The following is a 53,923-nucleotide window of genomic DNA, read 5'->3' as shown; positions in this document are numbered from 1 at the left end:
GTCACATCGGCCTTCTGCAGGACAGTATCTACAACTTGTTCTTCCAGTACAACCGAACGGACTTCGTTCAGTTGCTGGTCGTTTTTGTAATACCAGGCAACAACTTGCTCGGGCTCCTGGTAGGCCGAAGCCATCTCTTCGATCATTTCGCGAACGCGGGCTTCGTCGGCCTTCAGCTCATGCTGCTTGACCAGCTCGGCGACGATCAGACCCAGCACGACGCGGCGCTTGGCCTGCTCTTCGAACAGCTCGGCCGGCAGCTGATCCGGCTTGATGTTGCCACCGAACTGCTGGACAGCCTGCACGCGCAGACGATTGACTTCGTTGCCGATCAGGGCCTTCGGCACTTCGATCGGGTTGGTCTCGACCAGACCTTCCATCACCTGGTTCTTCACCTTGGATTTGATGGCCTGACGCAGTTCACGCTCCATGTTCTTGCGAACTTCGGTACGGAAACCTTCCAGAGTGCTTTCCTTCACACCGAACAGAGCGAAGAACTCTTCGTTCAGTTCCGGCAGCTTCGGCTCGGCGACGCTGTTGACGGTAGCGGTGAACTCGGCGGCTTTGCCGGCCAGGTCCAGGTTCTGGTAGTCCTCGGGGAAGGTCACGTTCAGAACGCGCTCTTCACCGGCCTTGGCGCCAACCAGGCCTTCTTCGAAGCCCGGGATCATGCGGCCGGAGCCCAGCACCAGCAGGGTGCCCTTGGCGGAACCGCCAGCGAAGGCCTCGCCGTCGATCTTGCCGACGAAGTCGATGTTCACCTGGTCGTCGTTCTGGGCGGCGCGGTCAACGGCTTCGAAGCGGGTGTTCTGCTTGCGCAGGATTTCCAGCATGTTGTCGAGGTCGGCATCGGCCACGTCGGCCTGCAGGCGCTCGACCTTGATGCCGTCAAAACCGGCAACCTGGAACTCCGGGAAGACTTCGAAGGTAGCGACGTACTCGAGGCCCTTCTCCTTCTCGAACACTTTCGGCTCGACGGAGGGAGCGCCAGCCGGGTTGAGCTTCTGCTCGACGACGGCTTCGTAGAAGGTTTCCTGGATCAGGTCACCGAGGGCTTCCTGACGAGCGGCGGCTTCGTAACGCTGACGGATCACGCTCATCGGCACCTTGCCGGGACGGAAGCCAGGAACCTTGGCGCGACGAGCGGTCTGCTGCAGACGCTTGTTGACTTCGGTCTCGATACGCTCGGCCGGCACGCCAACGGTCATGCGGCGCTCAAGAGCGGAGGTGCTTTCAACGGAAACTTGCATGGATATTCCTCGTGGCACAGACGTAAGCCGGTCCTTCCGGCTCCCAGAATCAAGGGCGAACATTCTAGTAGCTAGAAATGCAGAAGTCACCCAGACCAGAAGCTGCGGAAATTCACGGATGCGAGAGCTAATGGAGAGAAGATGGTGCGGACGGAGAGACCCAAACCAAAAACCCTGAAGCCCCTGAATCCGGACATTCCCGCGATAGAGGCACGGCGCAATGTACTATTTCATGTACTAAATAATCGCGCCTGGTCAGGGGACACTCATAGATAGACACGTCTTGGGGGTGGCGATGGTACAGCGTCAATGCCGCGCCGTCACGACCACGCGCTCCCTAGCTGGATCTTTATCTCTACGACCGCCGATCCCTTTCCTCTGATAACAGGGCCTTGAGCCGATGCAGGGCAACCAGGTGGCCACCGCCCTGTCCATTCCAAGCCTTCTGGATTGATTGATACATAGACTCGACCTCAGCTATCTGCCGCCGGCTATGCTCGATTTCCAGCAGCAACCGTCGGACGTCCGGGCCGGGGTACTTGTTCCAGAATTCCCGCATCTCGTCCTTGGACACAGGGGTGAATGGTGGGAGTTTGCTCATGACCGTCTCTACCACTGTATAAACAAACAGCATAAATCAGGAGCTTGTTTCTACAATGAAAGGAGGACAAACGGAGGGGTAAGGAATGTGCGGGAGAGTGACGCAGCCCTACAGCTGGGCTGAACTGGTGGCGATCATGCGGCTGCCAGGGCCCAACATGGCCAGGCAAACGGCGGAGCCGCGCTACAACATTCCGCCGTCAAAGCCTCTGCTGCTGATGCACATGGAAGGCGACACGCTGGTCGGCGACCTGGTGCGCTGGGGATGGCGCCCGCATTGGGCAACTGACAACAAGTTGCCGTCGAACGCGAGGCTGGAGAAGGTGGCTCATAGCCCGTATTGGCGGGCGATTTGGCCGCACCGGGCAATCGCTCCGGTCAATGGGTGGTTCGAGTGGATACCCGACGAGGCAGACCCGAAGAAGAAGCTGCCCTTCTACATAAGGCGGGCGGATGGGAGGCCATGCCTGGCCGCGGCTATCGGTCAATTCCCGACCGGTGATCAGGAGCCCCGCGAGCACGACGGCTGCGTGATCATCACCGACGAGGCTCAAGGTGGATTGATCGATATCCACGACCGCCGGCCGGTGGTGCTATCTCCCGACCTGGCAACCGAATGGCTGGACCCAGCGACGCCAAAAGAACGCGCCGAGCAGATGATGCTCCATCAGAACGAACCGCCCACGGCCTTCGAGTGGTACAGGGTGAGCTCCCAGGTGAACAACGCTGAGCACAAGGGAGCTCATCTGATCGAGCCGATCTAGCTTTCGTAGTGTGCAACTCCCTTTCCGCAGGGCTTCCACTCCCCCTGCGGGGCATGGAGCGTCAGCAGCGCGAAAACCTCTACCTCCTGCCCTTCCTTCGGCTCAGCCGGCAGGACGGCGGCGTGGCGCCCGGCCTGGAGACCAGGGAACATTACCGAGTTTGCAGCAGGGTGGAAGTCCCAGATGCCGTACTGGCCATCGCTCCTGACCAGCTTTTCAAGCTGAAACTTGGTAAAGCCGTTGTCGCGGATCCTGAGCATGCCGACCTCCTGTTGATCGAGGTCGGCATTGTAGCCTCAGAACAGACCGCCGAATGCGCCCGGCTGCCAGCTCATGATCACCAGCTCGCCGGTCACCTCGGCCGTGCCTTGCCGCTGGTTCGTGTTGCTGTAGCGGATATCCAGGCGCTCCATGTGGAAGCCCTCGAAGGCTCGGCGGATGTCCGGGTGGTCGTTGATGCTGACCATCACCTTGCCCTTGCATCGCCGCATGAAGTCGGCCATCCGCTCGTATTCGCTGAACGGAAAGTCAACGCCGTACCCCTCGGTCTGCCAGTACGGTGGGTCCATGTAGTGGAAGGTGTGCTCTCGGTCGTAGCGCTCGGCGCACTCCAGCCAAGGCAGGTTCTCGACGTAGGTGCCGGCCAGGCGCTGCCACGCCGCGGACAGGTTCTCCTCGATGCGCAGCAGGTTGATGGCCGGGCCGGTCGTCGCGGTACCGAAGGTCTGGCCCGAGACCTTTCCGCCGAAGGCGTGGTGCTGCAGGTAGAAGAAGCGCGCAGCCCGCTGAATATCAGTGAGGACCTCAGGGCGCGTGAGCTTCTGCCACTCGAAGACCTGGCGACTGGAGATCGCCCACTTGAACTGGCGGACGAACTCTTCCAGGTGATTCTTCACGACGCGATAGAGGCAAACGATGTCGCCGTTGAGGTCGTTCAGCACCTCAGTCTTGGCGGGGATGGGGCGGAGGAAGAAGAGTGCGGCGCCACCGGCAAAGACCTCGACGTAGCACTCGTGTGGCGGGAACAGTGGGATGAGGCGGTCGGCCAGGCGCCGCTTACCGCCCATCCAGGGGAAGATCGGATTGGTCATTTTGCAAGCCTTTACTGTATGGATAAACAGGTGTTAGGCTCGCCGCGCTTCGTGCACGAGGCGGGAGCCTGGGCTGGGCTTGCAGGGATGTTCTGCAGGTTCGGCGGCCGGCGAGGTGTTGCAGCACTCCGCCGGTCGCTCCTTTCATTTCGGGCGCCGGTCGCTTTGGACGCGAATGCACTCCAGCAGTTGGTTGGCGCAGCTCTAAGCTGCGTGATTCGGCTCGCGATAAAACATCACCACAGAACACCTTACGCACTGTAAGGGCCTGTACGATGCCACCTTAAGCCTTCAGCTCCATTCATCTTTGGCGCTGGGCATCCTGAATCAGGATGCACCCCCGCACCTGACTGGCGCAGCTGATCAGCGCCGCCTCTGTCACATCGAGCGACTGGCGCCACTGGTCATTGACCAGCACCGCCGGCCTGGCCGGGAGCTGACAGGCGGTCAGGGGGCAATACTGCCGGGCTGCGATAGGCGCCTGGCTCGGTTGTTTCGGGGCGCTCGTACAGCCGGCCGAGACCAGCAGGTACAGGACCGCGCAGATACTCAGCAACGGCTTGATCATTTCGGCGAAGCTCCTCGAAGGCGGCGCTCTGCGCCCTGGCGTTGGTTGATACGACCTGCTCCAGCAGGCGCATGCGTTGGAAAATCTCGGTGACGACGCCGATCTGGCGCTGCTGCTCGGCAAGGACCCCGGCCTGCAGGTCCACCATCTGCTGCGCCTCACTGGCCACCCTCACCGCGGCGTCTGCTCGCTGCGCCTGCAGATCGATGCGCGGAGCAAGTCCCCACCACACCAGACCAGCACCGAGCAGAACCAGCAGCACGCCGGCAAGGCCGAGCAGCCCCGCCTTGGAAAACAGGCTCGACATGGCGCCCTCCTACGGAACGTCACGGAAGAAGATGTGACGACCGAGCTGCACCGTCTGCTTGGCCTTCGCGATCCAGGCCGGCGGAGTCTTGAGACTGGTCGAGTAGTAGTGCGTGGCGCCGCCCGTCGGATCGGGCTGCCGCCCAGCGATGACGACCAGGGCCGCCTCGCGCGCCTTCATGTACTCCGCCGAAGGGATCGGCCGGGCTCCGCTCAGGAACTGATAGTTCGCGTCCTTCACGTTCCAGCAGCTGTACTGCCACGGTGCCCGACAGACTCCGGCGTATCCCTCCCCCCACCAGTCCGGTTTCCCGTCCCGGCCGAGGTCAGCCTCGACCCGGTTTCGAATAGTCCAGCCGACAGCAACCATGCCGGCGAACCCTTCGCCACGCGCCTCGCCCCACAACGTCCGGGCGAGAACGTCTACATCCCGATCTTCACTCACTGCGACCTCCAGAAACGAAAAAGCCCGCGTATCGGCGGGCTGGATTGGGTTTTGCTTTGATAGGCTTGAGCCCGCCAACTGGAGGGCTCGCGATGAAGGAACAGCGCAAACTGACGGGGCTGCGCGCTCACATTGAGGAACTACTGAGCGAAGGCTGGCGGATCAGCTCGCGGGAACCGCTCGCGCTCAGGCGCGGACGGGAGCGCCTCCACTACCGATTCGGCATGCTGGTAAGTGGGTGACTCACCCCTGTAGACCTCCGATCGTTCAGTAACTCTGAGTTAGCGTATTGACTCCACCCTCAAACCAAGGAGTCACTCATGACCGAAATTGAAATCCTCGGCCACACCAACCCCTACGCACTGAATGGGATGTATCACCGCATCGCCGATGACGAGGTGCAGGCTATCATCACCTTCAACGTCTACGATCGTCGCAGCGAGTCGTGGACGCACCCTCAGTATCGGCGCGTGGAGAGTCATCCGAGCGCACCGGATATGCCCCGCTACGCCTTCATCGGCTGCGTGTAAATCAAACCTCGATGTCGTACTGCGGCAGGCTCGGCGCCTGCCCCACGACCTGGCCGTCAGCCAGGAAGGCGTTGTTGCCGGCGGCGACCGAGGTGCCCGCCACCACCAGCTCGGCGCCGGTGCGCAATTGCACGCGGCTGGTGCCGGACACGGCGTCGACGCTGAGCACCTCCGCCACCGTCTTGTGCCCGCCGGGCAACAGCCCGATGAAGCGCCGCCATGGATTGACTGTCGCCATCAGTTGCTCCCGTAGTGCCGTTCGATCTTGAGCGTCTGCCAGACCTCGCAGGCGCCGACGCCGCTGGCGGTGATTTCCGTGCTCAGGCACAGGCCGCGCCAGGGCGTGGCCTCGTCCCGAACCTCGGTCAGCATCGCCGGAAGCACCAGGCCCGGCGCGCTGCCGTCCTTGTGGAACAGCGGAATGCGTCGGGTCTCGATGCTCTGGCTGCCGCCCTTGGACAGCTCGCAGATCCCGCGCGAGCGGGCCGGGTCGGTGCCGGTCATCCAGTCCTCCATGACGTCGGCCGCGGGCTCATCGCCGGCAGTTCCGGCGCGGCGTACCTGCACGCCAACGCCGTAGTTCGTGCCGCTGATGTAGACGAAATTCCACTGCGGCTGCGGGCTCCACTCGCTGCCCCACTCCGCGACGACCTCCCCGGCGATGATCCGGTCCGGAACCGCGGTGGCCCAGAACCAGGTCGCCTCGCGGTAGCGTGGCAGCACGGTGAGCCCGTCGCCGGACTCGTCGGGCCGAACCACACCGCCGGCCACCTCGGCCAGCCGGTGGATCACCTCCATCGGCGTCTGGTCCTGGTAGCTGAAGGATCCGGCCGGCAGGGTCCAGTCCGGCGGGCCAAGACCCACGATGTCCCAAGACGCGGTGAAGCCGGTGTTCAGCAGTTGCTCGTCAACGACCTGCCGGGCGTTGATCGCGGCGGTGTTCACGGCGGAGCGTCTGGGCGCATAGGGCGCGGCCAGTAGCTGGGTGCGGCTGGCCCCGCTGATGGTGAAGTTCTCCGACGGATGCTTGCCGCTGCCACTCCAGCGCTCCACCAGGAATCGCCAGGCGTGACCGTTGATGGTCAGCTCCACCGTCTTCGGGCCGTTGGCATCCGGCACCACCTGGTTGAGCGAGGTGCGCCCGAACAGCTCGGCGCTGAAGGTCCAGGCGAACGAGTCGATATCCAGGCTCAGGCGGATGTTGGTGGCCTGCACCGGCGTTCCGCTGGGCAGCACCACCATGGTCACCACGTTGCCGATCATGTAGGTCTCCAGAATGTCGGGCTCCTGCGGCGGATCGATCACCACCACAGGTCCCGGATAGTCGGGGTAGACGATGCCGGTCGGCACCGGGTCCGCCGGCGTGCCCCAGCCCCACGGCATGGTCCGCATCTGCTCGATGATGCGCGCCGGGGTGAAGCGCACCGCGGCGCCACTGTCGACCGGCTGGATCGCGTGAGACGGCGGCACATAGCGGAAGTTGAAGAACACGCCGGTACTGGGCGGCACGTAGCGGCCGGCGAAGTTGAACGGCACAACGCCGGCCGGCGGGATGTACAGGCTGGCCTGCCGTTCGGCGTCGGCATCCCTGCGCGGGCCGTACTCGTCGCTGCGATACCAGCCCTGGCCGTTGCCCAGGTCCACCTGCGGCGGCATGGGGTTGTAGATCAGCCGCAGGCGCACGTCCTGGCGCCGGATCGAGCGATCCCACGCGAGCAGCAGCGCACCGTCCTTCTCCGGCACCAGGCCCCAATGGCTGGTGGCATCCGCGTCCTGCTCAGTGCCAGCCCCCCAGGCCGTGGCCTGGTGCTGGTCGACCTGCGGGACCGTGTCCCAACCGCCTCGGACCAGGGCGTCGACGTCATCGCCACCACCCCAGCGCCCCGCCGCCTCCGTCTGACGCTTATCCATCGAGCCCCAGGCAGCTGCGCTCCGACCATCCAGCCAGCGCCGCGCCGGCAGCCAGCGTGACGAGGTTTCCAGGTTCAGCATTCAGATCCCCTCGATGCGGAGCGGGCCGTGGGCAAGCGGCTGGTGGTAGCGCACGGCAACGGCGCGGGCCGTGCCGAGGGGGCGCGGGGCGTTGTCGCCGTCGATGGGCCACCATTCAGGCTCTATGGCCGGCAGGACGCCGCCCTCGGTGATCCGGTAGACCCAGCCGACAAACAGCGTCGGGCGGATGGTCTGCCCTTCGGTGACATCCAGGCTTGCCTGGAAACCGACGCCCCAGTCGTCCAGCGCCACGGCGTAGACCTCACCATCGATCACCCTTACGTCGATGGCGCCTTCGCCGCCGGGCGTCGGCCCGTAACCGGCAAGACGCCACTGGCCGTCACTCGGCCGTTCGAGAACGACCACCTCACGATCCGCCGCGAGACCATCCACCCGAACCTTTCCATCCAGCACCCCGGGAGAACCAGGGTTGCCCGCACCATCACCGCTGGTGATGTTGTAGGTGTAGGTCCCCGAGGCAGACAAACTCAGGTAGACGGCCCGGGTCTTTCGCGGCGCCAGATCATCCACACCACAAGCGAGCCATTCTCCCTGGGCCAGCAGCGTGGCCAACTCTACCGAGCAGGTCTGGGTAAACTCGCCCGAACCGGCTTCAGCCCAGAACGCCATCTGCAGACTGGAGATAGTTTCCCAGCTGCGATACAAGCGCAGGAACTTAACCCCTGTAGTTACTTCCCCCTCCCGCAGCAGCCTGAACCGAAGCTGAACCATAATCGGCGCAACATATCCGGGGATCGCCCTGGAATATGGGATCGCAATAGTAGGCATCACCAGAATCCAGGGTTGTCTGTGAGAAGGAAAGTTGTTGTATAGCTAATCAGGGAGTTCATGAAGTAGTTGTAACCATCACCCAGATTGATCGGCGTGTTGGCCGTTCGGGTATTCATGGTTCCGACATACCCAAGGCAGTTGGCCGCCTTGCTGGCCACGCTCCTGGACAGCACTGGCGACCAGGCAATCCCCCGCAGCTTTCCCGCGTATACCCCGCCACCCACCCAGACCGCGCTGGATAGCTCAACATCCGCCAGCAGCGCAGTGGTTTTAACAGTGTATTGATCAGCCGTCGTCATGAACCCTGGCAGCTCAACTGCAAGAGACCCAGAGTCGACCAGCAATCCGGTAGCAGGGTCCTTCAATGCAGTAAAACCTCTAGCTTCGAACCAACCCAGATCGATGGTTGCCGCTGCAGTGGAGTTGTTCTGGCCGCCGATGACAACGAAGTGCCCGAGTGAGTCTTCACCAACGTACAACGTCGTCGGGGCGTTTTTATTTACCCCCCATCCAAGCTCCCCCGCAGTTGTCGAGATCACCGCACTCAAAGCAAGTACAAAACTTTTACTATCAGCCACCATGCTCCACGTTGTTGAGTTTGTTCCGTACACCGTGCAGACCGCTGTCACCCGCTGCGGCGCAGCGTTATTTGCCGCCACCCCTGTCTTCAGTCCATCACCGGTCATGACGTTTCCGTTCATGCCGGTATAGGTTTCTGCCACGTAGACAGTGATTAAGCCGCTAAACCATGAGAAGCACACATAGCCACTCGCACTGCCATTGCGCAGCACGATGAAATCGCTGCCCTCATTGATCAGAGACCAGCCCGCCGCCGGCCTGTCGCCATAGCCGTTGACCAGGCAGGCCTTGAGGATTTCCTTGAACGCGTTGAAGTGGGCAGCCACATACTGGTTGGCGTTGTAGGTAAGGATCGGCGCCCCAGACTGATCACGATGGTATGCGGTAGCCATCAGTCGGCATCCCCCCTGATCTGCAGTTTGAATTGGTCATCCTCCACCGTCCCCTGCCCGCTCAGAACGGTGCGCGCGATCCACAGCGGCCCAAGGCAGCTGTCGGTGTTGAAGCGAACGGCGTTGCCGGCAGCCCATCCCGAGCCCCACCCATCCTTGAGGATGGTGAAGTACGGTTGCCCGGTTTCAGCATTGACCGGCGCGCAGTCGCTGGAGGTGGTGCCGGTACTGATCACCCCGAGCTTTTCCTCCACCACCTGGAACTGCGTGCTGCTGATGAACACCAACGCCCACTTGCCGTCGATGGCGCCCATGTTGGTGATCACCGGCGGATAGCTGAGCAGGTTGTAGTTCGCCGTGGTGGTCTCGCCGATAGGTGCATCAGTCCAGTTCGGCACGCCCTGGTTCCAGGTCTTCTGGGTGAACCAGTGGTGATACCGCGACTGCAGGTCACCCCAGCTCACCGCACTGGACACCATGGTTTCATCCGCCGGCAGGTCCCACGGCAGCGGCGAGCTGAGCCCCACCTGGCCGCTGATCTGCACCTCGGTGCAGAGCGTCATGTGCTCCACACGGTCACGCACCACCAGCGGCAGGGTAAGCGGATTGCCCACGGCGTCTTGCAGCAGCAACGGATTGGCCCAGGTCAGACTGCCTTGCGCCCGGTCAGCCACGTAGCCGGCCGGATTCATGACCACCCCGTTCACATCCACCACCGCGATCTCCGCCTGCTGCGCGCGCTCAAGCTGCAGCATGGCCCCGCCCTGCGGGCTCGCTACCGCGGTCTCCACCGTGTGGTGGATCACCAGCACGTCGCCCTCGCGGTAGATCGGCACCCGCCCGTCCGCCGGCAGCCGTACCGGGTCGAGGCCGATCAGGCTCGCATCGAGCGGCAGGCTCGAAAACACCACCGCGTTGTAGCGCAGCAGCAGCGGAATGACCGGGATGTCGCTCGCGCCGGTCTGGTCGCCCAGGTCGCTGGTGAAGCGCAGGCGCGCGATGCCGGTGTCGACGTCGACCGTGCCCTTGATCACCGCGTGGTTGAAGACCCCGTTGGCATCCGCCGTGGCGACTACGATCTGGGCGGTGTCGACCCGTACGGCGGTCACCTGCATGCTCCCCGGGCGCAACGGCGCACCCGGCGTGCGGAACACCATGGCGCTGATGCTGAACCCGGCGTTGGTGGTCAGACAGGCCAGCAGCGTCACAGCAGCCGCCGCGCCGGCGTTGTAGGTACTGAGCGTGGCGGTGCGGCCGGCATAGTCGACAGCGCCGACGGCGATGCCGGCGTTGGTCTGGCTGCTGATGTTCTTGTACAGCACGCCCGAGCGGTCGACGTAGGTCTCGCCCGCCCAGGTGAATACCAGGGAACCCGGCAGGATCGGCTCGGCGATGCCCGGCAGCAGGTCCAGCGTCACCGGCGCCACGACCTGGACGTCGGTCTGGTTGCCGTAGGTCTGCCCGTTGGACTGGGCACGGATGGACAGCGTGCCGCCGAACGACTCCAGCAGGCTGGTATCGGTGCTCACCAGGATCAGCTCGTCCGGGCGCCAGTTGATGCCGCTCTCCTTCGTGGCGTAGGTGTGCTCCTTGAAGGTGTAGGTGCGCTCCACCTGCAGGGTGAACTCGCCCGTCTGGTAGTTGATGTTCCCGCCGCGACCGATCCAGTTGCCCGAACCGTTGTCAGTGGTCGAGTTCTCGACCAGCACCTCCGACTCGTACACCGGCAGTGCGTTGCCGCCGTCGATGACGCCCTGGCTCATCGCCGGCACCGGCGCCCGCTGGCGGGTCACCCAGTTGATCTGGACGCTGCCCGGCTTCAGCGGCGCGCCCGGGATGGTTCCGCTGCACATGCCGCTGCTGTCGGAAGTCACCGACAACGGGCTGTCCGTGAAGCTGCCCTGCTGGTACGCATGGGTGATCCCGGAGCCGGCGTCCGGCGTGGCGGACAGTTCCAGGGCGACCTTGCCGGCGGCGTAGTTGATCACCCCGTTGCCGCCGGTGCCGGACAGCGTGCCGTTGCCAGCATCGGTGATGGTCTTGGTCACGCCGCCGACCTTGAAGGTGGCCGAGTAGCTGCCCGGCAGCAGGCCCTGGTGCGGCAGGGTCCGCTCGACCTTGGCCTTCGCCTGCACGCTGGCCCCGATACGCTGGGTCAGCGCCGCGCCGTTCTGGCCGACGTAGGCCCAGATCACCGCACTGCCGACATCCGGCAGCGCGTTCAGGGTGAGCGACACCGACCCGGTTGCGAAGGCGATGGTGCCGGTGCCCTCGCCCACCAGTTCGCCGTTGCCCAGGTCGCGCAGGCTCTGCCACTTGCCCAGCGCCAGGTAGCTGACTTCCAGCGTGCCCGGCATCGGCGGCGCATCGGCAAGGCTCAGGGTGTACACGTAGCCGCGATTGGCCAGGTCAATCGCGATCTCGCCGGTGACCGTCTCACCAGTGGCCGGGGCGCCCGGCTGGTAGGTGCTGGTGGCGGCGCCGGTGTAGGCCGCTCCGGTGCGGCTGACGTTGATCTCCCCGGTTTCGTAATCGATGGTGCCGCTGGTGATCCAGTTGCTGCCGCTGACGAAACGCAGGCCGCCCACGCTGTCGTCAGCGAATACGCCGCCGTTGACGTTCAGGCTCAGCGAACCCGGCGCGCAGCCGGTACCGAGGAAGCTCCGCGACTGGCCGCCAGTGACCGCCGCAAAGGTCAGGTTCACGCCACGGGCAGGGCCGGCGGCCAGGACCAGACGGCGCTGATAGCCGCCCAGCTGGTCGATCAGCGCATTCTCGCGGGTAGTACTCGGCACCAGGTGCGCATAGACCGACGCTACCCGCAGGCTCAGCGCGCCCACGGCAACCGCCTGGGCCAATGGGCTGATACCGTAGTAGTGCGCCGCGTCCGCCACCTGGGTGGTCAGGACGCTGCTTTTCGTGCCAGCCGCGCCGGCCGGCAGCGCGGTGCCGGCCGGGGTCGGCTGGCCGCCAATGAAGGTATTCAGCAGCGGCGAGGAGATCGACAGGTCCAGGCGCCGACGGGTGAAGGTCACGAAGTTGCCGTTGCCATAGTCGTAGGTGAATTGCTCCATGCGCGCCTCCACGGCCGTAATTCGGAGGTATTGCGACAGCGCACCATTGAGCAGTTGGTAGACCTGGCCGATCTCGGGCTGCCGCTGCTCCTCGCGCTGGATGCAGGCGATAGCGCGCTGGCCCTGCAGCTGGTTGCCCAGCAGCTCGAACTGCGCGGACACCGCCGGCACCACGAACGACTCGATGGCATTGCGCGCATCGGCGCGCTCATCGGTCTGGCTGCCGGTGTTGAACAGCAGCACCGAGACGTTGGGGTCCTGCGGCGCCCGGGTCAGGATCGCGTGGGCGCCCAGATAGGCGTCGGCGTTGGTCGACATCACACCGGCGAACACCTTGCGCAGGCTGATCCGGCCGATGGTCCGGTCCAGGCGCGAGATGTCGGGGAAGACGTTGTTCACTTCGCTGTCCACGACGGCCTGGCCGGTGGCCCGGCCACCGCCGTCGGACTCGTCGGTGAGGCGCTGCGACTTGAGCAGCTTGATATCGTTGACGCTGATGGTCATGGAGAGCTCCAGCCAGAAACGAAAAACCCCGCCGAGGCGGGGTGTGGTGAAGGTGTTGCGCCGTCAGGCGCCGGGGTAGTCCCAGAGGATCAGTTGCGGCCGGCCCTCGCCGGCGCGGATCTGCGCCAGGCGCGAGCCGGGTTGGCCGCTGGGCGACTCGGCCTGGCAGCGCGCCAGGGCTTCGGCGAAGGTCTCGTCGCCGCCCTCCTCGACTGGCACGCCCAACTCCTCCGGCGCCAGGGGCTGGACGTTATCGACACTCCAGCGGCCCGGTGCTTCGTGCTGCTCCATTACCGCGACAGCACCCTCCGGCGAGCCGGCGGCGACAACGCTGCCGCCAACCCAGTAGGCAATCAGTTGCATGGGGTTCTCCCGTCAGGGGGCTGGTGGTGGCGGCGCCACCGTGATCAGCCGCAGGTTCACGTCGTAGTCCACATCGGGCCCGGGGTTGACGGTGCGATGAATCTGCTTGGCCGTCAGCGGCGCGCCCTGGGTGCGGTCGAAGATCACCGAGAACTCCCGGCCATCCGGCAGCACCAGCGGCATCACCCGGCCGGGCTGATCGCGCAGGACCTCCAGTTGCCTGACCACCGACAGCGGCGTCCAGACGCCGCCATTGGACTGCAGGGTGATCGGCCTGCCGTGAACCTTGACGCCCTCCTGCACCAACAGCACCCCCATCACGGAGCGCTCCTGTGCCTGGGCAACAGGGTCCCAGTCGAACTCGTCCACCCATTCGAACTGGTCATCCAGCTCTACGGAATCGAGCATCATCGTGTCGTCGTCCTAATTCCGGCCTGTTCAAGAACGCCCAAGAGCCCGGTGCCATCGTCCTGCACACCGACGTTTACCGGCCCGCGGGCCGTCTCCAGGCGAATGATCTTCATCGGCTCGGCCGGCGGCGCCGGGCTGGCGGCGGACTCCGCCGGCTTGGCAGCGGCCTCCCGATCAGCGGTCTGCGCGGCGACGCGCTTCTGCTGTTCATCCAACTGCCGCTTCGCATCCGTCTCCGATTCGATCTGGCGCAGCGTGGCCAGGGCATCGGAGAGGTTCTTCACCGCGTTCATGTCGCCGCTGCCCTGGGCCTCGGCGAACTGCTGCTGCAGCTCCGCCCGCCGGCTGGCGAACCGGGAGCGGTCCACCGCTTCCTGCTCGCCGCGCAACCCGGCCAACTCCTCGCGCAAGCTGGCCAGGGTGGTCTTCGAGCCTTCGCCCAGTTGCTTGACCTTCTCCTCGACCGAGGCGATGGCACCTTCCAGTGTGCGCATGTCCGAGTCGTTGAGCAGGCCCATGCCCTGGCGCGCCGACTTGGCTGCGGAGAGGAAGTCCTTGAGCTTCATCTTGCCGCTGTCGACGCCGTCGAGCAGGCGCTGCAGGGCAGACTTCTGGCCCAGGTATCCCGCCTGAATTTCCAGGCTGGCCCGTTGCTGCTCCAGCGCCCACCGCGAGAGACCGTCGAGGAACATGTTGCCCATGGACGCTTTCACGTCATCCAACTGCTTATTCACCCGCGCCAGGGAAGCCGTGGTGGCATCCAAGCTGCTGGTGTCGATGGCGATATCCGCGTTGGAGATACCACGCAGGTTGTCGAATACTGCCAGTGCCTCCGCGCTCAATTGCGCCAGGGGCTGCCGAGCCATGGTCATCACGCCGCCGAAGAACCCGGCGAAGGCCTCCATATCCGACTTGGCACTGGTGGTGCCCTTGCGCCCGGCCTCCATGTTGGCGCCGATTTCCTTGCGCTGCTCCTCAAGGGACTTGGTGGCCTTGTCGGTGTTGTCGGCCAGGTCCGCCATCCCCTGCCCGCCTTCGGCGCCTGCCTGCCGGAGTTCCTTCGTTTTGGCAGCAAGGCGGTCCTGCTCGCGAGTAAACTCCTGAGCGCTGAGCGTACCGTCGTTGTATAGCTTGTTCAGCGCGCTGCGAATGTTGGATATGTCGACATCAGTTCTCGCGCTGCTGATGGCCTGCTGAACATCCTGCAGGGTGGCAAGCGATGCGCCGAGACCGGTTACCTTCGTCGCTGCACCGCCTGCCGCAGTTTCCAGCTTACGGATGCTGGTAGCTGCCGCGTTGTGCGCCTGCTCGTATTCCTCCAGGGACAAGCGGCCACCTTGATAAGCGTCGAACATGGCCTTCTGAAGTGTCTTCAGGTCGGCGATCGTCTTCGCCGAACTGATCGCATCCTGGGCAGCCTGCAGGTTGGCAATGGACACCTTGGCCTCGTCGGAAGCCTTGCCCGTATCACGCAGCTGCTGAGCAACGGCGTTATGCTTTTGCTGGTACTCCTCCAGGGTGATCTCGTGCTTGAGGTACTGCTGTAGCAGCTCGGCTTGCTTCTGCTTGAGTTGCTCGACAGCACGGGCTTGCTCATCGGACACACCAGTTGCTTGCTGCGAGGCGGCGTTTAGCGACTGCTGCCGAGTAGTCGCAGCGTTCAACGCCTGTTCGTATTCAGCCAAGCTGAGCCGCCCGGCCTGGAACGCCTCAGTGATAGCCACCTTAAGGGTGTCCAACTGCTTGCTGGTGTCGGCGAACTTCACCGCGGCCATCGCGTTTTCGATGCCGGTGATAGTGCTGATGAAGTGCTCGAGCACATCAGCCGTCATACCGGAGCTGGCTTGCTTCGCCGCCTTCGCTCCGCGCTCAACCGCCCGTACCTGGGCGTCGACGCTCTGCTCCACCTGGCCGGTGACGGAATTCCAGGTGTCGCTGATGTCCCGCGCGTCCTGGGCGATTCCGGAGCCCATTTCGGCCGTAATGCGGAATGCTGTATCGCGGGCGGCCTCCAGGCCTTCCACGATCTTTTTGCCCCCGAAGGCGTCCGGGATCGCTCGGGCGACGCCTCCGATCAGCGCCAATGAGGCGCCGACAAAGGCGGAAAACGCCCCAAGCCCCGTCTTCATCACCCCCGTGACGAGGTTGGATGCGAGCCGGAAGGGAGCAGTTATGCGTGTCGCCCAGGTGCTGACGAAATTTATTTTCTCCTCGAAGCTGTTGAACCAGGCGGTGCTGTCGTCCACCAGCTTGTTGAAATCAACATCCAGCAATTGCTTGGCGAAGATTTCAACCTTATCCGCGCCCTTGACGAATGCGTTGGACAGGCTCTCGGCCAGGGCATCGAGGCGCCCATCTTTGTCCATCTGGTCGATGGTGTCGGCGAGGGCCTCCAGGCGCTGCTTCACATGGTCCAGCGCGCCGGCCTTGGCGATACGGTTGAGGAAATTGGTCGCGGTGTCCTGCAGGTTGCTGATGATGCCGGAGAGCCGGCGCATGTTCGCCTCAGCAGCACCAGCCGAGCTGCGGCCCATTTCCTCGATCAGGGCCTTGATCGCATCGCGACCAAGCCTGCCTGCACTGGCCAAGTCCTGAAGCTCCCCGGCGCTACGACCCGTGACCTTGGCCAACAGGTCCCAGGCAGGCACCCCCCGCTCCACCAGCTGCAGGATCTCTTCGGTCTGCAGCTTCTGCTTGGCCCACGCCTGGCCGACCGCGGTGGCGATACCCTCTAGGCGCTCCATGCCGCCGCCCAGTTTCTCGGATTGGTCCTCCAGGCTCTGGAGCGTACCGCCCATGGGATCGAGGCCATAGGCTTTCAGCAGCGCGAAAGCGTCGGTGACGTCACCCAGCTGGAGCGGCGTGTTCTTGGCGAACTTGGTGATCCACTCGGTCGCCTGCTCGCCACCGGCCACCGACCCCATCAACGAAGTCAGTCGAGTCTGAAGGCCCTCGAACATGTCGCCGGTATTGAGCATCGAGCCGATGCCACTGGCCACGGCGCGCAGGCCCCGGGTGATCAGGCTCAGCGCGGCATCGAGGCCCATATACGCGGCAGTGAAGCCCAGCACCCTGGTCACGCCGCGGGCCATGGCTTCGCCGACAGCGCTAGTGCGAGAGGCGTGCTCGGCAGCTGTCCGCGAAGCGCGAGACTGCTCTCGCTCCAGATCACGGATCGCCTTGGTGTTCTGGTCCAGCTCACCCTTGGTTCGCGTGACTTCGGCAGCCAGACGCTTCTCTTCGTCGGCCAGCTTGCCGGTATCGACGCCGGCCTCGCGGGCCGCGCGCTGCTGCTCGGCCTGCTTGGTAGTCAGCGTGTCCAGGGTGCGCCGCAGGTTCGCCGCGTCGCGCTCCGCCGCCTTCAGAGATACCTCCAGGCCCTTACTGCCTGGGTTCTTGTCCAGCGCCTCGCGCAGATCGACGATAGTCTTGTCGACTCGCTCAATAGAGGTCTGCGTCTGCGCAATGGCGCGCTCGGTGTTGTTCAGCGCGACGACCATGCCGCGCGCATCCTTTGCCGACTCCAGCGCCTGATTCAGCTCACCGGTTTTGGCGCGCAAGGCCTCCATGGCTTCAGTAGCTTTCTGGGCAGGGGTGGACAGATCGTCCTTGCCGCGCAGCACGAACTGAATAAGGCGCTGGATCGGGTTTGCCATGGAATCTCCGGGCATAAAAAAACCCGCCATATCGGCGGGTCTTTTTTACGATGCGTTAAGGTTTATCGGGAGGGAGGGTGATTTCGGCAAGGCGCCAAGAGAGAAGGTGACGGCGAAGAATGAATCGGAATGGCTCTTCATTCTTGCCTTTTACCGTTACGACAAACTTGTTGACTCCTTCGTAGGACATGTCCCCTGCCAAGGTATCCCCCGAGGAAGTCGCTGGCGGCGAGGCCTCTCCCGCCTGCCCAACTTTGGGGCGATTTCCCTTCATCAAAGTAATGAGGCCTGCCGGGGTGATGAAGCCATCAACCATTCGCTCGACCATGGCGCCGCCAATTGCAGCACCAAGCGCTGAGAATGGGTTGTTCTTCTCCTGCTCGACAAGCCTCACAAGCCGGACATTCATCTGGTCCTTCAGGCTCTGCCGGACACTGGGAAAGTCAACGTACTCCGCTAGCTTCTCTGCGTCCTGAGCTCTCGCTGCGGACTGCATCTGGCGCACGACAATGTATGGCGAAACGATTAAGTAGCCGACGAGGAGGCCCAGAAGAACGGCTAGCAGGATTGGCCAACGCCGAAGTAAGGCTGAACGGGCCATGACTGGTGTACCGTTCGAAGGTTGCGAAATATCCGGCAGGCTCCGGCGCGCCTTCAGAGCAACTGCCTTTTCGTAGAATGCCCCGCACTCAGGGCAGCGAAGCGGGTCACCGAACGCAGCGACCGGGGACTCTTGTTCGCAATTTGGACACTGCATTGGCCCACTCCTTGGAGAATGCCAGCGAATCTACCCCAAGGCGTGAACAAATGGCCATCCCTGGCCAGACTACTCAGGCCGCCTGAGCGAGGTCCATCTGGCAGAACTTGGAAACATCGGTGGCCGTGATCAGCGGGTCAGCCAGCAGCTCGGCGGGGCCGGTCAGCTTGGTGTACTCCTGCCCGAGCACCGAGAACTCCTGCAGCATGCCAAACTTCACGCGCCGCGGCCGGAGGGCGAACGGCTCGCCGGACTGGGCATCGTTGAGGCCGGCGATGTACAGCTCCAGCTCCTTCTGCGAACCGTTGAGCATCTGCACGGCGCTGCTCGGGAGGGGGGTATAGCTGACGGTGATACCGGTGGCATCGATGCCTCCACCGCTGAGTACCTGAATGCCATGCGGGATCAGCAGGTAGTCGGTACCGGCGACCAGGGAAACATCGGCGGCAGTTTTCACCGTGATGGTCTTGGTCAGGTCCGGCAGGTACTTGAACGGGATCAGCTCCAGGGCCACGCCCTTGGAGATGTGAGGCTCATCAGCGATGGCCTCGGACGGTGCCACCTGGATGGTCGAGCGGGTTACCAGGGCGATGTTTTCCGGAGTCAGGTCGTAGAAGCCGACCGAGGAAGTGACGTCGGTAACGCGTTCACGCACGTTACGGTTACCGCCGCCGCCCATGAAGTTGGCCAGAGCCTTGCGGTCGACCGCGAAGCTGATGCTGAACACGTCGCAGTTGCCGAAGGGCAGGAACGGGTCCTGGGAACCGTAGAGTCGGCCGTGGACGATGCCCTCGCCGATAAAGGAACGATCAATGGTCTGTTGCATTTGGCTCTCCTAGAGGCGATGCAGGCTATTGGGTTACGCGGCGGGGTCGCTGGCCAACTGGGGTTCGCGGACGCGCTGGGCAGGCTGGCGGGCCTGGGTGGGCTTATCCTCGGCGAGGAAGCCCTTGGCCTTGGCGTAGTCGGCCACTCCCTGGGGGACTTCCACCTCATCCTCGCTCGCGACGTAGCGCTTCACGTCGGCGCCGTCGCGATAGTGGAACGCTTTGTTGATGATGACTTTGGGCATGGCACCCTCCAGAAATGAGAAGGCCGCCCGATGGCGGCCTTGGGTTACAGGGGCTGAACGTAGGTGAAAGTGATGGGGATAATTCGGTACCCCCAGCGCCGGCCCTGGTCCGGCAGACGCACGACTGACGCGGGGAAATCGACTTTGATCAGACCCTTAACGTCCAGGCCAGCCTTCGTCCCTTTCAAGGCGCGCTTGATGTCCAGTCGCCCAGCTCGCAGCATTGCGGCAGCATTGGGTTTCCGCGTCATCGCCACGATGTTGAGCGTCCACTCTTCCTGGCAGTTGCCGGGCTGGCGGGCCCGCTCGACGGTGTCGCCTTCCTGCAGGACAATCATGTAGTCCGGCAGGCTGTCATCACCGGAATCGAGCACACCCACCACCGAGTCTTCCTGCACGGAACCGCCGAACAGCGGCACCCCAACTAACAGAGTCAGCAGTCGGCCGATGATCTCGGCCTGAACGTCGATAACCTGGTTCATGCGGGCACCACGTAGAAGGTGATCCAGTCGCCATCGTCGGCGTGGATGCCGTCGATGCTCCAGGCATTGCCGTCCTCATCGAGGAAGGAGCCCTTGTGGTCGACCCGGGGCAGGAGGCGCTTGCGCACCTCCAGCGTTCTGAAGCGGTCAACCGCGGGAACATCGAGCCGTTCCACACCCTGCTCGACGATGCCGGCCAGCGATTCGACCAGGCGCACTCCGTTGCGGTCGAGGTAGTCGAAGGCACCATCGCTGAGGACCTCAGCGATGGTGGCGTCCATGTCATCGACTAATTCGCTGAAGCCGCCCATGGTCAGATGGTGAGCTCGACGGTGGATGCCGGGCGAGTGCACAGATGGAGCGGGTTGGACTGCGCTTCACCCTCAACGCCCTTGCCCATCCGCATGGTTTCCAGTTTGCCGTAGTACGGCAGGCCGAGGGTGTTGACCGTCTCCATGTAATCCGCAGGCGCAAAGACCGAGATGAACAGGTCGGCCACGCCCTCTGCGACAACGTAGGCGCTGTCATCACCCACAAACGGCGTACCACCCTCACCACCAACCTTGCCGCGGTAGCGCTCCCAGGTGATGCCGCCGAACTCGAAGGGCTTCCGGCGATCACCCCGCAACGTGGCTGCAGCTTCGCTGGCCAGGTAGGCCTCGCGAACATTCGGGTGGCTGATCAGCTTCTTCCAGAAGTTGCGGCCACACCACGCGTGCGACCCGGTGCTGGACAGACCGAAGAGCGCATCCTCCTGCTTGTCCAGGACATCCACGCACTTGCTGCTGACATCGGTGGAGTCGTTGTTCAGCTCCATCGAGAAGGCCTTGGGACGTCGCATGCCGAAGGTCTGGAAGATGTCGATGAGCACCGTTTTCCCGTCAGCATCGATGATTTGCCCCTTCACAGCACCGATGCGTTGGAACTCATGGGTAGTGTCCAGTTGACGACGGGCCTTTTCCAGGCGGGCGTTCACCACATCCTGTACACCCTGCAGCTCAGTACGCGAGCCCACAGCGCGGATTCCCTGGATTTCGTCCGCCATGATCTGGAAGCCCTGCGGCAGGTGGACGTTGTTGAACGGCACGGTGCGACGCTTATCGGCGATCACCGCTTGGCCGGCCGAGCCGCGGGGCTTGGCTTCGACCAGCTGCAGGGTCATGCCATCCTTTTCGATCTGCTGAACGATGGATGCGCTGCCCTGCTCGGTGAAGAGACCGGACGCGGCGAGTTGGCCAGGTACAACGTGATCCTCGTTGAGAGTCAGGATCAGGTTGGGGACGCTGAAGGCCTCGTCCTCGAAGATGGAGATTTCTGCCATGGGTGGCTCCTTGAAATGGAGAACCCCGCCGAAGCGGGGTTCATAGTGAGGGTGTGGTGAGGGTTGAGGATCAGGGTCGGATGACGATACCCAGCGCAGCCAGGTCGGCAGCAGCCGCGCTATCGAGGCCGGTGAGCAGACGCTCAATGACCTCGCAGTCGCGCACCACCGCAGTGGCCTTCACGTCCACCAGGGTGGCGTCCACCGAGGCGTAGAGGATGCCGTCGGCGGTGCGGCGACCATCGTCGGTGCCGGCATCGTCGTAAGCCGTCCACTCGTCCAGGTTGGCCTTCACCTCCAGGGTGAAGCCGTCGCCGACCACGAAGTCGGTCGAGCCGTCCGCGAGGGTGAAGGTCACACCACCGCCGGTGAAGGGTTGGCCGACCTGGCCATCGCCCACCACTTGGCCAGCCGGATTGGTGACTTCGAAGACGCCGCCGTTCGCAGCCGCTTCAGTGATGGCCAGAACGTAAACTCCGCTCGCGGCAGCACTGGTTACGGTCACGGAGCCGATGGTGCCGTTGCCGGTGTTCCCGGCCTTGGCGGTCGGGGTCATGGCATTGGCGGCAGTCAGTTGGGCGATCAGGGTGCCGGCGCTCAGGAGGCCGGAGCCGGCGCTGATCACCACCACCTCGCGGCTGCGGTGGCCATTCGCCTCCGACAAGAGGAATTCGCCGGGGTGGATGCCTTCGGTCTTGATGGTCATTGCTGCACTCCTTTCGAGGCGGATTGGCGACGGCTGGCGTAGACGTCACGTGGGTTCAGGGTTTTGTTGGAGGTGGGCTGAGGCTGATCGTCCACCGGGATCTTGTTATCGATTTCGACCTGGCCACTGCGCGCAGCCACCTTGTCGTAGAGCTTCAGGCGGGCGCCGTCGCCGTCCAGACCTTGTTCGATCAGCGCCTTGGCTTCATCCGGCAGCTTGGCCAGCACGCAGACCGCTTTCACTTCCTTGGCGCGAGCCACTGCTGCCTGTACCGAGGCGCGGTCCGCTAGACCGCTGGCCTTGATGAGGTAGGGCACGCAGTCGCTGAGCCCCGCCGCCGCGCACTCGGCGGCCAGCTCGCTCGCCAACTCCGAGGCGTCCACCGGCGGCGGGTCATCCGGGTTGTCGTCGGGCTTGTTCTTCGGCTGCTCCACCGCGAGCAGCTTGCGCGCAGCGTCGGGAGTGTTGCGGTAGCGGTTGAGCACCTTGCCCAGGCTGGCGTTGACGCCGACCGGCTCGGCGGCGCCGAGGACCTCATCGACGAAGCCCTTGTCCTTCGCTTCGGGTGCCGTCAGCCAGGTCTCGTCGTTGATCATGCGGCGCAACTCGGCGTCGTCGATGTTCAACGGCCGATGCTGGTAGCTGGCCACAATGCCCTCGAAGGCCTGGTCCATCATGTCGGCGACCTTGCGCAGGTCCTCGCTGTCTCCCGCAGCGAAGGTCCAGGGGTTGTGGATCATGAACAGCGCGTTGTCGGCCATCTCGACACGGTGCGCTCCGCAGGCGGCGACACTGCCCGCGCTAAAGCACGCACCGTCGATGCGCGCTGTGCAACGCTCGCCAAGACCGCGCAGGGCGTTATGGATGGCGATGCCATCAAAGAGATCGCCGCCGATGGTGTCGAAGTGGACCAACACCGGCGACGTGCCGTCATCGACCGCCTTCAGGTCGCGGATGAAGTCGGCCGAGGTGATACCCCAGAAGCCGATCTCGCCGTAGATGTAGATCTCGATGGACTTGCTCGCCGTCTCGCCCTCGCCCAGCGCCTTGACGCTGTACCAGTGCTCTGCCTGCAGATCCGGAGTTCCCTGGGCCTTGTTCATGATCACCGGCTGGGCGGAGGTGCAAACGCCCAGCGACCCCAGCGCAACAGCCAGGGCGAGGGTCAGGTGGTGTCGCTTCATCATGGTTTCTTGTCCTCTACGTCATCCACCAATACGTCGGTGGCGGTCGTGTACTTGAGGCCCAGCTCACGGGCCCGTTCGTTGTCCTGGGCGTTCTCTTCGTCCACCACTTCGGCGTCGTAGCCGGTGCGGAGGACGTGCTCGCTCCGACTGGCCAGCCCGGCACCGATCTCCAGCAGCTTGCCCTGGACGTCCTGTACCGGATGGATGTACGCCCAACCCTGAGGCACCCAGCGAGTGCGCAGGTATTCCCGGCGCCGGGCGGGATAGTCAGGAAGCGAAAGCGCGCCGCTGAGGTATGCCGTGTCGAGCCATGCCGCACGCACCGGGCGGCAGAGCTGGTACACGTAGACGCTGAACTGCACTTGCTCGATGCGGCGCCGGAACTCATTGAGCAGCACGCGTAGGGTGCGGTCGCTGATGTCCCCCATATCGCCCGTGAGCAGCTCGTAGGGCAGTTCCATGCCTACAGCCGCCGCCATCAGTTGCTGCTTCATGAAGTCGACGTAGGTGTTACCCGCGTCCGGCGGATCGGAGAAGATAACCTCCTCCCCTTCCAGCAGCTCCTGCATGGTGCCGGGCTCAAGCCCTACCATCGGCGTCCCGTCCCGATCCGCAGCAGGCGCCAGGCCCGTGGCCGGGTCGAACATCGGCGGCCCTTCCTGCCGGGGCCGGGTGATGAAGCCGGCGAACAGGTTCGCCACCTCCTGCCGGAACAGCACCGCGTCGTCGTAGTTGTCCAGCGACTTCAGGCGCAGCAGCACCGGTGCAAGCCGGGGAATGCCACGCAGTTGGCCACCCTCCAGCGGCTCGAAGATGTGCAGCACCTGGTCGGCGGGAATTCGGTTGAGCTGGTTGTAACCGCGACGAGGCGCCGACGGATCGCCCGGGTGGCTCTGCCACATCCAGTAGGCAACCCGCCGGCCGATGGCGTTGAACTCGATGCCGGCCCGCACAGTGTTGCCGGCGCGGGTGGTGAAGTTGCGATCCACCGGCACGAAGTCAGGCGGCAGCACCTGCAGCTGCAGCGGAACCGCGAAGCCGTCTTCCGGACGGCGGTTGCGCAGGCGCACGAAGCACTCGCCAGACTCCTCGACCATCCGCGCCACAACCATCTGCAGGCCGTAGAAGTCGGTCAGGCCATCGGCATCGGCCTCGTCGACCCAGTCCTCCCACAGCTGATTGATCTCGGAACGCAGGTCCTTGTCCTTGATCTGCGACCTGGGCGTGATCCCGGTACCGATCAGGTTGGTGACCCGGCGGGAGATCGCGCTGAGCGCATAGGGATCATTGCGAACGGCTGCCCGCGAGCGCTTGCGCAGCGTCGGCAGCGCCGGGAGGGCAATCGCGTTGAGCGCTGCATCCGGGGCATCCCAGCCCGCTGCGCGCCGACCGGTGCCGGCGCCCTCGTAACTGTTGCGCACGCGCTTTGAAACGATTCTGTATCGACCGGTCATTTGATCCCCTTGCCCCCGCTGTAGAGGCGAACCTGTCGCGGGCGGCGGCTATTGGCAGCCGCCTCGGCCTGGGCGGCCTCTGCATACTCGGTCTCAAGGATGCAGAGGCTGGCCAGTTGTGCTCGGTCTACCTGGCGGTCGCCCTTGCGGACCGACTGGCCTTTCGTGAGGATGTCCCTGATCGCCGCCCGGACCTCGTCCAGGCGCTGTTGTGCAGTGCTCATGCTGACCTCGATCTATCGACGGCTGAGATACCCGCTGCGCGAAGTACGCCGGCCAGAAGGCTGGGGTTGAGGGGCTGCCGGTTTGGCGACGGATGCAGCAGGGCCCGGGCTGGAGGGCACGGCTTCTGCTGCTTCGTCTTCGTCGGCGGCACTTGGGGCTGGCTGCACTGGCTCGGCAAACAGGCTGCCCTGGCCGACCGCAGCGCGCAGGCTGGACCATTGCGGTTCGTGGTATCGGTGCAGACCGAGAAACTGGGCGGCGGCGAGGTTGTAAACCATCAGGTCGAGGCCCTCGTTTCGCTCCGACTTGGCCTTCACCCAGTCGACCCGCTTGTAGCCCTTCACGTAGCGGACGACCTTGCGCTCAGCCACACACTGCTCGAAGAACTCTTCTGGCAGGTCCGCGGAGAAGTGCAGCGCACCAGGGCCCTCTTCGAACTGGTAGCGGTTGTAGATCCAGTCCTTGGCGGTGTCGGTGCCGACCATCCACAGCTCGGCGCCTTGCTTCTCGGTGTTGCCCCGCCAGGTGACGTCGACCTTCGACGGGCGCTGGGCCAGCACCGGGCGCCCGCGCTTGCTCGCTCCCTTCACCGCCAGGACGTTCCGCCAGCGGCGCAGACGGGTGAACTGGTAGACCTCGTCGGTATGGTGGCCGCCGGAGTCGATACAAGTGGCGCAGATCGAAAGGTCTACACCACTGACGTGCCGGTACCGCTCCTTCAGTTTCTCGTCCAGCAGGGCCCAGGTGCGCTCGTCCGCCGGGTCGCCGGGGATCACCTGGAAGTCGACCGTCCAGCGTTCCAGACCCTCGCCCCAGCCCATCACCAGCAGCTCAAGTCGGTTGTGCTGGGTATCCACCGCAGCGGTGAGGATCAGCGCACCGGCGGGAACCAGGCCGAGCCGATGGCCTTCTGACTCGGCGCGCTTGCGCAGCTCGTCGGCCTTGGTCATCTCCTCCGCGCTGTCCCAGACCTTGGCGAGACGGGTGTTGTAGAACACCTGCATGGAGCCGGGGTCACCCTTCTCCTGCAGTTTCTTCGCCTCTTCGTACTCCTTGGCCATGTCGGTCCAGCTGAGCCAGCCGGCCGGCGCATAGAGCGCGCTGAGGGTAAAGCTGACCGTCTCGCCGTCACCGGTTCCGTGGGCCCGCCACTCACCCGCCGCGAGCATCGCGGCCTTGTGGTGCTCCTCAATCAGGGCACAACCAGGTATGCAGCACTGGTACTGGACGAAGCGGAAGTCATCGGTGTACTTCAGCCCCTCCCACTCCAGCACTTGCATCGTCCCGCAGTGGGGACAAGGCACGTAGTAGTACCGCTGGTCCCCCTGCTGGAACAGATCATGGATGCGCGAGACACCCTTCAACGTCGGCGAGCTGGAGTAGTAGAACTTCGCCCGCCGGCCGAAGGTGGACCCGCGAGCCTCGGCCTGCTTGATGGGGTCGCCGTCGTCGTCGACATCCATCTCCCAGCGGTCGACCTCATCGCCGTAGATCCAGCGCGCAGAGAGCTCGGCCAGGTTGGAGGCCGAACCGGCGGTGGCGCAGTACAGGGCCCCGCCCTCGAACTCCTTGGTGTCGAGCGTGTTGCGGGCGTCCCGGGAGCGCGACTTCGCCACGCGCTCTGCCAGCACCTTCACAGCCTTGATCGTTTTGTCGATCCGACCCGATACCCGCTTGCTCAGCTTCTCGGTGGGCAGCAGCACCAGGATGTTGGCCGGCGACATGTGGATGCAGCCGCCGATCCAGTTGAGCGCCACCTGGGTCTTCATCAGCTGCGAGGCGATCATTGTCACCACGCGCTTGGCCGGGTGTACCGGCGACAGACAGCGCATCGGCTCGCGGGCGTAGGGGGTGCGGTCGGTGTGGTACTTGCCGGGCTCCGCCGCGCCAGTGTCCTTGGGAATCACCTGGTACTCATCGGCCCACTCGTCAATCCACAGCTCGGGGTCAGGCTTCAGTCCTCGACGGTATGCCGCACGGTACGCGGCGGCACCGTCGGCATACGGTTGTTCCATGGCTCAGTTCGGCTCCTTGCCGCCCTGCTCGATCTCGGCGTCGAGCTGCAGCAGTCGGTCGGCGTCTTCGAGAGCACGGCGCATCGCCTCGGTCAGGCGCCGCTCGATCTCCCACGGATCGGTGATGGTCACCAGTTCCCCCGCGATCTTCGGGGGGATGCCCAGCAGCAGGTCACGCAGCGCGCGGGCAGCGGTGAAAGCGGCGGAATCCACACGCTCGCGCTCCACCAGTTCGCCCCGGCCCTTGCGGTGCTCGTCTTCAGCGAGCAGCGCCAGGGCGTATTCGCGGCGGGCGCGGGCCTTCTGGTAGTCAGGGGTTCCGCCTGCCGGCGGCAGGGCCTGGCTGGGCGCGGCCGCCGGAGCGATGTGGGCATACACGCCCTTCTCCACTCGCTCCTGCTGGTGCCGCTCTGCAACGCCAGCCTTGCTTGGGTCTGCGGTGTTCGCCAGCAGTTGGTCGCTGGCCTCCGCATCCACCTTGCCGTCATCGGTTACGACCAGCCGGCCCTGTTTCACCAGCTTGGACACGTAGGGGCGCGACCAGCCGCGGCTGGCCGCGTATTCAGCCTTGGTCATCAACGCCATGAGAGATACCTGTTAACCACGATGAACCACGGGGGTTAACCGGGTTAACCCTGTTAACTAACTTCCCGGCCCAGTCACTAGCGCGAAAACACGGTTCGAATCACCCTTATCCCCCTGCCGCTCCCAGGGGCCCCCGGCGAATGCCGACGAACCGCACCGCTCCCCCCGCCGGGCCTTCCAGCTGGTTTTGAGGCACGCCAGTGGCGTTCTTCAATGCTGCCCCAGGGCCAGGCCTGGCATCAGCCAGAGCCCTTTGCTCGCATCGCCTTGGCGAGGGCCTGCTCGATGTTGGCCTCCAGCCTAGAGTCATCCTCGGCAATACGCCGCACCACCTCGTGAAACTGCAGGCGCACCCGGTACTGAGGCTGCCGCACGAAGGCGAGCACCATCGTCACTGCGCCCTCTCGACGCTCAGCGATCCCGATGGGCACTCGGCCCCGCTTCATCACGAAGTAGGCCTTCTGGTGCCCCTTGGCCAGTGAGCGTGCGCTCTGCGTGGCGTTTCCCTTGAAGCCCGAGACATGCTCAAGGGCGCCTAAACCGGAGAGGATCTGAATCATCTGCCCCCGGCTCATGTTGCCGTACTGATCGAGACGGGCGCCTACACCTGGAACGATGAACAGGCCGGCAGGCAGGATGCCCTTGGCCCTCAAGTTGCGCTCGGATGCCTTGTCGACCCGGGGGCCACCGAACACCTGCGGCGCTACCCAGTCCTCAGGCGCCTGCCCCTTCGAGGCATTGTCCTTCTCGTCCTTCACCCACAGCGTCGCTTCAAGTCGGTTAGCCGTGGCATTCAGGATGCGCACGGCGTTCCGCGTGAAAGAGGTGGGCCGGTCGAAGACGTTGTCGATCTCGCTGACCAACGCCTGGTTGGCCTGGTTAGCCGTATGGTTCAGCGCGTCGGCCAACACCTTGTTCGGCAGATCACCGCCAAGGACCTGCAGCGAGGCAACCGCGTCATCCAGGTCCTTGGCACTGATGCTGCCCCTCATTCGGGATCAGGTTGGCGGGGCGGGATATCGCATACACCGATGCGCTTCGCCGCCCACCGCTCGTACAGGCCCACCGCTACCTCGGCGCCGGCTGCCGCGGTCAGGCTACCAATCGCGGCGGCCAGCAGCAGGGGAGCACCACAGGCGATGGCGAGGAACACCACCGCCACACCGCAAACGACCGATGCACCGGAGCGCAGCAACAGGCGCCGCAGGATTCCACGGAACCCGAGGCCAGCCTTGTCGGCGCGCCAGAGCTCACCGCTAACGCCGCCAACGATGGCAAGCAGGATCACGACCCACAACGGCATATCCGCCAGGGCCTGCTGTTCGTTCGGCATGTTCGCTCCTTGATGAAGACGCCAGAAAAGGGAAAGCCCCTCCGAAGAGGGGCTTTCGAGGTGCCCGGCCGAGGGTCATCGCCGGGGTTCTGCACAGCACGTGCATCTGGTTGGTTCGCGCCGCCTTGGCGGAATACGAACATCGTGGGGACTTTCTACCGGTAGAGTGACAAACCGAAAAGCCCCTGTTTTCGGTTATTCCTGTACGGCGCCCATCGGAGTCTGACGGGAGCTGATCGGCGCCAATTCACCCGACGAACGGTCGCAAACCCTGCCCTTGAACAACTCCACGCCGCGAGCCTGGTGCGCCTTGCGAGCCTGGGAGACCGCTGCCTTGCGCATATTCTCGCCTTCCCTTCGGCTCGCCTTTCTCTGGCCGCTTGACCTGGCATGACGGGCGGCCAATGCAGCGCCCACCAGTTGGTGCAGCCGATCCAGCCGTCGGTAGTAGGCCCGCCGCCCAGCTGCGCCCCGGCCCAGGTCCAGCACCTGGACCTGCTCCTCCAGCGTCAGTCCGTCGTGGTTCACATACCGCAGCTTTGCCAGCAGAACCAGCGGGCCTCCATCCTCGGCGCGGTCGACGGCACCCAGCGCCGCTTCGATCTCACTGGCAACGTAGTCCGGCCCGGCGCCTGCCACCAACAACCGCGCCCCATACACGCCACCACGCGGCGCGCAGCCTCCGTATTCCATGATGGTGCCCATGGTGCTGGGCAATGCCCCTCCGAGGCCGGACTTGCGCTTCTGCTCGCCCCAGTGGCGCAACAACACCTCGATTCCATCGATCATCGCTGCGACTCCCCACCCAATACCGCAACCCAACACAGAAACCCGCAACCCAACACAAACCCAACACACTCAGAACCAATAAAAATCAATGCTTTCAGAGCGTCTGTGTAAGGTGTGTAAGGTTGGTAAGGTTTTTTGGTTACTCGCGTAGAGAAAAAAACTCCGCTTCGATTCGACCGGAAGGGTGCTGCTATTTTTTTGCGCACGCACGCGCGCACGCGCGCAAACCTTACACACCTTACACACACCTCCAGAAACCGCGCGGAATACGGACTCGCGCTGTGTAAGGTTGCGAAATCAACCCAACACACCGCCAACACACCCAACACACTTTTGCGCGTTTTCATGCTGCAGCCGCCTTCACGTGGTCCCAGTTGTCGACGTGCCAGCCGGCCTTCCGCGCGCGCGCACGCCACTCCGTCACGTGCTTGCCCAACTCAGGCGCGGTGGGCTTCTCAGGCCTGAACGACTCCTCATCCCGGGGGAAGAAGAACGCGCAGAACCGGCGGTTGTTGCCCTCTGTCCATGGGATCGCCCGCGTCTTGTCGACGCTGGCAGTGCTGATGAACAGGCTGAACTTCGTCTGGCTCATCGAGTGCTCCTTGTTCCGATGGCACCACTCCAGGAACAAGGCGTACAGGTCCGTGCTCAGGCAGCAGCCCCACAGGCCGTTGCCCAATTCTCCGCTTCGCCAGAGGTGGACGAACGTCTGCCAGGTCGAGCGGCTCAGGTCCACCAGTCGCTCCCGCGCCGGCGTACTCGGCGGCTTGGTGTGCTGGTCGAAGTCGCCCAGGTCCTGGGCGAGCAGCCACGCATACAGCGCCTCCACTCCGCCATGAGCCAGCTCGTGCTTGATCGCCTTCTGCCGGTCCGGCGACAGGACCTCCTCCGGCCACATGACCAGGAAGCGCCGGTCGCCCGGGCTGATGGGCCAGGGCATGATTTCGTTCGAGAGGAACACCGCGTTCATGAAGGACGCCTCCTCCCAGCCGTTCACGAACTTGCTCTCGATGCGTACGGTCTGCCCGGTGATCAGTTGCTTGATCTTGCCGACCTGGTTGTACCGCTGGTCCCGGCTGACCACTTCCTCGAACACCGCCCACATCTTCCCGCTCTGCCAGGCGTTGAAGTTGCCTTCGAGCTGGGTCTGTCCGACCGTCGCGGAGTACTGCCCGTATAGGCGGCCCATCACTACCGAGAACAGCAGGCTCTTACCCGAGCCCTCCATGGTCGAGTGCATCAGCACCGCGGTGTCCATCTTCGCTCCGGTGTGCTGCAGCGGGTACGCCAGCCACCGGACCAGCCACTCCAGCGCGGCCTCCTCGTGGTTGCACAGGAACGAGATCAGCCAGCGCAGGTTCTCGCACGCCGAGTCATCGCGCTTGGGCTCCAGCGGCAACCCCTCGAAGGTGTTGATGGTCTCCTTCGGGTCCGAAGTCAGCGTCGGGTCGAAGACGATGTTGCTCACGTCCACCACGCGCCGCTCGGGACTGTTCAGCCACAGGCCGTAGGCATCGCCCAGCGCCATTTTCACCGCGCCCTCGGGCACGCGCCGCTTCTTCGCCAGGTCCCACACGTCCTTGGTCCCGTCGATGTACACGTACCGCACCAGCGGCGGCATGCTCATCGACCCAACAGCCTTGCCGGCCATCGCCCGCGCCTGCTCTATCTCCCTGACCTGGTCCTCGCTAATCCGCTTTTTCTTCTTCTGGTCGGTGACGTCCGACCACTCCTTGAACAGCTTCTGGCCGACCAGCGCGACGAACGCCGGCTTCTTCATCTTGCGGGCCTTGTCGATGTCCCACACATGGGTGGTCCCCTCGACCAGCGCGTACCGGCGCAGCGCCTTGGCCAGAGTCAGGCCCTCCCCCGCCCCCCCGTCTTCTGCGGTGTCGCCCTCGGCGTCGACGTCAGCCAAGGATGGGGCGTGGGGAAGGTCATCAGCGGCCGAGCCGGGGGGCTCTGGCGAAGTATCCGGCTCTTGCGGTGGCCTGGGCGCCCGCGGCTTACGCTCGATGCCCAGCATCCGCGCCGCGACCTTGATCGCCTCGTGCTGGTTGCCGTTGTGGTCCAGCAGGCAGAACACGTCGAAAGCATCGTTCTGGTGGCCGTTGGCGAGCGGGTCCGATCCATGGTGCGAGTAGACCTTGCCGTCTTCGCTGACGGTCACCCCGGGCAGGCCGGTGCTGCTCTGCGGGCACAGCCACTTCTTCCCACGCTGGATGTAGCCGTGGGCGCTGAGCAACTGCTCGACATCGTGGGCGCGGTTGAAGGCATCGATCACCGACCCGGCGTCACCGCCCGTGGCCGGCGGCTTCGCCTTCGCCTTGGCCGGCTTCTTCGGCGCCGGCGCCTGGGGCGCCCACGGGCACGCCGCCTCGGCATCGCGCTTGAAGATGTCCCAGTTCTTCCAGATGTTCAGCAGGTCGCCCGGCAGCACCGGGAGGCCATCGCCCTTGGGCGGGTTGCGCCAGGTGTAAGGCTTGCCAGTACCAGGGTGGATGGAGGGGGGCAGAACGTCCTGCACCAGGCCGGCGCGCAGCTCGAAGACCGTGAAGCGCTTCAGGCTGTCGGCCAGCGCCTGCATCTTCGCCAACTGCTCCTTGTCGCCCTTCTCTTTCGCCGCGAGGATCGCCGCCTGGGCCAGCTTGAACTTGGAGCCGTCCGGGTCCTTCTCGTTGGGCCAGCTCAGCGAGTGCCGGCTGAGGTCGACACCCTCCGGCACCTGGAACAGAACCCGGAACCGGGCCGGGTTGCCCACCACGGTCGGGTAGGCCACCGGCAGCGCATCCAGGTCCAGCCCCAGGCAGTCCCACAGGACCTGGCGTGTCGACGGCACGTCATCCACGTCCAGCGAGCAAACGCGGCTGGGGCCGAGTACGGCCCCCATGTTGTGCTTCGGGTACTTGGTCCAGAAGGCTTCCGCCGCGTCGGCATCGGTGATGTACCCGCCCGGACGCTGCCAGCCTTTACCCTTGGGGATTTTCTCTCCGGGTTCGATGGAGACGAGAGCCAGCCCGAAGACCTCGATGTAGCGCCGCGCCCAGGCGGCAATCGGAGTGGCGTTCCCTGCCTGAGTCATGCGCGCCCCTCCAGCACCTTGAACTCAACGACCCAGACCCAGGGATTGGCGTCCCAGCTATCTGCGCCGTTAATCCGAACCCACAGGTCGCGGAAGGCATGCTTGGCCGTGGTGAAGCCGAACTGGTGCCAGTCATCGAGGTTGTGCGGGTCATGCGGGTGCCAGTGCCAACCTCCGCGGCAGTGGGGGATGATCCCCTCGGCGATGGCCTGCTCCTCGCTGATGTCCTGCAGACGCTCAACGCGCACCGAGGTGATTTCCAGCAAGATGCGAGAGGCCCAGCGGGGCATGTGGATGCTCGGCTTCCATTTGCAGTGGAAGTCACCATCTGGGTCGACGTACTCGTTGTCGTGGCCGCTTGCGCGGTAGGCGCAGTGCGCAGGGTCCTGGAACGGCTTCATGTCCTTCCACCAGCGCGGATGGGAGATCTGCTCCTCTTCAGAAACAAGCGGACCTTGCCACGTTTCGCGCACCCACAGCCGGTCGCCTGGCCGGCCGTAGGGGCACCGTCCGTGCTCGGCCAGTTCCTGGGCGCATTCCGCCTCGGTCTCGCCGAACACGCAGAACCCGTAGCGCGGGTGCCGCTGGCCGATTGCGCTCCAGCGCGGGCCGTCGGTCGGGATGGACGTGTCCTCGGTGGGAATCTGCCCGCTCTTCACCGGCCGGCGTGTGACTGTCTTCCGGCCTTCCAGGATGGCGCGGACCATCGGCCCGCTGAACAGGATGGGGCGTTCGCGCGCGCTCATCGACGCACCTCCCGCAACTGCTGACAGTCGACACAGCACTCGCAGCCGGGCACTGCCTGACGGCGCGCAGCCGGGATTTCGCTACCGCAGTCCTCGCAGTGAGTGGCGCTGATAGTATGGGCCGGAGCCGGGCGCTTGCGCGCTTCCAGCAGGCCCTGGCGGAAGTTCTCTTCCCTTTCCGCTGCCAGTTCGAGGAGGTCAGCCATTGGCGCAGCCCTCCTCCAGGCGGAGCTCCATCGACTTGCGCGCGCCGGCCATGATGCCGAGCACGGCGCGGATGACGTTGGCACCGTGGTATTCAAGGTCTGCGACTTCGTGGAGGTCCCACCGATTGTCGTCGGCGCCCTTCTGCAGGCTGGCGACGAACTCGCCCTCGCGCTGCAGCAGCTCGCCCACCGCCTTGAGCGCCGCGCCGGTGGCCTCAACGGCCTCCGGGCGATACCAGACGGCCCCGGCCGGGCGCACCAGCGCATCCAGCAGCCTGGGGTCGCGGGTAAGGCGGACGATGTCCTCAAGCTCGTCCGGCGTCGGCCAGCGGCGCTCTTCGTCGAGCTTCAGTTTCTTCTGCAGGTCCTCATAGGGAAGGACCATGTCGTGGGCAAGGGAAGTCAGACCGCCCTTGTAGTCGCGCCCGGCGCGATAGAGCGCCTGGCGGAGATCGAAAACCGGGCCGGCGCCCGGCAGCAGGTCTTTCCGGCTCATAACCGTAAATGCTCCCTTTACGGTGTAGCCATCGAGCAAGGCGCGCCCTACTCTATGACCACGACCGATGCATGTGCTGTGTCGTCGTACGCCGGCCAAGGAGGTGAGAGTCCTTGGCTGGCACCCGCCGGCGCGGGAGGTGAGAGTCCCGCGCCGGCGTTTCCTCGAATGGAGGATTCTTTCAGGCAGCCCTGGGCTGCCCGCACCTAGCCTCATAGAGGCTTTCGATTTTCTTGCCGGTGGCATAGAGGACATCAGCGCCATGGAACGCGCGGTGAATCGTCGGCTGACTTACGCCGACCGCCTCTGCGATCTCTTGCTGCTTCATTCCGCCCTTCACCAGCGCGTCGATCATGTCGCGGATAGTCATCTCAGAGCCCATTCAATTCATAAATGAATTGCAAGCGATCATACGCGGGCGAATGAATCAGGGCAATACAATCCTGAATTATTCACATAGGAATAAGGACAACCCGCATGGCCGTATCAGGACAGCTGATTGGTCGATTGTTATCCCAGAAGCTGAAGGAGCTTGCCTGGTCCGAAGGAGAGCTCGGCCGTCGATCAGGCGTACCCCAACCAACGGCCCATCGAATTCTTGCCGGCGATACCAAGAGCCCGAGAATCGACAACGTAATGAAGCTCGCCAAGGCTATGGGGCTGGATGGCGCGGAGTTATTAGCGGGGAAGCTGACTCCAGAATTCGACAACAACGTGATGGAAGGACCCGCCATAAAAGGCCGAGTCCCTCGGATTTCCTGGGTGCAAGCAGGCGCCCTGTGCGAGGCGATCGATTTGTTCGAACCAGGCTATGCCGAGGAATGGCTGGACTGCCCTTTTCCTCATAGTAATTCCGCTTTCTGCCTTGAAGTACGCGGAACCAGTATGTTTCCTGAGTACCGACCGGGCGAGCTGATCCTTGTAGAACCAGAGCTTGAGGCACTTCATGACGACGACATCGTCGCCAGGACGCCTGACGGCCAAGCCACATTCAAGCGGCTACAGATCAGTGAGGACGGGACGTTCCTCCTTGCGCTGAATCCTGAATTCCCGAATCGAGTGATTCACGTGCCAGAAGGCACCACCATCTGCGGCGTAGTGACAGGATCGTGGATGAATAGAAGGCGGAGACGCACCACCGTCACCGAATAATTCATAAATGGATTGACTACACTCAATTCATAGTCGTATTGTTTGTCCCGTACCCATCTCTCACCCTGGAGTACGAGACATGCAATCGACACAGCACATGCTCAAAGTCCGCTGCCCGGTGCTTCTGCACCCCGCAGCGGCCACCAGCCCCGAAGCTGTACAGGCCATCCAGGCCCGTACCGGGCTGCTGGTGATCATCGGTACCTCCCGGCGCCCCTGCCTCACCCAGCCGCGCCCTGTCGCCCCCAGCATGGAGGCCGACAGCGGCCCGTGGGGAGGTGCCGCATGAAGCCCACCATCGAGGAGCTGATGCTCCAGATCCTGTCCACCTGCCTGCTGATCAACGCTCAAGGCGATTGGCATGCTCACCTCGACCTGGCTGCCCATTGTGGCTGGCTTAATGTCCGGGTTTACCGGGCTGACACCGACTACCAGGATAGAAGCCGCCCAGCACCTCCGAGCAAGACCGCTACCTACTCCGGAACGTCGCAACATCCGCATCCGGAGCACGGCGACCAGACCGAAGAAAAAGCTCGCCAGGACCTCATGGAACTGCTGACCTGGGTTCAGGGCTATCTGAGCATGGAGGCTGCCGCATGAAGACCTTGCTTATCGGCCTCCACGGCCGCGCCCGCTCGGGCAAGGACACCGCCGCCTACTACCTCGCCGCCCAGTTCGGCCTGCTGGTGTACGCGCTGGCATCGCCCCTGAAGCGCTCCTTGGCGGAAATGCTGAACCTGCCGGCGTCGATCTTCGACGGCGCCGCCAAGGAGCAGCCGCTGCCCGGGCTGGGCAAGTCCCCGCGCGAGCTGATGCAGCTGCTGGGCACCGAGTGGGGCCGCAACCAGGTGCATCCGCAGCTCTGGCTGCTGCTGGCCGAGCTGAACCTCGCCAACCACCTGGAAGTCAGCCCGCACGCCCGTGGCTTCGTCATCAGCGACGTGCGCTTCGAGAACGAAGCCGACTGGATTCGCTCCCGCGGCGGCATCGTGGTCCACCTGCATCGCCCTGATGCACCCGGTGTCGCGGCGCACAGCAGCGAGTCCGGCATCGCGGTGTACGACAACGACCTGGTGATCCACAACGACGGCACGCTGGACGATCTCTACGAGGCGCTCGATGCGCTGATGCAGACGGTCCAGCTCCGAGCGCTCCAGGCAGCCTGAGGGCCGAGCCATGAACCGGAATATCCGCGAGGCCGCCGCAGTCCTCGGGGTCGGTGAGCGCGCGCTGCGCGCCCACCTCCGCGCCGAGAAGGCCGTGAACAAGGACGGGACGCTCGCCGCCCAGCATATCGGTAAGGGCCATCTGTTCATGGACCCGCGCTCGCGCTGGAACCCGAAGCTGCAGCAGTACGCCCACTACAGCGTGTTGATGGTCACCGAGGCCGGCATCGACTGGCTGGCCAAGCGCCTCGGGATCTCCATAACCGTCACCCAGCACAAGGATCACGTGGCATGACCGTACAGAACCCCATCACCGACGCCGTCGGCACGCTCAAGCTGGTCGGCATGCACTTCACCGCGCCGACCGCCTACCCGGCCGCCGTCCTGCAGGACGCCGCCGCCGAGTGCCTCGAGCGCCTGGCTGCCCTGCCCCCGGAATCCATCGCCCTGGCCGACCTCTATGCTCGCCTGCTGGCGATCACCCCGCGCAGCTGGCTGCCGCACGTCACGCTGACCACTGACCCGGTGCGCCCCTTCGGCGCCGTTGTCACCGACGAAGCCGGCAACGTGGCGGCACGTGGAACAGGCAAGACCATCGAGGGGCTGGTCGCCCTGGTGCGCGCCCGCCTTCCGGCGGGGTGCGGGGAGGCCCGGCAATGACGGGGGAAGGCTATCGCCAACTGGTGCAGCTCGCCTGGAGCACCCGACTCGCGGCGCATCCGGATTCGCTGAACGTCGCCGCCCGCGCGGCTGACGCCGCTCAGCGCATGGCGTTGGCACTGGGCGCTATCGAGCCCCGTGAATCGGTCCGCTACTTCGACCTCATCACCAATGCCATGCGGCACCGCCAAGCCGAGCTGCGGGACTGCGCGCTCGCACCGCGCCCATGGACCAGGGAGGGGCGATGACCACGCTGGAGCAACTGTTCAAGCAGTGGGGCACGGCCACGCTGACGCTGGAGCAGGTCCGCGCGACCTACTTCCCGCACATCAAGACCGAGAAGCGCCTGCGCGCCCTGATCAAGAGCCGCGAGGTGGCTCTGACCACTCGCACGCTCACCACCTCCCGCCGGGAAAAGCCGGTGGTGTACCTGCAGGACCTGGCCGAGTTCCTCGACGCCCAGTCTACGCAGGCAGCCTGAAGCAAAGCGCCCCAGCGCACCTGGGTGGACCAACAGGAGGAGTGGCAGCCATGTAAACGCAGCAACGGAGCTGGACGGCACACCCGGGCCAAGCTCGAAACGCTCACATATGGCGGCATTTGATGAGCAGGAAGGCCCGCATCGGGCCTTCCCCATAGCTCTCTCGCGGAGAGCGCTATGGGGAACACCACCACAACCAACGAGGCACAGCACATGAAAAAGACCGATGTGAATGACTTCATCAACTCACTGAACGCGGGCGTCTTCTCCTCCCAGCTCGGCGCCGCGCTCTCCGATGTCGGCGCCGGCGTGGTCGACCACGGCAAGAAAGGCAAGGTCGTGATCACCCTGGAGCTCAGCCGGATCGGCGAATCCAACCAGGTGAAGGTCAACCACAAGCTCGACTACCTGGTGCCCACCAAGCGCGGCAGCCGCCGCGAGGACACCGCCCTGGACACGCCGATGTACGTCACTCCGAACGGCATCGAACTGTTCCAGACCAACCCGACCGCACAACTGTTCAACCTCGAACAGGCTCCGGTCACCCCTCAGGACGCCTAACCCCCTAACCCTCACAGCCACAAGGAACACAGCACATGAAAGAAGCACTGCAACTGGTCCTCTCCAACGCCATCGCCGCCGCCGGCACCCGCGTCATCGGCTCCGCCGGCGCGATGGCCGTCGTCCCGGAGGGCTTCAAGCTCCAGAGCCTGGAGAAACTGGAGCTGAACCGCCATCGCTTCCGCGGCGCCCTGGCCACTTCGTCGCTGGCCGACTTCGTCACCTACGTGAAGGAGCGCGCCGACGCCGCCACCCACGGCTTCGTCGACAAGGACAACATGTCCTGCCGCGTGATCTTCAACCTGGGCGATTCCCAGACCGCTGGCCACGCCGACGACACCGCCACCCTGCGCCTGGTGCCGACCGCCGCCTACGCCGCACTGCAGCGCATCGCCGGCAAGAACCTGTCCCAGAAGGACCTGGCCGAGTGGATGGAGGACTGGCGCGACTTCCTCCAGGCCGTCACCCCCGACGACCAGAGCATGAACCTGGTCCAGGCGATTGCCGCCGTCCGCAACATCACCATCAAGGCCAGCACCGAGCACAACAACGTCGAAGGCAACTTCAACGCCAAGCGCAGCGCCATGGAACAGATCGAAGCCGCCAGCCAGGACACCCTGCCGGGCTCGCTGATCTTCTCCTGCGCGCCCTACGACGGCCTGCCGCTGCGCAACTTCGTCCTGCGCCTGTCGGTGCTGACCGGCGAAGCCAAGCCGGTCCTGAAGCCCCGTTGGGTGGCAGAGGAACAGGTCCGCGAAGAGATCGCCCAGGAGTTCAAGGACCTGCTGGCCACCGACATCGCTGACGCCACGTCGCTGACCATCGGCACCTTCGAGCTCGGCGCCTAACAGCAACCGCCTGCAACACCCCGCCGCCGGACTCTCACAACCATTCCCGGCGGCGGGCCCTACGAGGACACAGCACATGCAAGCAAGTATTCAACACGCGCTCATCATTGGCCTGGTGCTCGCCATCGTCATGTTCATCCTGGCTGCCTGGATCATGGTCCACAGCGCCGAGACCAAGGGCTATGACCTGGGCTACGACGACGCCAAGCGCGGGTACAACTCGCACATCGAGGCCCTTCACGAAGACATCGAGACCAAGCGCCTGGAACTCCGCCAGGCGAAAGCCGCCCACCAGCTCGACCGCGAGCAGCTCCTCCAGGACTGCGACAACCGCATCGCCCACTACTCGCGCCGCGCCAACCCCTTCACCGACGAGGATGCCGCCGAGCTGATGAAGATCAGCGGGCAGCTCAAGGTGACCGCCGTGACTGCGGAGCGCGTTGGCGCCACCACGCATCAGACACAAGCTCTTCAAGCCGCCGAACTGGCCTCCCACATGGCCTCGCGGATCCGCACCTCCCTAGCCCACGCCGAGCAACAGGAGGTCGCAGCATGAGAAGCGTCCTCGTATGCGGCCCGCATGGCTGCGGCAAGACCCGAAATGCCCAAGCCATCGCCGCCAGCCTCGGCCTGACGGCCATCGTTGACGACTGGCAGATCGGCGATCACCTGCCGAAGCAGGATACCCTGGTCTTGACCAGCGTGGAGTTCAGCACGGCCAAAGAAGCGGCCGGCCTGGCGCTGGAGGCCATCAGCTACAACAGCGCCATGCAGAGCGTTGACCGCCCCCTGCTGTGCATCTACCACAGCAACTGCGCCGACGGCTTCGGCGCGGCCTGGGTGGTCCGCAAGGCGATTCCCGGTGTCGAGTTCCACGCCGCCCGCTACGGCGAGCCGCTGCCTGACGTAGCCGGCCGCGCCGTGATCATGGTGGACTTCTCCTACTCCCGCGAAGACCTGACGCAGATGGCGGATATCGCCAAGGGCGTCCTGGTCATCGACCACCACAAGACCGCCGCCGAGGCCCTGGCTGGCTTCCCGCAGGTTGCCGACTGCCAATCCTGGGCACACTTCGCAGGCGGTTCCAGCGCCATCTTCACCTGCTTCGATATGGACCGCAGCGGCGCGGGCCTGACCTGGGACTTCTTCTTCCACGGCCAACCCCGCCCCGCGCTGATCAACCACATCGAGGACCGTGACCTCTGGCGCTTCCACCTGGAGGGGACGCGGGAGGTTCAGGCGAACATCTTCAGCTACCCCTACGACTTCGAGGTGTGGGACAAGCTGGCGGAGGCTCCTGCCGAATCTCTGCGCGCCGACGGCATCGCCATCGAACGAAAGCACCACAAGGACATCGCGGAACTGCTCCGCTCCGTCCAGCGCCGCATGACCATCGGTGGCTACAACGTTCCGGCAGCCAACCTGCCGTACATCTACTCCAGCGATGCCGGCCATGTGATGGCCGAGGGCGCTCCGTTCGCCGCGTGCTACTGGGACACCCCCAAGGGCCGCACCTTCTCCCTGCGCAGCTCTGACGACGGGCTCGATGTGTCGGCCATCGCCCAGCAGTACGGCGGTGGCGGCCATCGTAATGCTGCCGGCTTCTCGGTCGGCTTCGACCACCCGCTGGCCTACAACGCCCCGGACCTGAAGTGCTTCCAGGTTGGCGATAACGACCTGGTAGCAGCCTACACGCCGGAGCAGGCCATCAAGCTGCTGTGCAGCTTCTTTGGGTACGCGGGCGACGAGTACGACCTGAGCGATGTCGTCGAGTGGACAGACGAAATGCTGGACACCCCGCGCTTCGAGGAATACGGCGTCACGCCGGCCGATCCGGTGCGTACCACGCTCGCCGCCTGCGTCTACCCGCAGCACCTGTGCGGACTGGAGTAAACCATGACCTGGATTCTCACCTACACCGGCAAGCGCTTCGACCTGTTCGAGCCCAAGCCGGAAATGATCGATCCACGGGATATCTCCCATGCCCTGGCCCACTGCTGCCGGTTCAACGGCCATGTGTCCCAGCACTACAGCGTTGCCCAGCACAGCTACCTGGTGGCGGACCTGGTGCCGAGCACCGACTGCCTAGCCGCCCTGCTGCATGACGCCACTGAGGCTTACGTCGGCGACATGGTCCGCCCGCTCAAGGAGCAGATGCATGCCTACCGCGAAGTCGAGGACCGCATCTGGGAAGCCATCTGCACACGCTTCGATCTGGACAAGGAGCTGCCGGCAGCAGTCAAGCACGCCGACCTGGTGGCGCTGGCCACTGAGCGCCGCGACCTGATGCCGACCGATCCGGCGCCGTGGGCTTGCCTCGACGGCATCCAGCCACTGGCCGCCCGCATCAAGCCCTGGTCCATCGACGAGGCTCGCACCCACTTCCACTACCGCCTGATGGACCTGCTCTCCATCACCCATCGCGCCGCGAACGCCTGAGGAAACCGAACATGAACGCACTGACCAGCATTGCACTCCCCACCGTCCTCGGCACCCCGTTCGAAGGCGGCTTCTACATGGGCCAGTACCTGATCAACACCGAGCGCTACGCCCTCATCCGAGCGCCCAAGGCCCTGGGCTTCCACGACCCGATCCACTGGGGCGAGCGCGGCCTGCTGATCCCCGGCGCCGCCAGCTTCGTCGATGGCCTGGCCAATACCCGCGCCATGGCCGAGGCCGGCTCGGAGCTGGCCGCCTGGGCACTGGGCCTGTCGATTGGCGGCCACAACGACTGGTACCTCGGCGCCCGCGATGAAAACGAGGTGGTGTACCGCATCTGCAAGCCGACCACCGAGGAAAACTGGTGCAGCTTCCGCGACGGCGACAACCCCAGCAGCCTGCCGCCGGGCTACCCGTACACCGCACTGGCGCCCGGGCAGAGCCACATCGCCATCTTCCAGGATGGCGGCGAGGAAGCGTTGGAGGCCCGCGGCTACTGGACCAGTACGCAGGACGGCCCGTACTACGCGTGGTTCCAGTACTTCGTCGGTGGCTACCAGGACGGCGACGGCAAGGACGGCGCCCGGCCCGCTTTCGCCGTCCGCAGAATCAAAGTCACCCCTTGACCACTTCGCTTTCCTGCCGCGCGCACCGCGCGCGGTCGGCTCAATTTTTTGAGGTTCAGACCATGCAGAACGAAATCACCCTGGCCATCGGCAGCACCAAGCTCAACACCACTAACGCCCTGCTCGCTCGCCAGGTACTGGAGCAGGAAACCGGGCTGGCATCGATCAACGCCATCGCAGGCGAGCTGATCACTCTCGACGAATATCTCAATCCGCCCACCATCGGCCAGCACTGGCTCGGCCAGGGAGGCACCTATGTCGGCGTGATGCGCGGCGAGAACGGCGAGCCGGACTATCACCTGATCGCCCCAAAACACGCGCAGGTCGCTTCGATCATCTACGGCGGCCGCGGACAGCGCATCACCGGCGCCGATCACATCCGCGACGGCCTGGCCAACACCCGCGCCCTGCTCGCCGCCGACACCGACCATCCCGCCGCGAAGTGGGCCACCGAGCAGCAGGCCGAAGGCCACGCCGACCTCTACCTGCCCGCCCGCGCCGAGGCCTACCTGTGCTGGGCGAACATCCCCGAGCAGTTCGAGGACAAGGGCTGGTGGATCACCAGTACGCAGTACGGCCCGTGCCTCGCGTGGTTCCAGTTCTTCGACGATGGCACCCAGGGCGTCGACGTCAAGGACTACGCCCGGCCCGCTTTCGCCGTCCGCAGAATCGTCATCCCTTCACCCCTTAACGCTCTGACCGACCGCGCGCGCAGCGCGCGGTAAGCGAGTTTTCCAGCATGGCCATCGCCCAACACCTGCCGATTTACAAGCGCGCCGGAGAACTGGCCCGGCTTGTGGCCGACCTCTCCAAGGGATGGCGCCGCGACTTCAAGCGCACCCTTGGCGAGAAGGTGCTCAACGAGTGCATCGACGTGTCGATCCTGATCTTCCGCGCCAACACGGCCGGCGGCCAGGAACGAGTCGCACACATTCAGAAGATCCTGGAGCGCATCCAGGTCATCGAGCTGATGCTGCGCCTCTCGGTCGACCTCGGTCTGCTCAGCGGCGCCCAGCAAGGCCGAGCCATTCAGATCACCGACGACATTGGCCGGCAGGCCACTGGGTGGAAACGAAATGCCGCCGCATCGCCAGCCGTGTGAGCGCCACGGCCCTCACACCAGCGCGATTTTGATTCTGGTCGTGCCGCTGGCTCACAAGGCCACCGTCATGCGCACCAGGGGAACCGCCGGGCACCGTCCCGGCAGGCCCCGCGCAGTCTCGCCGCTGATCGGCCTCGGCCTTCGGCAGCGCGACGTAGATAGTACGACCTGGCGCAGAACGGCCCGAACAACGCGTGGATCCAGAACTTCGACGATGGCAACCAGAACAACGACGACAAGGACAACGCCCGGCCCGCTTTCGCCGTCCGCAGCATCGAACGGCAACACCGGCGGCCATGCTGGATTTTCTATCGAGGCACTCATGCAGGCCTATTACGACTGCCGGCGCAGCAAGCGCAACAGCAAGTCGGCCCTTGCATTCGAGTTCAACCTGGAGCGCAACATCATGCAACTCCTCCACGAACTGAACACAGGCGCCTACCAACCCGGCGCCTCCATCTGCTTCGTCGTGACACATCCCAAGGCCCGGGAAGTCTGGGCCGCAGACTTCAGGGATAGGATCGTCCACCACCTGCTGTACAACCACATCGGCCCGCGCATCGAGCGCTCGTTCATTTCCGATAGCTGCGCCTGCATCAAGGGGCGCGGCACCCTCTACGGCGCCCAGCGCCTGGAGAAGAAGGTGCGCAGCATCACCCAGAACTGGAAACGCCGCGCCTACTACCTGAAGTGCGACCTGGCCAACTTCTTCGTCAGTCTCGACAAGCGGGTGCTGGAACAGCAGCTGGCTGCGCGCATCCCCGAGCCGACCTGGCGGGCACTTGCCCTGCAGATCCTCTGGCACGACCCGCGCACCAACTACGAAACCCGCAGTCCCTCCCGCCTGCTGAACCGGGTGCCGCAGTACAAGCGGCTCACCGCCCAGCCGGCGCACCTGGGTCTGCCCATCGGGAACCTGTCGTCGCAGTTCTTCGCCAACGTGCACCTCGACGCGCTGGACCAGTTCGTGAAACACCAGCTGCGCGTAAAGCACTACATCCGTTACGTCGATGACTTCGTGCTGCTGGCCGAGTCGACCCAACAGCTGAATGCCTGGCACGACCAGATCGAGGCGTTCCTGGCCGACACGCTGCATGCCCGGCTTAACCCGACGAAGACCGTGCTCCAGCCTATCGCCCGGGGAATCGACTTCGTTGGCCAGGTGATCCTGCCGCACCGCCGCGTCACCCGGCCACGCACGGTGGAAACCGCACTGCGCCAGGTTAGCACCGCGCCGGCAGAGCAGCTGCGCGAGACCGCCAACAGCTACTTCGGCCTGCTGGACCAGGCCAGCCACAGCCACAACGCCCGCCGGAAGCTGGCCAGGGTCGTGCAGAAGCGCGGCCGGGCTGTCTCCGCCGACCTGCGCAAGACGTTCAAGGGGGCCGCATGACCTCCTTCCGCACAATCAAGACGAACGCCGCCCAGCGCGCACTCCCGTTCCAGCAGGAGCTGTACGTCGACCTCTTCGCCGGCCTCGGCGGTGCTAGCAGCGGGGGCCGCAAGGCCTACCGCGACCCGGACATCGCCATCAACCACAACCCCGTAGCCATCGCGGTCTACAAGGCGAACCACCCCAGCACCAAGACCTTCATCACCGACGTGTTCGATGTCGATCCGCTGGAGGCCACCGGCGGGCAGCCCGTCGCTATCCTGTGGGCGTCCCCTGACTGCCGACATTTCAGCAAGGCCAAGGGCGCTGCGCCTCGCAGCCCACAGGTCCGCTCGCTGGCCTGGGTGGTAGTCCGCTGGGTGCACGCCACCAGGCCGCGCCTGTTCCTGCTCGAAAACGTCGAAGAGTTCCAGAAGTGGGGCCCGCTCGACGAGCATGGCCAGCCGATCAAGACGGAGGAAGGCCGCACCTTCAAGGCGTTCGTGGCCTGCCTCACCACTGGCTTGCCGGCCGACCATCCGGATATGCCGGAGATCATGGCAGCTATCGGACTGTGGGTACCGCAGGGCGCATTGGTGCGCGGCCTGGGCTGCAACGTGGAGTGGCGCGAGCGCCGCGCCTCGAATGCCGGCGCTCCGACCATCCGCAAGCGCCTGTTCATGATCGGCCGCACCGATGGCCGCCCCATCGTCTGGACCACCCCGAAGCGGCATGAAAAACCGAAGGCCGGCCAGATGCCCTGGCGCACTGCTGCGGAGTGCATCGACTGGAGCGACCTGGGCAAGAGCATGATCGACCGGAAGCGCCCGCACGTGGACAACACCTGCCGGCGCGTGGCCAAGGGCTTCTGGCGCCACACCGTCATGGCGGACAAGCCCTTCCTGGCCCCCATGGGCGATGACCATCTTGCCGCCGCCAACCTCACCGAGTTCGCCAACGCGAGCAACCAGCGCACATTCAGTGCCGACGAGCCACTGCGCACTCAAGTCGCTCAGATCAAGGGCGGCCACTTCGCCCTGTCGGCGGCACACCTGACGCACCTCACCCATCACGGCGACCGCGCCGGCTACCCGCTCACCGAAGCCACACGAACCATCACCGGCGCCAACCGCGGCGAACAAGCCCTGGTCACCGCTGCGATGGTGACCTTGCGCAACGGCTCAGTCGGTAGCGCCATGACCCAGCCAATCAACGCCATCACCACCAGCTCGGGCCATCACGCCGTTGCCGCCTGCCATTTCGAACAGGCTAACGGCGGTTTCTACAACGGCGACGGCAGGGCTGCCGATTCCCCGCCCAGCACCATCACGCAGGCAGGTTCCAACCAACGCCTGGCCAGCGCCTACCTGGTGAAGTTCTACAGCACCGGCGGCCAATGGCAGGACCTGGCCGAGCCCATGCACACCGTGCCCACCAAGGACCGCATGGCGCTGGTCACCGTTGTCCAGGTCCCGGCAGCCATCCTCCCGCCCGAGCTAATGGAGAAGGCCCGGAAGTGCGCAGCCTTCCTGCACAAGCACCTGCCGGAGCACTTCCCGCAGTTGGTCGACCTGGTGCTGCTCGGCGACTACGCCCTTGTGGACTTCACCCTGCGCATGCTCAAGCCGATGGAGCTGAAGATCGCTCAAGGCTTCGACCCCGACTACATCACAGACTGGGGATGGTTCGAGGACAAGGCCACCGGCGAGCTGGTGCGCAAGGCCGTCAACCACACCGACCAGATCCGCCTGATCGGCAACAGCGTCAGCCCCTGCGAGTCGGAAGACCTGATCGCAGCCAACGCCGCCGACCTGATCGACCTGTACAGGAGCGAAGCAGCATGAACGCCAAACTCAACGAACTGCAGCGCCTACTGGTCGAGATCGACAGCCTGATGGCCAGCGCCGAAGTGTCGGGGCTGATCCGTGACGCCCGCAGCTGCGCAGTGAAAGCCCGGAGCACGACGGCGAAGGCAATCAGGATCGTCGCCGAGCTGGCGCAGGGAGGTGAATGATGGCGGACGTTCAACTCCACCAGGGAGATTGCCTGCAGGTCATGCAGGGCATTGCGGATGCATCCGTTGACCTGATCTTGGCCGACCTGCCCTATGGAACAACTGAGTGCGCATGGGATTCGATCATCCCACTGGAGCCACTGTGGGAGCAGTACCTGCGCATCGCCAAACCGAATGCGGCAATCGTGCTGTGTGCCGCCCAACCATTTACCTCCATGCTGGTGGCGAGCCGCCCAGACCTGTTCCGCTACGAATGGATCTGGGAGAAAGGCAATGCCACAGGGTTCCTCAACGCGAAGAAGCAGCCCCTCAGGGCCCACGAGAGCGCGCTGGTGTTCTACCGCAGACAGCCTGTCTTCAACCCGCAGATGACCCACGGCCACCAGCGCCGCACGGCCAAGCGTAAATCGGTTAACTCAGAGTGCTACGGGAAGGCTCTGGAATTGGTCGAATACGACTCAACCACTCGTTACCCACGCAGCGTTCAGTTCTTCAGCAGCGACAAACAGAAGGGAAGCTTCCACCCAACCCAGAAGCCGGTCGACTGGATGAAGTTCCTGGTGCGTACCTACACCAATCCAGGGATGGTCGTACTGGACAACACCTGCGGTAGTGGGACCAGCGGTGTGGCGGCCATCAGCTGTGGATGCGACTACATCGGCATTGAAAAAGATCGCGGCGCCAACGATGAGCCCTTGGGCTATTTGGGTATTGCGCGCAGGCGGATAACTGAAGAACTGCTCGCCGCTAGCGCAGGGAGATCGTGATGAACCACACCACCAACGCCCCCATCATCTTCCTGGCCCTGCCGGAAGTGAAACGCCGCACCGGCATGGGGACCACCTACATCTACACCGAGATGAACGCCGGACGTTTCCCCAAGGCCGTGCGGGTGGGCAAGCGTGCCACTCGCTGGATCGAGGCGGAAATCGATCACTGGTGCCAGCAGCGCATCGTTGCCTCCCGGCCTACGGAATCCGGAGAACTGGCTGCTTAGCCTTCTTCTCCTGCCCGTCGAGGTAGTCGGCCCATACCTGCATCATCTTGCGCCGCTCCTCGACGTACTCCGCATGGTTGTAGGACCCGCTGGTCTTGTCCGGGTCCGCATGCGAGAGCTGCGAATCCACCCACTTCGGGTTGTACCCCATCTCATTCAGCGCCGTGGAGATCGTGCCGCGCAGGCCGTGCCCGGTTAGCTTGCCTTCGAAGCCCATCCGCCTGATCGCCATGTTGAGGGTGTTCTCGCTCATCATCCTGCGCGGGTCATTGCGACCAGGGAACAGGAAGGGGTACCGCCCCGAGCGCTTCAGGCAGCGCTCCACGACCGTCGTCGCCTGCCTGGAGAGGGGAACGATGTAGTCGGGTACGTCATCCCCGTCGCGGCGCACCTTGCCCCTCAGTTGCTTCACGCGTGTCGGCGGCACTGTCCAGATGCCGGTATCCAGGTTGAAGTCACCCGGCCCGGCCTTGCGCAGCTCGATGGTACGGACGGCGGTGTACAGCATCAGCCATACGGCATCCTGGGTGACCGGGCTCCCGCCGTAGCACCGCAGCCGAGCCAGCAGCTCGGGCAGGTCATCGCCTTGGTGCGACAGGATCGGGTTGTGCTGCACTGCTGGCGGCTCGACGGCCAGGATGTCCAGGTCCGACGCCGGGTTGTCTTCGCGCAGCCCCTTGGCAATGCCGTAGCGGCAGATCTGCCGCAGCCAGCTCCGCGCCTTCTCGGCGATGTTCAGCGCGCCCCGAGCCTCGATGCGACCGACCACGGCCACCAGGTCGCGGCGATGTACCTCGGCGAAGGGCATCGCTCCGACGAATGGCAGGATGTCGCTGTCCAAAACTCGGCGCGATTGCGCCCCACTACCCTGTCGACTGTCGTCCGCCCAACGCCCGGATTTGAAGTCGTGCCATTCGTCGGAAACGTCCTTGAAGGACGGGACCGGAGTAGCTTTCGAGTCGGGTCGATGGTTGCCGCGGGGGTCTATTCCGTTCGCCACCTTCGCCCGGCATTCGTCCCGGCGCACTCGGGCATCCTTTAGCGATAGCTCGGGGTAGGTTCCAAGCGAGATGCGCGGCTGCTTGCCTTCCCAGCTGAAGCGGAAGTGCCAGGCCTTCGTGCCTTTGACGGACACGAACAGGGAGAGGCCATCGGCGTCGGTCAGGCTGTAGTCCTTCTCGCGCGGCTTGGCTTGGCGGACAGCGGTATCGGTGAGGGGCATCTAGTACATCCTGTAAGGCCACACTGGAGTGGACTAACTAATGTACTAAAAAATTGAGGCTGGAAGCGACTTAGCGCGAATGACACCGAAAGAACTTTCGGCCTAAAAGGCCCATGACTACTGGGCTTTCGAACAAATCCGCATGACAGCGAAAGTAAGGAATGGTGCGGACGGAGAGACTCGAACTCTCACAGCTTGCGCCACTGGAACCTAAATCCAGCGTGTCTACCAATTTCACCACGTCCGCAGGGTACCGCAGAAACGAAAACGCCAGGCTCTAGGCCTGGCGCTTCGGAATATGGGGTGGACGATGGGAATCGAACCCACGACACCAGGAGCCACAATCCTGTGCTCTACCAACTGAGCTACGCCCACCATATTACATGCTTGTCACCGAACGCCATTATGGCGCACCCGGCAGGACTCGAACCTGCGACCATCCGCTTAGAAGGCGGATGCTCTATCCAGCTGAGCTACGGGCGCTTTAGTGGCGGCAACCCTTGCTAAGCAGAATCAGTGAAACCACTGAATCGGTTTGCACCGCCTTCTTCTTTCGCTTCAGGCTGTGCTCGGCAAGCGGGGCGCATGTTATCGACGAGCCCCTACCCCGTCAACAACTTTTTCAAAAAAAATTCAAAGAGATAAAGGAGTTACGGCAAATCAGGGGACGTCCGCCTTTGCCTTATGAAGGCAGCGTGCGAAAATGCGCGTCCTTTTTTCACCCGACCCGATGGTTACCTCCCAGACATGACTGCACAACTGATCGACGGCAAAGCGATCGCCGCCAGCCTCCGCCAGCAGATTGCCCAACGCGTCAACGAGCGACGCCAGCAGGGGCTGCGCATTCCCGGCCTGGCCGTGATCCTGGTCGGCAGCGACCCCGCCTCTCAGGTCTATGTCGCGCACAAGCGCAAGGACTGCGAAGAGGTCGGCTTCATCTCCCAGGCATACGACCTCCCCGCCAGCACCACCCAGGAAGAGCTGCTGGCGCTGATCGATCGCCTGAACACCGACCCGGCCATCGACGGCATCCTGGTCCAACTCCCCCTCCCCGCCCATCTCGATGCCTCCCAGTTGCTGGAACGCATCAGCCCGGACAAGGACGTGGACGGCTTCCATCCCTTCAACATCGGCCGCCTGGCCCAGCGCATCCCGCTGCTGCGCCCGTGCACCCCGAAGGGCATCATGACCCTGCTGGAAAGCACCGGCGCCGACCTGTACGGCATGAACGCGGTGGTGGTGGGCGCCTCCAACATCGTTGGCCGCCCGATGGCGCTGGAACTGCTGCTGGCCGGCTGCACCGTGACCGTCACCCACCGCTTCACCCGCGACCTCGCCGACCACGTGGGCCGTGCCGACCTGGTCGTAGTGGCCGCCGGCAAGCCGGGCCTGGTCAAGGGCGAGTGGGTCAAGGAAGGCGCCATCGTCATCGACGTGGGCATCAACCGCCAGGCCGACGGCAAGCTGGTGGGCGACGTGGAATATGACGTGGCCGCCCAGCGCGCCAGCTGGATCACCCCGGTTCCGGGCGGCGTCGGCCCGATGACCCGCGCCTGCCTGCTGGAAAACACCCTGTACGCGGCTGAACACCTGCACGTGTAGGAGCAGCAGACCTTGTCCGCGATCACCCCCAAGTGAATCGCGGACAACACCCAAGGCAGACAGAAAAAAGGCCGCTGATCAGCGGCCTTTTTCATTCCCGGGAAGCGATTACTCGGCGAGACGCCAGGTCGTGCCGCCCTTGCCGTCTTCCAGCACCACGCCGAGCGCGGTCAGCTCGTCGCGGATGCGGTCGGACTCTGCCCAGTTCTTCGCCGCGCGGGCATCCAGGCGCGCCTGGATCAGCGCTTCGACCTGCGCCGCATCGACCTTGCCGGCCGCGCCAGCCTGGAGGAACTCGTCGGCGTCCATCTGCAGAACGCCCAGCAGGCCGCCCAGCTCACGCACGCGCGCCGCCAGGGCGGCAGCCGCCGCCGGCTCGCTGTCGCGCAGGCGGTTGACCTCGCGGACCATCTCGAACAGCACGGCCACCGCTTCCGGCGTGCCGAAGTCGTCGTCCATCGCCGCGGCGAAACGCTCGACGAAGGCTTCGCCACCCGCGGCAGCCACCTGCGGCAGGCCGCGCAGTGCGGTGTAGAAGCGCTCCAGCGCGCCCTTGGCTTCCTTCAGGTTGTCTTCGGAATAGTTGATCGGGCTGCGGTAGTGGCTGGAGACCAGCAGGAAGCGCACGACTTCCGGATGATATTTCTCCAGCACCTCGCGGATGGTGAAGAAGTTGCCCAGGGACTTGGACATCTTCTCGCCGTCCACGCGCACTGCGCCGGCGTGCATCCAGCTGGCCGCGTAGAGCTTGCCGGTGGCCGCCTCGCTCTGCGCGATCTCGTTCTCGTGGTGCGGGAACACCAGGTCCGGGCCGCCGCCGTGGATGTCGAAGGTCTCACCCAGGCAGCAGGTGGACATCACCGAGCACTCGATGTGCCAGCCCGGACGCCCGGCGCCCCAGGGCGATTCCCAGCTCGGCTCGCCCGGCTTGGCGCCTTTCCAGAGCACGAAGTCCAGCGGGTCTTCCTTGGATTCGTCGACCTCGATCCGCGCACCGATGCGCAGGTCTTCGATCTTCTTGCGCGACAGCTTGCCGTAGCCGGCGAACTTGCCGACCCGGTAGTAGACGTCGCCGTTGCCCGGCGCGTAGGCGTAGCCCTTGTCGATCAGGGTCTGGATCATCTCGTGCATGCCGGCGATATGGCCGGTGGCGCGCGGCTCGACGTCCGGACGCAGGACCGACAGGCGCGCCTCGTCCTCGTGCATCGCGGCGATCATGCGCGCGGTCAGGGCCTCGAACGATTCGCCGTTCTCCTGGGCGCGACGGATGATCTTGTCGTCGATGTCGGTGATGTTGCGCACGTAGGTCAGGTCGTAGCCGCGATGGCGCAACCAGCGGGCGATGACGTCGAACGCCACCATCACGCGGGCGTGGCCGATATGGCAGAAGTCGTAGACGGTCATGCCGCACACGTACATGCGCACCTGGTTGCCCAGCAGCGGCTTGAACGCGTCCTTGGTCTTGGACAGCGTGCTGTAGATCTGCAAGTCGGCCATGCCTTACTGCCCCCAGGAATCGCGCAGGGTCACGGTGCGGTTGAACACCAGGGCGCCGAACTTGGAGTCCTTGGAGTCGGCGCAGAAGTAGCCCTCGCGCTCGAACTGGAAGCGATCGACAGCCGTGGCCTTGGCCAGCGACGGCTCGGCGCGGCAACCCTTGAGCACCACCAGGGAATCCGGGTTGATGTTGTCGAGGAAGCTGCCGCCCTCTTCCGACTTCTCCGGGTTGGCGGAGCGGAACAGGCGGTCGTACAGGCGCACTTCGCACTCCACGCTCTCGGCGGCCGGCACCCAGTGGATCACACCCTTGACCTTGCGGCCTTCGGGGTTCTTGCCCAGGGTGTTCTCGTCGTAGCTGCAGCGCAGTTCGACGATGTTGCCGGCGGCATCCTTGATCGCCTCGTCGGCGCGGATCACGTAGCTGCCGCGCAGGCGCACTTCACCGCCCGGGACCAGGCGCTTGTAGCCGGCCGGCGGGACTTCCTCGAAGTCGCTGGCGTCGATGTAGATCTCGCGGCTGAACGGCAGCACGCGCATGCCCATGTCCTGCTTCGGGTGGCACGGCAGCTCGAGGACCTCGACCTGGCCTTCCGGGTAGTTGGTGATCACCACCTTCAGCGGCTTGAGCACGCACATGGCGCGGCTGGCGTTGGCGTCCAGGTCGTCACGGATGGCGAACTCCAGCATGCCGATGTCCACCACGCCGCCGGCGCGGTTCACGCCGATCATGTCGCAGAAGGTGCGGATCGACGCCGGGGTGTAGCCGCGGCGGCGGTAGCCCGACAGGGTCGACATGCGCGGGTCGTCCCAGCCGTCGACGTGCTTCTCGTCCACCAGTTGCTTGAGCTTGCGCTTGCTGGTGATGGTGTAGTTCAGGTTCAGGCGCGCGAATTCGTACTGGCGCGGCTGGGCCGGGACCGGCAGGTTGGCCAGGAACCACTCGTACAGCGGGCGGTGATCCTCGAACTCCAGGGTGCAGACGGAGTGGGTGATGCCCTCGATGGCGTCCGACTGGCCGTGGGTGAAGTCGTAGCTGGGGTAGATGCACCACTTGTCGCCGGTCTGGTGATGGTGGGCGTGGCGGATGCGGTAGAGGATCGGGTCGCGCAGGTTGATGTTCGGCGAGGCCATGTCGATCTTGGCACGCAGCGAACGGGCGCCATCCGCGAACTCGCCGGCCTTCATGCGGGCGAACAGGTCCAGGTTCTCTTCCACCGAACGGTCACGGAACGGGCTGTTCTTGCCCGGCTCGGTCAGGGAACCGCGGTAGGCGCGCATTTCCTCGGCGTTGAGGTCGCAGACGAAGGCCTTGCCGGCCTTGATCAGCTCCACCGCCCAGGCGTGCAGCTGGTCGAAATAGTTGGACGCATAGCGCACCGGGCCGACCCAGTCGAAGCCCAGCCACTTCACATCGGCCTCGATGGCGTCGATGTACTCCTGGTCTTCCTTCGCCGGGTTGGTGTCGTCGAAGCGCAGGTGGCAGTCACCGCCGAACTCCTTGGCCAGGCCGAAGTTCAGACAGATGGACTTGGCGTGGCCGATGTGCAGGTAGCCGTTGGGCTCCGGCGGGAAGCGGGTGACGATCTTCTGGTGCTTGCCACTTTCCAGGTCGGCCGCAACGATCGGGCGCAGGAAGTTGGCGGCAACAGTGGCTTCTTTCGTATCGGCGGTAGGCTTGCTCATGGTGTCCTTGATCATGCTGGTGTTCGGCCAGGGTAGGCCAGCCAAACCAAAGCGCTTATCATAGCCGAAGCTGTCAACCCCCTGACAGGCCTTCGATTTTTCCAGAGAGCGGAATTCCCTGATGCCTACCACCGTCAAACTGCAGACCAACTTCGGCGACATCACCCTTGAACTCTTCGACGACAAGGCGCCGGAAACCGTGGCCAACTTCAAGGAGTACGTGAAGGCCGGCCATTACGACAACACCGTGTTCCACCGCGTGATCAACAACTTCATGATCCAGGGCGGCGGTTTCGAGCCGGGCATGAAGCAGAAGTCCACCCGCAAGCCGATCAAGAACGAAGCCAACAACGGCGTCGGCAACAAGGTCGGCACCGTCGCCATGGCCCGCACCATGGAGCCGCATTCGGCCAGCGCGCAGTTCTTCATCAACGTCGCCGACAACGACTTCCTCAACCACAGCGCGCCGACCGTGCAGGGCTGGGGCTACTGCGTGTTCGGTGAAGTGAAGGACGGCATGGACGTGGTCAACAAGATCAAGACCGTCGCCACCACCATGCGCTCCGGCCACCAGGACGTCCCGGCCGACGACGTGATCATCGAGAAAGCCGAAATCCTCGGCGAGTGAGTCGATGAGCGTCCTGTTCATCTCGGACCTGCATCTCGAAGCGGAACGCCCGGACATCACCCGGGCGTTCTTGCATTTCCTCTCCACCCGCGCCCGC

General features: G+C 64.4%; 63 protein-coding genes, 3 tRNA genes and 1 pseudogene (2 of these 67 cut by a window edge). 26 read left to right on the top strand and 41 right to left on the bottom strand.

What is annotated here, in order from left to right; genetic code table 11:
- Window positions 1-1,250 carry the 5' portion of a trigger factor gene (gene tig / locus AC3B6A_RS11100; protein WP_488402721.1) on the bottom strand. 61 nt of this gene lie to the left of the window's left edge, so only the first 1,250 of its 1,311 coding nucleotides appear in the window; its start codon is at window positions 1,248-1,250; its stop codon lies off the left edge, out of view.
- 355 nt (window positions 1,251-1,605) lie between these two features.
- The gene (locus AC3B6A_RS11095; protein ID WP_488402719.1) at window positions 1,606-1,851 is read right to left on the bottom strand and encodes a hypothetical protein; all 246 of its coding nucleotides are present in this window, start codon (window positions 1,849-1,851) and stop codon (window positions 1,606-1,608) included.
- Window positions 1,852-1,948: 97 nt separating this feature from the next.
- On the opposite strand from AC3B6A_RS11095, the gene AC3B6A_RS11090 reads away from it, so the two are divergent.
- Window positions 1,949-2,614, top strand: a complete 666-nt coding sequence (locus AC3B6A_RS11090; protein WP_488402718.1) for an SOS response-associated peptidase — start codon at window positions 1,949-1,951, stop codon at window positions 2,612-2,614.
- Here AC3B6A_RS11090 and AC3B6A_RS11085 read toward each other — a convergent pair.
- From AC3B6A_RS11085 to AC3B6A_RS11065, 5 genes and pseudogenes are all read right to left on the bottom strand, one after another.
- On the bottom strand, window positions 2,611-2,874 hold the full coding sequence (locus AC3B6A_RS11085) for a hypothetical protein (RefSeq protein ID WP_488402717.1): 264 nt from the start codon (window positions 2,872-2,874) through the stop codon (window positions 2,611-2,613). The genes AC3B6A_RS11090 and AC3B6A_RS11085 overlap by 4 nt on opposite strands.
- Window positions 2,875-2,910: 36 nt before the next feature.
- A complete protein-coding gene (locus AC3B6A_RS11080; protein WP_488402716.1) occupies window positions 2,911-3,705 on the bottom strand; it encodes a DNA adenine methylase in 795 nt (264 codons plus the stop codon).
- A gap of 301 nt (window positions 3,706-4,006) precedes the next feature.
- A pseudogene (locus AC3B6A_RS11075) lies at window positions 4,007-4,183 on the bottom strand (hypothetical protein); the annotation flags it as partial.
- Window positions 4,110-4,580 carry a hypothetical protein gene (locus AC3B6A_RS11070; RefSeq protein ID WP_488402715.1) on the bottom strand — a complete coding sequence of 157 codons (471 nt, stop codon included), beginning with the start codon at window positions 4,578-4,580 and terminating at the stop codon, window positions 4,110-4,112. The gene AC3B6A_RS11070 and the pseudogene AC3B6A_RS11075, both read right to left, overlap by 74 nt.
- Window positions 4,581-4,589: 9 nt before the next feature.
- Window positions 4,590-5,024, bottom strand: a complete 435-nt coding sequence (locus AC3B6A_RS11065; protein ID WP_488402714.1) for a cell wall hydrolase — start codon at window positions 5,022-5,024, stop codon at window positions 4,590-4,592.
- Between the two features lie 320 nt (window positions 5,025-5,344).
- Here AC3B6A_RS11065 and AC3B6A_RS11060 point away from each other — a divergent pair, with 320 nt between their 5' ends.
- Entirely contained in the window at window positions 5,345-5,554 is a 210-nt protein-coding gene (locus tag AC3B6A_RS11060) for a hypothetical protein (protein ID WP_488402713.1), read from the top strand.
- 1 nt (window position 5,555) lies between these two features.
- Here the strand turns inward: AC3B6A_RS11060 and AC3B6A_RS11055 are convergent, their stop codons facing one another.
- The 28 genes from AC3B6A_RS11055 to AC3B6A_RS10920 form a co-directional block, all read right to left on the bottom strand.
- Complete coding sequence (locus AC3B6A_RS11055; protein ID WP_488402712.1) at window positions 5,556-5,792, bottom strand: hypothetical protein; 237 nt, start codon at window positions 5,790-5,792, stop codon at window positions 5,556-5,558.
- A complete protein-coding gene (locus tag AC3B6A_RS11050; RefSeq protein ID WP_488402711.1) occupies window positions 5,792-7,546 on the bottom strand; it encodes a hypothetical protein in 1,755 nt (584 codons plus the stop codon). Before AC3B6A_RS11050 ends, AC3B6A_RS11055 begins: the two co-directional genes overlap by 1 nt.
- Window positions 7,547-8,335 carry a hypothetical protein gene (locus AC3B6A_RS11045; RefSeq protein WP_488402710.1) on the bottom strand — a complete coding sequence of 263 codons (789 nt, stop codon included), beginning with the start codon at window positions 8,333-8,335 and terminating at the stop codon, window positions 7,547-7,549.
- On the bottom strand, window positions 8,335-9,309 hold the full coding sequence (locus AC3B6A_RS11040) for a hypothetical protein (RefSeq protein ID WP_488402709.1): 975 nt from the start codon (window positions 9,307-9,309) through the stop codon (window positions 8,335-8,337). Before AC3B6A_RS11040 ends, AC3B6A_RS11045 begins: the two co-directional genes overlap by 1 nt.
- Window positions 9,309-12,887, bottom strand: a complete 3,579-nt coding sequence (locus AC3B6A_RS11035; protein WP_488402708.1) for a hypothetical protein — start codon at window positions 12,885-12,887, stop codon at window positions 9,309-9,311. The genes AC3B6A_RS11040 and AC3B6A_RS11035 overlap by 1 nt, the downstream gene beginning before the upstream one ends.
- Window positions 12,888-12,950: 63 nt before the next feature.
- Window positions 12,951-13,250, bottom strand: coding sequence for a hypothetical protein (locus AC3B6A_RS11030; protein ID WP_488402707.1), 300 nt, complete (start codon window positions 13,248-13,250; stop codon window positions 12,951-12,953).
- A gap of 12 nt (window positions 13,251-13,262) precedes the next feature.
- A complete protein-coding gene (locus AC3B6A_RS11025) occupies window positions 13,263-13,658 on the bottom strand; it encodes a hypothetical protein (protein WP_488402706.1) in 396 nt (131 codons plus the stop codon).
- Window positions 13,658-17,317 (bottom strand): tape measure protein, encoded by a 3,660-nt coding sequence (locus tag AC3B6A_RS11020; RefSeq protein ID WP_488402705.1) that lies wholly within the window; start codon window positions 17,315-17,317, stop codon window positions 13,658-13,660. Before AC3B6A_RS11020 ends, AC3B6A_RS11025 begins: the two co-directional genes overlap by 1 nt.
- A 55-nt stretch (window positions 17,318-17,372) precedes the next feature.
- Window positions 17,373-18,074, bottom strand: a complete 702-nt coding sequence (locus tag AC3B6A_RS11015; protein WP_488402704.1) for a DUF2939 domain-containing protein — start codon at window positions 18,072-18,074, stop codon at window positions 17,373-17,375.
- Window positions 18,075-18,147: 73 nt separating this feature from the next.
- A complete protein-coding gene (locus AC3B6A_RS11010) occupies window positions 18,148-18,900 on the bottom strand; it encodes a phage tail tube protein (RefSeq protein WP_488402703.1) in 753 nt (250 codons plus the stop codon).
- A gap of 33 nt (window positions 18,901-18,933) precedes the next feature.
- Window positions 18,934-19,146, bottom strand: coding sequence for a hypothetical protein (locus tag AC3B6A_RS11005; RefSeq protein WP_488402702.1), 213 nt, complete (start codon window positions 19,144-19,146; stop codon window positions 18,934-18,936).
- A 44-nt stretch (window positions 19,147-19,190) separates the two neighbouring features.
- A complete protein-coding gene (locus tag AC3B6A_RS11000; protein ID WP_488402701.1) occupies window positions 19,191-19,628 on the bottom strand; it encodes a hypothetical protein in 438 nt (145 codons plus the stop codon).
- Window positions 19,625-19,909 carry a hypothetical protein gene (locus tag AC3B6A_RS10995; protein ID WP_488402700.1) on the bottom strand — a complete coding sequence of 95 codons (285 nt, stop codon included), beginning with the start codon at window positions 19,907-19,909 and terminating at the stop codon, window positions 19,625-19,627. The genes AC3B6A_RS11000 and AC3B6A_RS10995 overlap by 4 nt, the downstream gene beginning before the upstream one ends.
- A gap of 32 nt (window positions 19,910-19,941) precedes the next feature.
- Window positions 19,942-20,949: a major capsid protein gene (locus AC3B6A_RS10990; RefSeq protein ID WP_488402699.1), complete on the bottom strand. Its 1,008-nt coding sequence runs from the start codon at window positions 20,947-20,949 to the stop codon at window positions 19,942-19,944.
- 70 nt (window positions 20,950-21,019) lie between these two features.
- Window positions 21,020-21,655, bottom strand: coding sequence for a head decoration protein (locus AC3B6A_RS10985; protein WP_488402698.1), 636 nt, complete (start codon window positions 21,653-21,655; stop codon window positions 21,020-21,022).
- On the bottom strand, window positions 21,652-22,842 hold the full coding sequence (locus tag AC3B6A_RS10980) for a head maturation protease, ClpP-related (protein ID WP_488402697.1): 1,191 nt from the start codon (window positions 22,840-22,842) through the stop codon (window positions 21,652-21,654). The genes AC3B6A_RS10985 and AC3B6A_RS10980 overlap by 4 nt, the downstream gene beginning before the upstream one ends.
- Window positions 22,839-24,296: a phage portal protein gene (locus AC3B6A_RS10975; protein ID WP_488402696.1), complete on the bottom strand. Its 1,458-nt coding sequence runs from the start codon at window positions 24,294-24,296 to the stop codon at window positions 22,839-22,841. The genes AC3B6A_RS10980 and AC3B6A_RS10975 overlap by 4 nt, the downstream gene beginning before the upstream one ends.
- Window positions 24,293-24,520 (bottom strand): hypothetical protein, encoded by a 228-nt coding sequence (locus AC3B6A_RS10970; RefSeq protein ID WP_488402695.1) that lies wholly within the window; start codon window positions 24,518-24,520, stop codon window positions 24,293-24,295. The genes AC3B6A_RS10975 and AC3B6A_RS10970 overlap by 4 nt, the downstream gene beginning before the upstream one ends.
- A 12-nt stretch (window positions 24,521-24,532) precedes the next feature.
- Window positions 24,533-26,536 (bottom strand): phage terminase large subunit family protein, encoded by a 2,004-nt coding sequence (locus AC3B6A_RS10965; protein WP_488402694.1) that lies wholly within the window; start codon window positions 26,534-26,536, stop codon window positions 24,533-24,535.
- Window positions 26,537-26,539: 3 nt separating this feature from the next.
- Window positions 26,540-27,121 (bottom strand): terminase small subunit, encoded by a 582-nt coding sequence (locus tag AC3B6A_RS10960; RefSeq protein WP_488402693.1) that lies wholly within the window; start codon window positions 27,119-27,121, stop codon window positions 26,540-26,542.
- A 239-nt stretch (window positions 27,122-27,360) separates the two neighbouring features.
- Window positions 27,361-28,113 (bottom strand): hypothetical protein, encoded by a 753-nt coding sequence (locus AC3B6A_RS10955; protein WP_488402692.1) that lies wholly within the window; start codon window positions 28,111-28,113, stop codon window positions 27,361-27,363.
- Complete coding sequence (locus AC3B6A_RS10950; RefSeq protein WP_488402691.1) at window positions 28,110-28,454, bottom strand: phage holin family protein; 345 nt, start codon at window positions 28,452-28,454, stop codon at window positions 28,110-28,112. Before AC3B6A_RS10950 ends, AC3B6A_RS10955 begins: the two co-directional genes overlap by 4 nt.
- A 195-nt stretch (window positions 28,455-28,649) precedes the next feature.
- The gene (locus AC3B6A_RS10945; protein ID WP_488402690.1) at window positions 28,650-29,243 is read right to left on the bottom strand and encodes a hypothetical protein; all 594 of its coding nucleotides are present in this window, start codon (window positions 29,241-29,243) and stop codon (window positions 28,650-28,652) included.
- 343 nt (window positions 29,244-29,586) lie between these two features.
- Complete coding sequence (locus AC3B6A_RS10940) at window positions 29,587-32,325, bottom strand: DUF5906 domain-containing protein (RefSeq protein WP_488402689.1); 2,739 nt, start codon at window positions 32,323-32,325, stop codon at window positions 29,587-29,589.
- A complete protein-coding gene (locus AC3B6A_RS10935) occupies window positions 32,322-33,071 on the bottom strand; it encodes a hypothetical protein (RefSeq protein ID WP_488402688.1) in 750 nt (249 codons plus the stop codon). Before AC3B6A_RS10935 ends, AC3B6A_RS10940 begins: the two co-directional genes overlap by 4 nt.
- On the bottom strand, window positions 33,068-33,277 hold the full coding sequence (locus AC3B6A_RS10930; protein ID WP_488402687.1) for a TraR/DksA C4-type zinc finger protein: 210 nt from the start codon (window positions 33,275-33,277) through the stop codon (window positions 33,068-33,070). The genes AC3B6A_RS10935 and AC3B6A_RS10930 overlap by 4 nt, the downstream gene beginning before the upstream one ends.
- Window positions 33,270-33,773, bottom strand: a complete 504-nt coding sequence (locus AC3B6A_RS10925; protein ID WP_488402686.1) for a phage regulatory CII family protein — start codon at window positions 33,771-33,773, stop codon at window positions 33,270-33,272. The genes AC3B6A_RS10930 and AC3B6A_RS10925 overlap by 8 nt, the downstream gene beginning before the upstream one ends.
- 181 nt (window positions 33,774-33,954) lie before the next feature.
- The gene (locus AC3B6A_RS10920) at window positions 33,955-34,143 is read right to left on the bottom strand and encodes a winged helix-turn-helix domain-containing protein (RefSeq protein ID WP_488402685.1); all 189 of its coding nucleotides are present in this window, start codon (window positions 34,141-34,143) and stop codon (window positions 33,955-33,957) included.
- 107 nt (window positions 34,144-34,250) lie between these two features.
- Between AC3B6A_RS10920 and AC3B6A_RS10915 the strand changes: the two genes are divergently transcribed.
- The 21 genes from AC3B6A_RS10915 (at window position 34,251) to AC3B6A_RS10815 (ending at window position 47,191) form a co-directional block, all read left to right on the top strand.
- Window positions 34,251-34,925 carry a LexA family protein gene (locus AC3B6A_RS10915; RefSeq protein WP_488402684.1) on the top strand — a complete coding sequence of 225 codons (675 nt, stop codon included), beginning with the start codon at window positions 34,251-34,253 and terminating at the stop codon, window positions 34,923-34,925.
- 79 nt (window positions 34,926-35,004) lie between these two features.
- On the top strand, window positions 35,005-35,214 hold the full coding sequence (locus AC3B6A_RS10910; protein WP_488402682.1) for a hypothetical protein: 210 nt from the start codon (window positions 35,005-35,007) through the stop codon (window positions 35,212-35,214).
- Complete coding sequence (locus tag AC3B6A_RS10905; protein WP_488402681.1) at window positions 35,211-35,525, top strand: hypothetical protein; 315 nt, start codon at window positions 35,211-35,213, stop codon at window positions 35,523-35,525. The genes AC3B6A_RS10910 and AC3B6A_RS10905 overlap by 4 nt, the downstream gene beginning before the upstream one ends.
- Window positions 35,522-36,091: a deoxynucleotide monophosphate kinase family protein gene (locus AC3B6A_RS10900; protein ID WP_488402680.1), complete on the top strand. Its 570-nt coding sequence runs from the start codon at window positions 35,522-35,524 to the stop codon at window positions 36,089-36,091. Before AC3B6A_RS10905 ends, AC3B6A_RS10900 begins: the two co-directional genes overlap by 4 nt.
- 10 nt (window positions 36,092-36,101) lie before the next feature.
- A complete protein-coding gene (locus AC3B6A_RS10895; RefSeq protein WP_488402678.1) occupies window positions 36,102-36,386 on the top strand; it encodes a phage antirepressor KilAC domain-containing protein in 285 nt (94 codons plus the stop codon).
- Entirely contained in the window at window positions 36,383-36,751 is a 369-nt protein-coding gene (locus AC3B6A_RS10890) for a hypothetical protein (RefSeq protein WP_488402676.1), read from the top strand. Before AC3B6A_RS10895 ends, AC3B6A_RS10890 begins: the two co-directional genes overlap by 4 nt.
- Complete coding sequence (locus AC3B6A_RS10885; RefSeq protein ID WP_488402674.1) at window positions 36,748-36,999, top strand: hypothetical protein; 252 nt, start codon at window positions 36,748-36,750, stop codon at window positions 36,997-36,999. The genes AC3B6A_RS10890 and AC3B6A_RS10885 overlap by 4 nt, the downstream gene beginning before the upstream one ends.
- Entirely contained in the window at window positions 36,996-37,232 is a 237-nt protein-coding gene (locus AC3B6A_RS10880; RefSeq protein ID WP_488402672.1) for a pyocin activator PrtN family protein, read from the top strand. The genes AC3B6A_RS10885 and AC3B6A_RS10880 overlap by 4 nt, the downstream gene beginning before the upstream one ends.
- A gap of 213 nt (window positions 37,233-37,445) precedes the next feature.
- The gene (locus AC3B6A_RS10875) at window positions 37,446-37,793 is read left to right on the top strand and encodes a YfdP family phage-associated protein (protein ID WP_488402671.1); all 348 of its coding nucleotides are present in this window, start codon (window positions 37,446-37,448) and stop codon (window positions 37,791-37,793) included.
- A 35-nt stretch (window positions 37,794-37,828) separates the two neighbouring features.
- A complete protein-coding gene (locus AC3B6A_RS10870) occupies window positions 37,829-38,641 on the top strand; it encodes a DUF2303 family protein (protein ID WP_488402670.1) in 813 nt (270 codons plus the stop codon).
- Window positions 38,642-38,717: 76 nt separating this feature from the next.
- Window positions 38,718-39,197, top strand: coding sequence for a hypothetical protein (locus tag AC3B6A_RS10865; RefSeq protein ID WP_488402668.1), 480 nt, complete (start codon window positions 38,718-38,720; stop codon window positions 39,195-39,197).
- Window positions 39,194-40,534, top strand: a complete 1,341-nt coding sequence (locus AC3B6A_RS10860) for a DHH family phosphoesterase (RefSeq protein ID WP_488402667.1) — start codon at window positions 39,194-39,196, stop codon at window positions 40,532-40,534. The genes AC3B6A_RS10865 and AC3B6A_RS10860 overlap by 4 nt, the downstream gene beginning before the upstream one ends.
- A gap of 3 nt (window positions 40,535-40,537) precedes the next feature.
- Window positions 40,538-41,080: a phosphohydrolase gene (locus AC3B6A_RS10855; protein ID WP_488402665.1), complete on the top strand. Its 543-nt coding sequence runs from the start codon at window positions 40,538-40,540 to the stop codon at window positions 41,078-41,080.
- Between the two features lie 11 nt (window positions 41,081-41,091).
- The gene (locus tag AC3B6A_RS10850) at window positions 41,092-41,706 is read left to right on the top strand and encodes an Lcl C-terminal domain-containing protein (RefSeq protein WP_488402663.1); all 615 of its coding nucleotides are present in this window, start codon (window positions 41,092-41,094) and stop codon (window positions 41,704-41,706) included.
- Window positions 41,707-41,768: 62 nt separating this feature from the next.
- Window positions 41,769-42,431, top strand: a complete 663-nt coding sequence (locus tag AC3B6A_RS10845; protein ID WP_488402662.1) for a DUF1566 domain-containing protein — start codon at window positions 41,769-41,771, stop codon at window positions 42,429-42,431.
- Window positions 42,432-42,445: 14 nt separating this feature from the next.
- A complete protein-coding gene (locus tag AC3B6A_RS10840) occupies window positions 42,446-42,808 on the top strand; it encodes a four helix bundle protein (protein WP_488402660.1) in 363 nt (120 codons plus the stop codon).
- A gap of 322 nt (window positions 42,809-43,130) precedes the next feature.
- Window positions 43,131-44,201 carry an RNA-directed DNA polymerase gene (locus tag AC3B6A_RS10835; RefSeq protein ID WP_488402659.1) on the top strand — a complete coding sequence of 357 codons (1,071 nt, stop codon included), beginning with the start codon at window positions 43,131-43,133 and terminating at the stop codon, window positions 44,199-44,201.
- Complete coding sequence (locus AC3B6A_RS10830) at window positions 44,198-46,024, top strand: DNA cytosine methyltransferase (protein ID WP_488402657.1); 1,827 nt, start codon at window positions 44,198-44,200, stop codon at window positions 46,022-46,024. Before AC3B6A_RS10835 ends, AC3B6A_RS10830 begins: the two co-directional genes overlap by 4 nt.
- Entirely contained in the window at window positions 46,021-46,194 is a 174-nt protein-coding gene (locus tag AC3B6A_RS10825) for a hypothetical protein (RefSeq protein ID WP_488402655.1), read from the top strand. The genes AC3B6A_RS10830 and AC3B6A_RS10825 overlap by 4 nt, the downstream gene beginning before the upstream one ends.
- Window positions 46,191-46,961, top strand: coding sequence for a DNA-methyltransferase (locus AC3B6A_RS10820; protein ID WP_488402654.1), 771 nt, complete (start codon window positions 46,191-46,193; stop codon window positions 46,959-46,961). The genes AC3B6A_RS10825 and AC3B6A_RS10820 overlap by 4 nt, the downstream gene beginning before the upstream one ends.
- On the top strand, window positions 46,961-47,191 hold the full coding sequence (locus tag AC3B6A_RS10815) for a helix-turn-helix transcriptional regulator (protein WP_488402653.1): 231 nt from the start codon (window positions 46,961-46,963) through the stop codon (window positions 47,189-47,191). The genes AC3B6A_RS10820 and AC3B6A_RS10815 overlap by 1 nt, the downstream gene beginning before the upstream one ends.
- Here the strand turns inward: AC3B6A_RS10815 and AC3B6A_RS10810 are convergent.
- The 4 genes from AC3B6A_RS10810 to AC3B6A_RS10795 form a co-directional block, all read right to left on the bottom strand.
- On the bottom strand, window positions 47,163-48,413 hold the full coding sequence (locus tag AC3B6A_RS10810) for a tyrosine-type recombinase/integrase (protein ID WP_488402651.1): 1,251 nt from the start codon (window positions 48,411-48,413) through the stop codon (window positions 47,163-47,165). The genes AC3B6A_RS10815 and AC3B6A_RS10810 overlap by 29 nt on opposite strands.
- A 162-nt stretch (window positions 48,414-48,575) precedes the next feature.
- Window positions 48,576-48,660 (bottom strand) — tRNA-Leu (locus AC3B6A_RS10805).
- A gap of 52 nt (window positions 48,661-48,712) precedes the next feature.
- Window positions 48,713-48,788: transfer RNA gene (locus tag AC3B6A_RS10800), tRNA-His, on the bottom strand.
- Between the two features lie 31 nt (window positions 48,789-48,819).
- Window positions 48,820-48,896 (bottom strand) — tRNA-Arg (locus tag AC3B6A_RS10795).
- 264 nt (window positions 48,897-49,160) lie between these two features.
- Between AC3B6A_RS10795 and folD the strand changes: the two genes are divergently transcribed.
- Complete coding sequence (gene folD / locus AC3B6A_RS10790; protein ID WP_488402649.1) at window positions 49,161-50,015, top strand: bifunctional methylenetetrahydrofolate dehydrogenase/methenyltetrahydrofolate cyclohydrolase FolD; 855 nt, start codon at window positions 49,161-49,163, stop codon at window positions 50,013-50,015.
- A gap of 108 nt (window positions 50,016-50,123) precedes the next feature.
- On the opposite strand, the gene cysS is transcribed toward folD, so the two are convergent.
- On the bottom strand, window positions 50,124-51,512 hold the full coding sequence (gene cysS / locus AC3B6A_RS10785) for a cysteine--tRNA ligase (protein ID WP_488402648.1): 1,389 nt from the start codon (window positions 51,510-51,512) through the stop codon (window positions 50,124-50,126).
- 3 nt (window positions 51,513-51,515) lie between these two features.
- Complete coding sequence (locus tag AC3B6A_RS10780; protein WP_488403565.1) at window positions 51,516-53,198, bottom strand: glutamine--tRNA ligase/YqeY domain fusion protein; 1,683 nt, start codon at window positions 53,196-53,198, stop codon at window positions 51,516-51,518.
- A gap of 121 nt (window positions 53,199-53,319) precedes the next feature.
- On the opposite strand from AC3B6A_RS10780, the gene AC3B6A_RS10775 reads away from it, so the two are divergent.
- Window positions 53,320-53,826 (top strand): peptidylprolyl isomerase, encoded by a 507-nt coding sequence (locus tag AC3B6A_RS10775; protein WP_488402646.1) that lies wholly within the window; start codon window positions 53,320-53,322, stop codon window positions 53,824-53,826.
- 4 nt (window positions 53,827-53,830) lie between these two features.
- A protein-coding gene (gene lpxH, locus AC3B6A_RS10770) for a UDP-2,3-diacylglucosamine diphosphatase (RefSeq protein ID WP_488402644.1) crosses the window boundary here: on the top strand, window positions 53,831-53,923 show its 5' portion. Its footprint extends 630 nt past the window's final position; the window shows 93 of its 723 coding nt (coding positions 1-93); it begins with the start codon at window positions 53,831-53,833; its stop codon lies off the right edge, out of view.

It is taken from the genome of Pseudomonas sp. B12(2026) (genome assembly GCF_057767015.1).
The sequence above is the reverse complement of the archived record's forward strand: the minus strand, read 5'-3'. Positions and strand labels throughout refer to the sequence as shown.

Coding starts and splice junctions, on each gene's coding strand:
- AC3B6A_RS10865 (WP_488402668.1), top strand. CDS start 38,718: ATGCAAGCAAGTATTCAACACGCGCTCATCATTGGCCTGGTGCTCGCC.
- AC3B6A_RS11095 (WP_488402719.1), bottom strand. CDS start 1,851: ATGAGCAAACTCCCACCATTCACCCCTGTGTCCAAGGACGAGATGCGG.
- AC3B6A_RS10890 (WP_488402676.1), top strand. CDS start 36,383: ATGACCGTACAGAACCCCATCACCGACGCCGTCGGCACGCTCAAGCTG.
- AC3B6A_RS10900 (WP_488402680.1), top strand. CDS start 35,522: ATGAAGACCTTGCTTATCGGCCTCCACGGCCGCGCCCGCTCGGGCAAG.
- AC3B6A_RS10875 (WP_488402671.1), top strand. CDS start 37,446: ATGAAAAAGACCGATGTGAATGACTTCATCAACTCACTGAACGCGGGC.
- AC3B6A_RS10940 (WP_488402689.1), bottom strand. CDS start 32,325: ATGACTCAGGCAGGGAACGCCACTCCGATTGCCGCCTGGGCGCGGCGC.
- AC3B6A_RS11005 (WP_488402702.1), bottom strand. CDS start 19,146: ATGCCCAAAGTCATCATCAACAAAGCGTTCCACTATCGCGACGGCGCC.
- AC3B6A_RS11050 (WP_488402711.1), bottom strand. CDS start 7,546: ATGCTGAACCTGGAAACCTCGTCACGCTGGCTGCCGGCGCGGCGCTGG.
- AC3B6A_RS10810 (WP_488402651.1), bottom strand. CDS start 48,413: ATGCCCCTCACCGATACCGCTGTCCGCCAAGCCAAGCCGCGCGAGAAG.
- AC3B6A_RS10985 (WP_488402698.1), bottom strand. CDS start 21,655: ATGACCATCAAGACCGAAGGCATCCACCCCGGCGAATTCCTCTTGTCG.
- AC3B6A_RS11085 (WP_488402717.1), bottom strand. CDS start 2,874: ATGCTCAGGATCCGCGACAACGGCTTTACCAAGTTTCAGCTTGAAAAG.
- AC3B6A_RS10920 (WP_488402685.1), bottom strand. CDS start 34,143: ATGACTATCCGCGACATGATCGACGCGCTGGTGAAGGGCGGAATGAAG.
- AC3B6A_RS10905 (WP_488402681.1), top strand. CDS start 35,211: ATGAAGCCCACCATCGAGGAGCTGATGCTCCAGATCCTGTCCACCTGC.
- AC3B6A_RS10830 (WP_488402657.1), top strand. CDS start 44,198: ATGACCTCCTTCCGCACAATCAAGACGAACGCCGCCCAGCGCGCACTC.
- AC3B6A_RS10820 (WP_488402654.1), top strand. CDS start 46,191: ATGATGGCGGACGTTCAACTCCACCAGGGAGATTGCCTGCAGGTCATG.
- AC3B6A_RS10835 (WP_488402659.1), top strand. CDS start 43,131: ATGCAGGCCTATTACGACTGCCGGCGCAGCAAGCGCAACAGCAAGTCG.
- folD (WP_488402649.1), top strand. CDS start 49,161: ATGACTGCACAACTGATCGACGGCAAAGCGATCGCCGCCAGCCTCCGC.
- AC3B6A_RS10945 (WP_488402690.1), bottom strand. CDS start 29,243: ATGATCGATGGAATCGAGGTGTTGTTGCGCCACTGGGGCGAGCAGAAG.
- AC3B6A_RS11015 (WP_488402704.1), bottom strand. CDS start 18,074: ATGCAGTGTCCAAATTGCGAACAAGAGTCCCCGGTCGCTGCGTTCGGT.
- AC3B6A_RS11010 (WP_488402703.1), bottom strand. CDS start 18,900: ATGCAACAGACCATTGATCGTTCCTTTATCGGCGAGGGCATCGTCCAC.
- AC3B6A_RS10780 (WP_488403565.1), bottom strand. CDS start 53,198: ATGAGCAAGCCTACCGCCGATACGAAAGAAGCCACTGTTGCCGCCAAC.
- cysS (WP_488402648.1), bottom strand. CDS start 51,512: ATGGCCGACTTGCAGATCTACAGCACGCTGTCCAAGACCAAGGACGCG.
- AC3B6A_RS10895 (WP_488402678.1), top strand. CDS start 36,102: ATGAACCGGAATATCCGCGAGGCCGCCGCAGTCCTCGGGGTCGGTGAG.
- AC3B6A_RS10990 (WP_488402699.1), bottom strand. CDS start 20,949: ATGGCAGAAATCTCCATCTTCGAGGACGAGGCCTTCAGCGTCCCCAAC.
- AC3B6A_RS11035 (WP_488402708.1), bottom strand. CDS start 12,887: ATGACCATCAGCGTCAACGATATCAAGCTGCTCAAGTCGCAGCGCCTC.
- AC3B6A_RS10840 (WP_488402660.1), top strand. CDS start 42,446: ATGGCCATCGCCCAACACCTGCCGATTTACAAGCGCGCCGGAGAACTG.
- AC3B6A_RS10965 (WP_488402694.1), bottom strand. CDS start 26,536: ATGGAACAACCGTATGCCGACGGTGCCGCCGCGTACCGTGCGGCATAC.
- AC3B6A_RS11025 (WP_488402706.1), bottom strand. CDS start 13,658: ATGCTCGATTCCGTAGAGCTGGATGACCAGTTCGAATGGGTGGACGAG.
- AC3B6A_RS11000 (WP_488402701.1), bottom strand. CDS start 19,628: ATGAACCAGGTTATCGACGTTCAGGCCGAGATCATCGGCCGACTGCTG.
- AC3B6A_RS10970 (WP_488402695.1), bottom strand. CDS start 24,520: ATGAGCACTGCACAACAGCGCCTGGACGAGGTCCGGGCGGCGATCAGG.
- AC3B6A_RS11055 (WP_488402712.1), bottom strand. CDS start 5,792: ATGGCGACAGTCAATCCATGGCGGCGCTTCATCGGGCTGTTGCCCGGC.
- AC3B6A_RS10775 (WP_488402646.1), top strand. CDS start 53,320: ATGCCTACCACCGTCAAACTGCAGACCAACTTCGGCGACATCACCCTT.
- AC3B6A_RS11060 (WP_488402713.1), top strand. CDS start 5,345: ATGACCGAAATTGAAATCCTCGGCCACACCAACCCCTACGCACTGAAT.
- AC3B6A_RS10955 (WP_488402692.1), bottom strand. CDS start 28,113: ATGAGGGGCAGCATCAGTGCCAAGGACCTGGATGACGCGGTTGCCTCG.
- AC3B6A_RS10860 (WP_488402667.1), top strand. CDS start 39,194: ATGAGAAGCGTCCTCGTATGCGGCCCGCATGGCTGCGGCAAGACCCGA.
- AC3B6A_RS11045 (WP_488402710.1), bottom strand. CDS start 8,335: ATGCCTACTATTGCGATCCCATATTCCAGGGCGATCCCCGGATATGTT.
- AC3B6A_RS10960 (WP_488402693.1), bottom strand. CDS start 27,121: ATGGCGTTGATGACCAAGGCTGAATACGCGGCCAGCCGCGGCTGGTCG.
- AC3B6A_RS11030 (WP_488402707.1), bottom strand. CDS start 13,250: ATGCAACTGATTGCCTACTGGGTTGGCGGCAGCGTTGTCGCCGCCGGC.
- AC3B6A_RS10975 (WP_488402696.1), bottom strand. CDS start 24,296: ATGACCGGTCGATACAGAATCGTTTCAAAGCGCGTGCGCAACAGTTAC.
- AC3B6A_RS10950 (WP_488402691.1), bottom strand. CDS start 28,454: ATGCCGAACGAACAGCAGGCCCTGGCGGATATGCCGTTGTGGGTCGTG.
- AC3B6A_RS11070 (WP_488402715.1), bottom strand. CDS start 4,580: ATGTCGAGCCTGTTTTCCAAGGCGGGGCTGCTCGGCCTTGCCGGCGTG.
- AC3B6A_RS10855 (WP_488402665.1), top strand. CDS start 40,538: ATGACCTGGATTCTCACCTACACCGGCAAGCGCTTCGACCTGTTCGAG.
- AC3B6A_RS10845 (WP_488402662.1), top strand. CDS start 41,769: ATGCAGAACGAAATCACCCTGGCCATCGGCAGCACCAAGCTCAACACC.
- AC3B6A_RS11040 (WP_488402709.1), bottom strand. CDS start 9,309: ATGGCTACCGCATACCATCGTGATCAGTCTGGGGCGCCGATCCTTACC.
- AC3B6A_RS11020 (WP_488402705.1), bottom strand. CDS start 17,317: ATGGCAAACCCGATCCAGCGCCTTATTCAGTTCGTGCTGCGCGGCAAG.
- AC3B6A_RS10925 (WP_488402686.1), bottom strand. CDS start 33,773: ATGAGCCGGAAAGACCTGCTGCCGGGCGCCGGCCCGGTTTTCGATCTC.
- AC3B6A_RS10880 (WP_488402672.1), top strand. CDS start 36,996: ATGACCACGCTGGAGCAACTGTTCAAGCAGTGGGGCACGGCCACGCTG.
- AC3B6A_RS10995 (WP_488402700.1), bottom strand. CDS start 19,909: ATGGACGCCACCATCGCTGAGGTCCTCAGCGATGGTGCCTTCGACTAC.
- AC3B6A_RS10825 (WP_488402655.1), top strand. CDS start 46,021: ATGAACGCCAAACTCAACGAACTGCAGCGCCTACTGGTCGAGATCGAC.
- AC3B6A_RS10930 (WP_488402687.1), bottom strand. CDS start 33,277: ATGGCTGACCTCCTCGAACTGGCAGCGGAAAGGGAAGAGAACTTCCGC.
- AC3B6A_RS10885 (WP_488402674.1), top strand. CDS start 36,748: ATGACGGGGGAAGGCTATCGCCAACTGGTGCAGCTCGCCTGGAGCACC.
- AC3B6A_RS10915 (WP_488402684.1), top strand. CDS start 34,251: ATGGCCGTATCAGGACAGCTGATTGGTCGATTGTTATCCCAGAAGCTG.
- AC3B6A_RS10910 (WP_488402682.1), top strand. CDS start 35,005: ATGCAATCGACACAGCACATGCTCAAAGTCCGCTGCCCGGTGCTTCTG.
- AC3B6A_RS10980 (WP_488402697.1), bottom strand. CDS start 22,842: ATGATGAAGCGACACCACCTGACCCTCGCCCTGGCTGTTGCGCTGGGG.
- AC3B6A_RS11080 (WP_488402716.1), bottom strand. CDS start 3,705: ATGACCAATCCGATCTTCCCCTGGATGGGCGGTAAGCGGCGCCTGGCC.
- AC3B6A_RS10935 (WP_488402688.1), bottom strand. CDS start 33,071: ATGAGCGCGCGCGAACGCCCCATCCTGTTCAGCGGGCCGATGGTCCGC.
- AC3B6A_RS10815 (WP_488402653.1), top strand. CDS start 46,961: ATGAACCACACCACCAACGCCCCCATCATCTTCCTGGCCCTGCCGGAA.
- AC3B6A_RS10850 (WP_488402663.1), top strand. CDS start 41,092: ATGAACGCACTGACCAGCATTGCACTCCCCACCGTCCTCGGCACCCCG.
- AC3B6A_RS10870 (WP_488402670.1), top strand. CDS start 37,829: ATGAAAGAAGCACTGCAACTGGTCCTCTCCAACGCCATCGCCGCCGCC.